Genomic DNA, 54,138 nt, shown 5'->3' on the forward strand with positions numbered 1-54,138 from the left:
GGCGTTGCTCGCCGTAGCGTTCAGTTGGCCGTAGGTTTCATAGATCAGGTCGTAGGCGGGCAGCGAACGGCCGCAGGCCAGGGCCAGCGGTTCGCTGAAGTGCGCCACTTGGGGCACGACCAGTCCAACAGAATCGGGGGGAAAGGCAGCTGGCATCGACCCTGCTCTCGTTTAAATGAGGCGTAAGTCTAAAGAGCGGGGGGGCTAGCGGCAAGCAAACCCCTGAACCCGTTCACAGAAACAAAATGTGGGAGCTGTTTGTGTGGGAGCGGGCTTGCTCGCGAAAGCGGTGGGTCAGCCACTCATCTGGTGACTGACACTCCGTATTCGCGAGCAAGCCCGCTCCCACACAAGCTCGCTCCCGCATTTAGGTGTTGCGTGTCAGATCAACCCGAACAGCATCTTGGGCATCGCGGCAAATTCAGCCAGGTACGGGATCACCCAACCCTGGATCAGCTGGATTGCGATAAACGCGAAGATCGGCGAGATGTCCAGGCCACCCAGGTTCGGGATCAACCGACGGAACGGTGCCAGCACCGGCTCGGTGATCTGGTACACCAGCTCGGCGCCAGGGCTGCGGCTGCCCGGTGCGACCCAGGACAGAATCACGCTGATGATCATCGACCAGAACAGAATCTTCAAAAACAGCGAGAAGATGCCGATCAGTGCCCACGGCAACAGCAGCACGGTGTAGGGCAGGAAGCCCTTGAGCAGCAACACCACCGCAAACAGCAGGATCTGCAACAGCAGCGCCAGTACCAGCGACGACATGTCCAGCCCGAACATGCTCGGGACTACCCGACGCAGGGGCTTGAGCAGCGGCTGGGTCGCCTTGACCACGAATTGGCACAGCGGGTTGTAGAAGTTCGCCCGCACCAGTTGCAGGATAAAACGCATCAGCACGATCAGCAGGTACAGGCTGCCCAGTGTCTGGATGATGAAAATAAGCGCGTCATTGAGTCCGAGCATGTTTGATTCCTTGAAGGGGACGACTATTTGCCCAGCTGCTCGGCCATTTCTGCCGAACGATGTGCTGCGGCACCCAGTGCTGTTTCCACCAGGGCTTCAAAGCCCCCGGCCTGGAACGATTCGATGGCGGCTTGGGTCGTGCCGCCCGGCGAGGTCACGCGACGGCGCAGTTCGGCGGCGTCGACGTCGCTGGTCACGGCCATCCTGGCTGCGCCCAGTGCGGTCTGCTCGGCCAGTTGCTTGGACACTTCCTGTGGCAGGCCCAGTTTGACGCCGGCAGCGGTCATGGCTTCGATCAACAGGAAGAAGTACGCCGGGCCGCTGCCGGACACGGCGGTGACCGCATCCAGTTGCTGTTCTTGCTCCAGCCACAGGGCGATGCCCACGGCGGACAGTAGCTCCTGGGCCTGATCGCGCTGTACGGCGCTGACGGCGTCGGTGGCATACAAACCGCTCACGCCCTGGCGCAGCAGCGAAGGGGTGTTGGGCATGCAGCGCACGATCGGCTGGGCACCGAGCCAGGCGGTCATGCTCGCGCAGGTAATCCCGGCGGCGATGGACACTACCAACTGCTGCGGTTGCAGGCTCGGGCGCAGGCTTTCGCACACGGCCTTCATGGCCTGTGGCTTGACCGCCAGCACGATCACATCGGCGCCCTGGATGGCCTCGGCATTGTCGGCAAAGGTTTCGATACCGTGCTCGGTGCTGACGCGGGCGCGGGTTTCGGCACCGGGGTCACTGGCGCGGATCTGCGCGGCGTCCAGGCCCTTGGCCCGCAGGCCGCCGATCAGGCTGGCCGCCATGTTACCGGCGCCGATAAAGGCAATACGCGTGTCTCTCATGACAGGTCCTTATTCAGTGAAAAGTCAGCCGCTTCACGGCTGGCCGTAGTCGCGGGCGCCAAACAGTGCAGTACCGATCCGCACCCAAGTGGCGCCTTGGGCGATGGCCGACTCAAGGTCATGGCTCATCCCCATGGAAAGTGTGTCCAGCGGCAGATTCAAGCTGGCTTGCAGCTCGCGCACCGTGGCGAAGGCTGCATCTTGCGCGGCGCGATCTTCAGTCGGCTCGGGGATCGCCATCAACCCACGCAACTTCAAGCGCGGCAGAGCGCTGATCGCCTCGGCCAGGGCCGGCAGGTCGGCGGGCGTACAGCCGGACTTGCTGGCTTCACCACTGACGTTGACCTGGATGCAGATATTCAGCGGTGCCAGGTCGGCAGGGCGTTGTTCGGACAGGCGTTGTGCGATTTTCAGGCGTTCCACGGAATGCACCCAAGCGAAGTTCTCGGCGATAGCGCGCGTCTTGTTCGATTGAATGGGGCCGATGAAGTGCCAACTCAAGGGCAGGTCGGTTAATTCGGCCTGTTTGCCCAGGGCTTCTTGCAGGTAGTTTTCGCCAAAATCGCGCATGCCGGCGGCATAGGCTTCCCGCACGGCTTGGGCGGGTTTGGTCTTGCTCACGGCCAGCAGGTGGATGCTGCTGGCGTCACGTTGCACGGCGTCGGCTGCGGCGCGGATCCGCTGGCTAACCAGATCGATGTTGTCTGCTATCGTCGACATTCAAGATGCGCCCGTGGATATGGAGTCCGCGGCATTCTACTGGAAATGGAAAGCCCTATGGATATCACTGAACTGCTCACGGCCTGCGTGCGCCGTGGCGCCTCCGACCTGCATTTGTCGGCTGGCCTGGCGCCGATGTTGCGTGTGGACGGCGAGGTCTGGCCGCTGGATTGCCCGGCACTCTCACCGCCCCAGGTGGCGGATCTGCTCAGCCCTTTGCTCAATCAATACCAGCAAAAGGATTTCGAAACATCTCTTGATACAGATTTCGCTTTCGAACTGCCCGGCGTGGCACGGTTCCGGGCGAACGTGTTCCGCCAGGACCGTGGCATGGGCGCGGTGTTTCGCAGCATTCCCAGTCAGGTCCAGAGCCTGCAGAGCCTTGGCCTGGGTGAGGTGTTCCAGCGCATAGCCCAACTGCCGCACGGGCTGGTGCTGGTCACCGGGCCGACCGGCTCGGGCAAGTCCACCACCCTGGCGGCGATGATCGACTACCTCAATCAGCATCGACGCCAGCACATCCTCACCCTGGAAGACCCCATCGAATTTATCCACAGGCCGAAAACCGCGCTGATCAACCAGCGCCAGGTGCATCGCGATACCCTTAGTTTTTCTACGGCCTTGCGCTCGGCGCTACGCGAAGACCCGGATGTGATCCTGGTAGGCGAGTTGCGCGACCTGGAAACCATCCGCCTGGCGCTGACCGCCGCCGAGACCGGGCATCTGGTGTTCGGCACCCTGCACACGGCATCGGCGCCCAAGACCGTGGACCGGCTGGTGGACGTGTTCCCGGCCGGCGAAAAAGCCATGGTCCGCGCGATGCTGTCGGAGTCGTTGCAGGCAGTGGTGTCGCAGGTGCTGGTGAAGAAGGTTGGCGGCGGGCGGGTGGCGGCGCACGAGATCATGCTGGGTACACCGGCGATCCGCAATTTGATCCGCGAGGACAGGGTGGCGCAGATCGTCTCGGCGATCCAGACCGGCGGGGCACTGGGAATGAAGACGCTCGATATGAGCTTGAAGGCGTTGGTGGGCGAGGGGCTCGTCAGCCGCGAGGATGCGCGGGAGAAGGCGAGGGTGCCTGGTGATATATAGCGCTTGAGAACAATGAAAACCAAATGTGGGAGCGGGCTTGCTCGCGAATGCGGAGTGTCAGTCAGCTCATCTGGTACTGATACACCGCATTCGCGGGCAAGCCCGCTCCCACATTTTGTACTGCATTGCAGCTTGAAATCAGCGTTGCACAACCCGCAGGTTGTTCTGCTCTTTGGGCAAAACCCGCTTGGCGATCACGTAGTTCTTGTCCCAGAACGGCTTCTTCAGCGTGTCGATGCTCACCGACTTGCCACGACGCGGCGCGTGGATGAAGCGGTCGTTGCCCAGGTAGATGGCAACGTGGTTGACCTGACGGCTCTTGAGCTTGAAGAACAACAGGTCGCCCGGCTTCAGGTCCTTGCGATCAACCTTTTGCCCGTGGCCGGCGGCCATGGCGTTGGACGTGCGCGGCAAATCCACTGCGGCAACGTCGTTGAACGCATATTTCACCAAACCGCTGCAATCGAAGCCTTTACTTGGGCTGCTGCCGCCCCAACGGTAGGGAGTACCGAGCACATTGACGGCGCGGCTGAGTACATTGCTGCTTTGCTTGGTGTTGTTCAGCGCCAGTGAGTTATGAAGGGCCTTGCCGTGAACCTTGCTCACTTGAGTAGGTCGGTTGACGGTCGGCTTTTCTCTTTTGGCGGTGGCTGGTGTGCTGTGAACTTTAGGGGTGAAACCGTTGACGTTCGGAAGTCGTTGCTCACGATTGGTGGCGTGGGCGGCCAGTGGCATTAATAGGCAAATGGTTAGCCATGTCTTGAAAAATGGTCGCATTAGGCGTGGCTCTTTTTGGTTTGCGCGCAACTTTATAACAGCTTTTTTTGCCGTTATCAGGCCGTTTGTCGACTGAACCTTGGGGTCAAAATCAGGAAAAACGCGACGAAACGCCGCAATTGTCCTACACAAGTCAGGTGGCATAAGGCTTTCAGGGGAGGGAAGATACCATTTGCCGTACGTCGGGCGCCTGTAAAAAAGTCACAAAGAAAGTGAAAAAATTTATCTATCGAGTGAAAAGAGGTACGCCATGAACACCTATCGACAGGCAATTTCGCAGCCCGACACCCATAGCAAGGTGATCGGCTACCTGCTCTGGATTTTCGGTTTCACCGGATCGCACCGTTTTTATTACGGCAAACCCGTGACAGGTACGATCTGGTTCTGCACCTTAGGTTTGCTGGGGATTGGCTGGCTGATCGACCTGTTCCTGATCCCCGCCATGGACCGTGAAGCCGACCTGCGTTTTACCGCCGGGCCCATCGAATACAACGTGGCCTGGGTGCTGTTGACGTTCCTGGGTGTGTTCGGCGTGCACCGCATGTACCAGGGCAAATGGATCAGCGGTTTGATCTACCTGCTGACCGGCGGCTTGTTCCTGGTGGGGGTGCTGTATGACTTCTGGACGTTGAATACGCAGATTTCGATTCGCAATGCCGAGCGCAATGGCGGCCGCTGAGTTTCTTTCTAGGGGCATACACGGAACTGAATGTGGGAGCGGGCTTGCTCGCGAATGCGGTGGATCAGTCAACATCTTCAGCGACTGACACTCCGCATTCGCGAGCAAGCCCGCTCCCACATTTTTTACCCTGCCCGCTTTAGGCCTGGTAGCTGATCCGACCGTCGACCAGGGTGTAGCGCACCGTCGCCGGCAGGCTGTGGCCAATGAACGGGCAGTTTTCACCCTTCGACAGCCAATGCTCCCCGGCAACGGTGGAACTGGCCGGGTCAAACAGCACCAGATCCGCCGCCGAACCCACCGCGAGCTTACCCGCTGGCAAGCGCAGGGCGTCGGCAGGACCCGCGCTCAAGCGTGCCAGCAGCGTCGGCAAATCGAGCAAGCCTTCCTCAACCAACGTCATCGCCAGGGGCAACAACAGCTCAACGCTGCTGATCCCCGGCTCAGTCGCGCCAAACGGTGCCAACTTGGCATCGCGTTCGTGGGGCTGGTGGTGGCTGGAAATCGCCGAGACCACCCCGGACTTCACCGCCGCCCGCAGACCATCACGGTCGGCACGGGTGCGCAGGGGCGGCTGCACGTGGTACAGGCTGGAGAAGTCGATCAGCGCTTCGTCGGTCAAGATCAACTGATACAACGCCACATCCGCCGTCACCGGCAAGCCACGGGCCTGGGCCTGGGCGATCAGGGCCACGCCCCGCGCGCTGGTCAACTGGCTGAAGTGCGCGCGCACGCCGCTTTGCTCGACCAGCAGCAGGTCGCGGGCCAGGGCCACGGTCTCGGCGGTCTCGGGGATGCCGGGCAGGCCGAGGAAGCTGGCCACGGCACCTTCATGGGCCAGGCCACCTTCGGCGAGGTCGCGGTCCTGGGAATGGAAGATCACCGTCAGGTCGAAGGTGGCCGCATATTCCAGGGCGCGGCACAGGGTGCGAGTGCTGCGAAAGCTTTCCAGGCCGTTGCCGAAGGCCACGCAACCGGCGTCGCGCAGGGCGATCAGTTCGGCGAGTTGTTCGCCTTCCAGGCCTTTGCTCAGGGCGCCGATGGGGAACACTTTGCAGTTGCCGGCTTCACGGGCGCGGTCGAGGATCAACTCGGTCACCGCCGAGGTGTCCAGGATCGGCTTGGTGTGCGGCGGGCAGCACAGGCTGGTCACGCCACCGGCAGCGGCGGCGCGGGTTTCGCTGAGGATGCTGCCTTTGCGGCTGTAGCCCGGCTCGCGCAGGGCGACGTTGAGGTCGACCAGCCCGGGCGCGGCCACCAGGCCTTTGGCGTCGATGGTTTCAACGGCGCTGAAACCGGCCGGGGCGGCGCCGATGGCGATGATCTTGCCGGCTTCAAGATGCAGATCGGTGACTTGATCCAGGCCACTGGCCGGATCGATGACGCGGGCGCCGAGGATGCTGAGCTTCACTGGGCGTTCTCCTGCTCGAATTGACGTTGCGCGGTTTGCCCGCTCATGGCCATGGACAATACGGCCATGCGCACGGCGATGCCGTAGGTGACCTGGTTGAGAATCACCGACTGGGTGCCGTCGGCCACCGCCGACTCAATCTCTACCCCACGGTTGATCGGGCCGGGGTGCATCACGATGGCGTCCGGCTTGGCACCGGCCAGGCGCGCAGTGGTCAGGCCGAACAGGCGGTAGAACTCACCTTCGCTCGGCAGCAGGCCACCGGCCATGCGCTCGCGCTGCAGGCGCAGCATGATGACCACGTCCACATCCTTGAGGCCTTCGGCCATGTCGGTGTAGACCTTCACACCGTATTGCTCGATGCCGATGGGCAGCAGGGTTTTTGGCGCGATCACGCGGATGTCCGGGCAGCCCAGGGTTTTCAGGGCCAGCATGTTCGAGCGCGCAACCCGCGAGTGCAGGATGTCGCCGACGATGGCCACCGACAGGTTTTCAAAGCTGCCCTTGTGCCGACGGATGGTGAGCATGTCGAGCATGCCCTGGGTCGGGTGGGCGTGACGGCCGTCGCCGCCGTTGATGATCGCGACCTGCGGGCACACGTGCTCGGCGATGAAGTGCGCGGCGCCGGAGTCGCCGTGGCGCACCACGAACATGTCGGCGGCCATGGCTTCCAGGTTGCGCAGGGTGTCGAGCAGGGTCTCGCCCTTGCTCGCCGACGAGGTCGACACGTTCAGCGTGATCACGTCGGCCGACAGCCGTTGGGCCGCCAGTTCAAAGGTGGTGCGGGTGCGGGTGGAGTTCTCGAAGAACACATTGCAGATGGTCTTGCCGCGCAGCAGCGGGACCTTCTTCACCGCGCGGCCGCCGACTTCAAGGAACGAGTCGGCAGTGTCGAGGATTTCGGTGAGCAGTTCGCGGGGCAAACCGTCGAGGGACAAGAAATGTTGCAACTGACCCTGAGCATTGAGCTGCAGCGGGCGCTTGGCATCTAGAGGCGTCATCGCGGGGACTCTTTACAAGGCGGTTTAAAGGGCAAGGTCTTGCAGTTCGAGTTCGAGCGGCGTGGGACCGGACAATTTTACCCGCTGGTGGGGTTCCAGCGACAGCGTTGCGCCGACCACATCCGGGCTGATCGGCAATTCGCCGGCGTCCAGGTCCAGCAGACAGACCAGGGTCACGCTGGCCGGGCGGCCGTAGTCGAACAGTTCGTTCATGGCGGCGCGGATGGTGCGCCCGCTCATCAGCACGTCGTCGATCAGTACCAGGTGCTGGCCTTCGATCTCGAACGGCAGGGCCGATGGGCGCACTTGCGGATGCAGGCCGTTCTGGCTGAAGTCGTCCCGGTAGAACGACACGTCCAGGGTGCCGAGGGGCGCGTCGCTGCCCAATTCTTCCAGCAATGCCTGGGCGACCCACACACCGCCAGTGCGAATGCCGATGAAGCGTGGTTCGCTGATGGCGCGGTGTTGCAGATGGGCCGTGAGGTTTTTGGCCATTTGGCTGATCAGTTCGGCGGGGTTCGGCAAGCTCATGCAGGCTCCTTCAGGACCTTGGCGCAGGCAAGGTCCGGGCTCAAACGTAAAAAGACGCGGCAAGCCGCGTCAGTCAGGATTCAAATAAAGCGGTGTTTTCATCCAGCCAGCCCTGCAACAGCAAGGCGGCGGCGATGGCGTCCACCGGGTTGTCGCGGTAGCTGCCTTTCTGGCCGCCACGGTCGCGGCGTTCACCTTTGGCTTCAAAGGTGGTGAGGCGCTCGTCGTGGGTATAGAAAGGCAGGTTGTAGCGGCCATTGAGGCGGCGGGCGAATTTTTCGGCGCGCAGGCACATGTCGCTTGGGGTTCCGTCCATGTTCAGCGGCAGGCCGACCACGACGGCGTCGGGCTTCCACTCCTTGATCAGGGCTTCGACCTGGTTCCAGTCCGGTACGCCGTTCTGGGCTTTCAAGGTGCACAGCTCGCGGGCCTGGCCGGTGATCACCTGGCCGACCGCTACGCCGATCTGTTTGGTGCCGTAGTCAAAACCGAGGATCAGACGCAAAGCCATCAGGCGTGCCCCGCCTGGCTGGTCAGCAGGCTGAGGTTGACCCGCAGCTTGGCCGCAGCGGCGTCAAGGCGCAGTTCCACGGGGGTGTTGAACAGGATGTCGGCGTCGAACGGGCAGGTCAGCCAGGCGTTGCTGGCCAGTTCGGCCTCCAGCTGGCCAGCTTCCCAGCCGGCGTAGCCGAGGGTGATCAGGCTGTGCTCGGGCCCCACGCCGTCGGCGATGGCGAACAACACATCCTGGGACGTGGACAGCGACACGCCGTCCAGGTCGACCGTGGCCTGGAACTTCGGCCCGGTGGGGTGCAGGACAAAACCGCGATCGGTCTGCACCGGCCCGCCGATGTAGATCGGCACGCCCTGGCAGCGAGCCGGCGGGTCGGCTTCGGGGCGCAGTTGCTCAAGAATGTCCGCCAGGTTCAGCTCTTGCGGGCGGTTCACCACCAACCCCATGGCACCATTGGCGGTGTGCTCGACAATGTAGGTCAAGGTCTGCGCAAAGTTCGGGTCGGCCATGTGAGGCATGGCGATCAGGAATTGGTGCTTGAGGTAGGTCGGGCTGACGTTTTTCATGTCCGCTAGTGTGGCGTTGGAGGGGCGAACTGACAAGCCTGGCGTGTAGTGAGCGGGCTTGCCCCGCGCTGGGTGGCGAAGCCGCCCCAAACGGTACGCCGCGGTGTTTCAGAAAGACCGAGGTGAATGGATTGGGGCGGCTTCGCCACCCAGCGCGGGGCAAGCCCGCTCACTACAAGTGTCTGATTTAGTTGCTGGAGAGGCGGTCGCCCTTGGCAAACTTCCAGGTGCGGATGATTTCCAGGCGGTCGACGTCGTTCAGGTCGCCGGTAAACGGTGCAAAAGGTGCGGCCAGGCGCACGATGCGCTGGGCGGCCTGGTCCAGCAAGGGCTGGCCGGAGGACTCGAGTACCAGCACTTCATATAACGAACCATCGCGGTTGATCGACACCAGTAAGCGCAAATTGCCATAAATCTGCTGGCGACGGGCCTCTTCAGGATAGTTGAGGTTACCGATGCGCTCGACCTTCTTGCGCCACTCATCCTTATACCAGGCGCCCTTGTCACGCATGGTCGAGGCGGCATTCAGCCGGTAGATGCGCGGGCGTTTGGCGTACAGCTGTTGTTCGTTGGCCAGTTCGGCTTCGAGGCTGGAGATTTCGTCGGTCAGCGTCGAACTGTCGAAGGTCGGCGCCGGCTTGACGGGCTGGGGCTGCGGCTCGGTCTTGGCTTTTTCGCGTTGCACCGGCGCTTTCTGCGGTTTTGGCGCGACGGTGGTCACGGTGGGCTTGGGTACCGTCTGCTGGACCTCGGGCTTGGGCGTCGGCGGTGGGCTGACTTTGTTGACCTTGTTGTCCTGGAATGGCGCCACTTGCGTAGTCTTGGGCACCGCTTTCTTGTCCAGGGTGCCGCTGCCTTGCTGGTTGTCCTGGGCGAGAAAATCGGCCTTCTCGGGCTTCTTTTCGCTCTTGAACGTGGCGAGGGTGATTTCCAGGGTCTTGGTGATCTGCTTGGGTTCGACCATGGTGAAACCCACGCCGAGGAGCAGGGCCAGGTGAATCAACGCAGCCAGGAACAGGGTAAATCCGAGCCGATCAGCCGGGCGCACCCTGCTGTGGGAGAGTTCGGGGGGCAGTTCGGACGGGAGTGTCATGACAGAGGAACCAACATCGCGCGTTTCACAGGTGGCGCATGATAACGCAATGTTGGTTTGTGTCCGGCTGTTCTATGTCACTTGGCTTGTAGCTTGCGATCGATGGCAGCCATCAGCATTTCGCCGATATTGGTGCCGAACGCGTTGTCGATCTCGCGGATGCAGGTCGGGCTGGTGACGTTGATTTCGGTCAGGTGCTCACCGATCACGTCCAGGCCTACAAACAACAGGCCTTTTTCCCGCAGGGTTGGTCCGACTTGGGAGGCGATCCAACGATCCTTGTCCGACAGCGGCCGTGCTTCGCCACGTCCACCGGCCGCCAGGTTGCCACGGGTCTCGCCGGCTGCCGGGATCCGCGCCAGGCAGTAATCCACCGGCTCGCCGTCGATCATCAGGATGCGCTTGTCGCCGTCCTTGATCGCCGGCAGGTAAGCCTGGCCCATGATCTGCTGGGTGCCCAGGGCGGTCAGGGTCTCCAGGATCACCGACAGGTTCGGATCGCCGGCGCGGTGACGGAAGATCGACGTACCCCCCATGCCATCCAGCGGCTTGAGGATTACATCACCGTGCTTGGCGGCAAATTCACGCAACACGTCGGCACGGCGGCTGACCACGGTCGGCGGCGTGCATTGTGGGAACAGGGTAGCGAACAGCTTTTCATTGCAGTCGCGCAGGCTTTGCGGTTTGTTGACGATCAACACACCGGCGCGTTCGGCCTGCTCCAGCAGGTAGGTGGAGTAGACGAACTCCATGTCGAACGGCGGGTCCTTGCGCATCAGGATCACGTCCAGGTCGCTCAGGGAACTGTCGGTTTCGTCTCCCAGTTCGAACCACTTCTCGGGGTTGGCAAACACCTGCAGCGGGCGCATGCGCGCGCGGGCCTCGCCGTCGCCCTGGTACAGGTCGCGCTGTTCCATATAGAACAAGGTCCAGCCGCGGGCCTGGGCGGCCAGGAGCATGGCCAGCGAGCTGTCCTTTTTATAGGAAATGCTGGCGATAGGGTCCATGACAATGCCGACGCGAACGCTCATGGGGGATTTCCTCTAGCAAATTAGGGCGCATAAAAGTGGCGTCAGAGTGGCGCTGCGGCTGTTGTGGGTCAAGGAAAAACCACCTGGCCGGTTGCTCGATAGATTGCGCCCGGAGACTGTGCTAAAAAGACTGCCACAGCGCAGCAGCCCTTGAGATCCAAGGCTTGCGGCACTCACCCTGTGAGACGTCAGGCAGTACACACCGAAAACCGATTCGCTGTGGCGATGGTAGAGCAGATATGGAACAGCATTCCAACGCCTTGAGAGTGATGGTGATCGACGATTCAAAGACGATCCGCCGTACCGCCGAGACCCTGTTGAAGAACGCGGGGTGCGAGGTCATCACGGCCATCGACGGTTTCGATGCCCTGGCGCGGATTGTTGATCATCACCCGCACATTATTTTTGTCGACATCATGATGCCGCGCCTGGATGGCTACCAGACCTGCGCCCTGGTGAAGAACAACCCGGCGTTCAAGTCGATCCCGGTGATCATGCTGTCCTCCAAGGACGGCCTGTTCGACAAGGCCAAGGGGCGTATCGTCGGTGTCGATCAGTTTTTGACCAAGCCTTTCAGCAAGGAAGAACTGCTGGGCGCGATCAAGGCCTACGTGCCTGCCTTCGCCGCAGTAGAACAAGCACACTGACACCGCCCCACAAGGGCCGGCGTCTACCAAGTTAGTGGGGAAAACCATGGCACGTGTTCTGATCGTCGACGATTCGCCGACTGAAATGTACAAATTGACCGGCATGCTGGAAAAGCATGGCCACGAAGTCCTCAAGGCCGAAAACGGCGCAGACGGCGTGGCCCTGGCCCGCCAGGAAAAACCTGATGCCGTCCTCATGGACATCGTGATGCCGGGCCTCAATGGCTTCCAGGCCACCCGCCAGCTGTCCAAGGAGCCGGAAACCAACGGCATCCCGATTATCATCATCACCACCAAGGATCAGGAAACCGACAAGATCTGGGGCGCGCGCCAGGGCGCCAAGGATTACCTGACCAAGCCGGTGGATGAAGACACCCTGATCGCCACCCTGAACAAGGTGTTGGCCGGCTGACGGCAGGCGATCATGACCGAGTCGCAAACCGCCTTCGAGCTGTTGCTGGACATCGACCGCCGCTGCCGCCTGCTGGCTGCCGACCTGCCGTCCCAGGAAACCCGGCAGCAGGGTTGGAGCGGCATCGGCTTTCGCGTGGGCGCGCACTGGTTCGTCGCGCCCATGGGCGAAGTCGCCGAAGTCCTGCATGAGCCGCGCTGCACTTTAATGCCCGGGGTCAAGACCTGGGTCAAGGGTGTGGCTAATCTGCGTGGACGCTTGTTGCCGGTGATGGACCTCGGTGGGTTCCTCGGCCAGGCGCTGTCCAAGGCGAGCAAGCAACGGCGCGTACTGGTGGTGGAATACAACGACCTGTTTGTCGGGCTGTTGGTGGACGAGGTGGTGGGCATGCAGCATTTCGCACAAGACGCATTGCGGGTGAACGTCACCCCCGGCGCGCCGTTTATCCAGGGCCAGTTCGACGGCGATCAGCCATGGCAGGTCTTCAGCCCCTTCGCCCTGGCCCAGGCCCCTGGCTTCATGGATGTCGCCGCATGACCACCGCTACCACGCCCAAACCCCAGGCCGCCTCGCACAGCCGCTCACAGATCATCGTGCTGTTTATCGCGCTGATCGTGTTCATCATGCTGCTGTTTGCCAACTTCGCCTACCTCAACACCCAGTCCACCTACGACAAGCAGTACATCGGCCACGCCGGTGAATTGCGCGTGTTGTCCCAGCGCATCGCCAAGAACGCCACCGAAGCCGCCGCCGGTAAAGCCGCCGCGTTCAAGCTGCTCGGCGAGGCGCGCAACGACTTCGCCCAGCGTTGGGGCTACCTGAAAAAAGGCGACCCGCAAACCGGCCTGCCCGCCGCCCCCAGCGCGGTGCGCGCCGAGATGCGTGCGGTGCAGACCGACTGGGAAGCGCTGCTGAAGAACACCGACGCGATCCTCGCCAGCGAACAGACCGTGCTGTCCCTGCACCAGGTGGCCGCGACCCTCGCCGAAACCGTGCCGCAATTGCAGATGGAGTCGGAAAAAGTCGTCGACATCCTGTTGCAACGCGGCGCCCCGGCCAGCCAGGTGGCGCTGGCCCAGCGCCAATCGCTGCTCGCCGAACGCATCCTCGGTGCGGTCAACACCGTGCTCGCCGGCGACGAAACCGCCGTGCAGGCCGCCGATGCGTTTGGCCGTGATGCCAACCGCTTCGGCCAGGTGCTCAACGGCATGCTCCAGGGCAACGCCGGGCTGCGCATCACCCAGGTCGAGGACCGCGACGCCCGTGCGCGGCTGGCGGAGATTGCGGAACTGTTCGAGTTTGTCTCCGGCTCCGTGGATGAAATCCTCGAAACCTCGCCGCAACTGTTCCAGGTGCGTGCGTCGGCGAGCAACATCTTCAACCTCTCGCAAACCCTGCTCGATGAAGCCTCGCACCTGGCCACCGGGTTTGAAAACCTCGCCAGCGGGCGCACCTTCGATACCATCGGCGGCTACGTGCTGGGCTTGCTGGCGCTGGCTTCGATCATCCTGATCGGCCTGGTGATGGTGCGCGAGACCAATCGCCAACTGCACGAAACCGCCGAGAAGAACGAGCGCAACCAGAACGCGATCATGCGCCTGCTCGATGAAATCGAAGACCTCGCCGACGGCGACCTCACCGTGACCGCCTCGGTGACCGAAGACTTCACCGGCACCATCGCCGACTCGATCAACTATTCGGTCGACCAGTTGCGCGACCTGGTCGCCACCATCAACCTCACCGCCGGCCAGGTCGCGGGCGCAGTGCAGGACACCCAGGCTACCGCCATGCACCTGGCCCAGGCCTCGGAGCATCAGGCCCAGCAGATCGCCGAAGCGTCCACCGCGATCAACCAGATGGCCCAGTCCATCGACCAGGTTTCGGCCAACGCCGCCGAATCTTCGGCGGTGGCGGAGCGCTCGGTGGAAATCGCCAACAAAGGCAACGAGGTGGTGCACAACACCATCCACGGCATGGACAACATCCGCGAGCAGATCCAGGACACCGCCAAGCGCATCAAGCGCCTGGGCGAGTCGTCCCAGGAAATTGGCGACATCGTCAGCCTGATCGACGACATCGCCGACCAGACCAACATCCTCGCGCTCAACGCGGCGATCCAGGCGAGCATGGCCGGGGATGCCGGGCGTGGTTTCGCGGTGGTCGCCGATGAAGTGCAACGCCTGGCCGAACGTTCCTCGGCGGCGACGCGGCAGATCGAAACCCTGGTGCGCGCCATTCAGGCCGACACCAACGAAGCCGTGATCTCCATGGAGCAGACCACCACCGAAGTGGTACGCGGCGCGCGGCTGGCGCAAGACGCTGGGGTGGCGCTGGAAGAGATCGAAGGCGTGTCGAAAACCCTGGCGGCGCTGATCCAGAGCATCTCCAATGCGGCGCAGCAACAGACGTCTTCGGCGGGGCAGATTTCGCTGACCATGAACGTGATCCAGCAGATCACCAGCCAGACGTCTTCGGGCTCGACCGCGACCGCCGAGAGCATCGGCAATTTGGCGAAAATGGCCAGCCAGTTGCGCAGGTCGGTGTCGGGGTTCACCCTCCCGCCCGCCAAGCAGGTGGATGATTGAAATACCATCCCAATGTGAATGCGGGCTTGTGTGGGAGCGGGCTTGCTCGCGAATGCGGTAATACAGATGCCGGCTGACCCACCGCATTCGCGAGCAAGCCCGCTCCCACAGTTGATCTCCTCTGGTCTGGAGAGCGATGCACTACCAGCAACCCACGAATTCTAAGCGGAGCAGTTATGGTTGATCGGCACGACTACGTGGCCCTCGAATGGGTCAAGGGCGACATTGCCGAAACCCTGAAACAGGCCCGTTCGGCGCTGGATGCGTTTGTCGAAACCAACGACAGCGCCGTCATCGACCAGTGCCTGGCCGGTATCCACCAGGTGCATGGCGCGCTGCAAATGGTCGAGTTCTACGGCGCGGCGCTGCTGGCCGAAGAGATCGAGCACCTGGCCTTGGCCTTCCAGGCCGGCCAGGTCAGCCAGCGCGACGAAAGCGTGCGCCTGCTGCAACAAGCCCTCGGCCAACTGCCGCTGTACCTTGACCGCGTGCACAGCGCCCGCCGCGACCTGCCGTTGGTGGTGTTGCCGTTGCTCAACGACCTGCGCAGTGCGCGGGGTGAAAGCCTGCTGTCGGAAACCAGCCTGTTCAGCCCGCAACTGCTCTCGATTGCGCCGCTGCCCGACGACGTGCTGGCCCAACGTGCGCCTCCCGACCTGCAAGAACAACTGCGCCAGTGGCACCAACTGCTGCAACAAGCCCTTGCCGGGCTGCTGCGTGAAGACCACGGGCCCAGCAACCTGGAAGACATGGCACGGGTTTTCGCCCGCCTCGAAACGCTGTGCCAGGGCGCGCCGTTGTTGCCGCTGTGGCAAGTCACCTCGGCGCTGGTCGAAGGCATGCTCACCGGCGTGATCGCCAACAGCCCGGCACTGCGCAGCCTGCTCAAGGCCAGTGACAAGCAACTCAAGCGCCTGTTGGCCCAGGGCATCGGCGGGATCAACCAGCCGGCGCCGGATGACCTGCTCAAGAGCCTGCTGTTCTACGTGGCCAAGGTCACCCGACCGACACCGCGCATGCAAAGCCTGAAGGAACGTTACGGTCTCGACGAAGCCTTGCCCGACAGTGCCGTGGTAGACGCCGAACGCGCACGGCTGGCCGGGCCGGATCGCAACGCCATGGGCTCGGTGCTCGGCGCCTTGTGCGAAGAGCTGGTGCGGGTCAAGGAGCGCCTCGACCTGTTCGTGCGCAGCGACCGCCAGCACACCAGCGACCTCGATGCGCTACTCGCACCACTGCGGCAGATCGCCGATACCCTGGCAGTGCTGGGCTTTGGCCAGCCGCGCAAAGTGATCATCGACCAACTCGCCGTGGTGCTGAGCCTGGCCCAGGGCCAGCGCGAACCCAACGACGCCGTGTTGATGGACGTCGCCGGTGCCTTGCTCTACGTCGAAGCCACGTTGGCGGGAATGGTCGGCACGGTCGAGCCGGAAAGCCGCGAGGAAAGCCGCCTGCCCACCACCGACCTGACCCAGATCCACCAGTTGGTGATCCGCGAGTCCTGCCAGTGCCTGCGCCAGGCCAAGGAACTAGTGATCGATTGCGTCGAAGCCGACTGGGACAGCCAGCGCCTGGAGTCTTTGCCGGAACTGCTCAGCCAGGTGCGCGGCGCGCTGGCGATGATCCCGCTGCCACGGGCGGCGAGCCTGATGCGCGGTTGCACCCATTACGTCGACGAACAGTTGATGGTCAACGAGGTGCCGCCGTCCGAAACCGAGCTGGGGCATTTTGCCGATGTGATCAGCAGCCTGGAGTACTACCTCGAACGCATGCTCCAGGACCCCGACGCCGATGGCGAACGGGTCCTGGAAACTGCCACCCAGGGCCTGGCGGCGCTGGGTTACCTGCCGGCGGAGAAACCCTGGCGCCAGGCGCTGGCGGCACCGGACGGCGCGTTGACGGTGGACGCCACGCCGAGCCAGTCGCAGTTCGATGCCCTGGCCAACCCCACGTCGCGGCTCAACCCGCCGGCCCTGCAACGCCCCGGCAGCCTGCTGCCGCCACCGGCCGACGAAGAACCGATCGACGATGAACTGCGCGAAGTGTTCCTCGAAGAAACCGATGAAGTCCTCGACGTGCTGCACCGCCACCTGTCCAACGGCGCCGACAAGGCGGCTTTGGGCGAAATGCGCCGCGCCTTCCACACGCTCAAGGGCAGCGGGCGCATGGTGCGTGCGCTGGTATTGGCGGAGCTGGCCTGGGCCGTGGAAAACCTGCTCAACCGTGTGCTGGAACGCAGCGTGGCGCTGGGGCCCGACGTGCAACAGGTGCTGGACGACGCCGTCGCCCTGCTGCCGGAATTGATCGCCGACTTCGCGACTGACGACCAGCACCAACGCGATGAAGTCGACGCCCTGGCCGCCCGCGCTCACGCCCTGGCCAGCGGCGCGCCGGCACCTGCCGCCGAACCCCACGACCCGATGCTGCTGGAGATCTTCCGCAACGAGGTCCAAAGCCACCTGGAAAGCCTCAACCACTTCCTGCACCAGGCCGCCGAGCATGTGCCGCTGCAAGTCAGCGATGAACTGCAACGCGCCCTGCATACCCTCAAGGGCAGCGCCTATATGGCCGGCGTGTTGCCCATCGCCGAACTGGCGCGCCCGCTGGATCACCTGACCCGCGAGTACAAGGCCCATCGCCTGCCGCTGGACCTGGATGAGGTGGAGTTGCTGCTGGAAGCCGAGGGCCTGTTCCAGCGCGGCTTGCGCCACCTGGACCGCGACCCGCTGGCACCGATCAAAGGCGCGCCGGACCTGATCAAGCGCATCCAGGCCCTGCTCGATCATCAGTTGGCCGCGCTGCTCGATGCGCCGAACACCGGCCTGCGCATCAAGCGCGACCCACAATTGATCGCCAACTTCCTGGCCCAGGGCATGGACATCCTGCTCGATGCCGAAACCCTGCTGCGCCGCTGGCAACAGCACCCCGGCGAACGCCAGGAACTCACTGCGCTGCTTGACGAGCTGACCACGCTGGGGGAGGGCGCGCACATCGCCGACCTGCACGCCATTGACGAACTCTGCGAAGCGCTGCTTGATCTGTACGGCGCCGTGGAAGAGAGCAGCCTGGCGGTCAGCGAGCGCTTCTTCCATGAAGCCGAACTGGCCCATGACGCGCTGATCAACATGCTCGACCAACTGGCCGCCGGCCAGGAAATCAGCCCGGTGCCCACCCGCCTGCAAGCCCTGCGCGAACTGCTGGACGAAGCCCTCGACCCGTCCGCCACTGGCCTGGTCAAGAGCCACGGCAGCCACGCGCTGAGCATCGCCGAACTGGGCGCCGCCACGGCGAAACTGGAACACGAGACGGCAGTGGACGACGAGATCGTCGAGATATTCCTCGAAGAAGCCGTGGACATCCTCGACAGCGCCGGGCAGTCCCTCAAGCGCTGGCTGCTGGAGCCCGAGAGCAGCGCACCGTTGTCGTCACTGCAACGTGACCTGCACACCCTCAAGGGCGGTGCGCGCATGGCCGAAATCGGCCCGGTGGCCGAGCTGGCCCATGAGTTGGAAGGCCTCTACGAAGGCTTGGTAGACCGCCGCTACAGTTACTCCGCCGAGTTGGCCCAGGTGCTGATGGCCAGCCATGAACGGCTGGCCTTGCAACTGGAAGAACTGCAACACCAACAGCCCCTGAGCGACAGCGCCGAACTGGTGGCCAAGGTGCGTGCCTTGCGCCAAAGCGCGCCGCCGCCCACCGCGCCCCAGGCGCTGGAAAGCCCCGGCGCCGACCCTGAGTTGCTGGATATTTTCCTCGAAGAAGCCGCCGATATTCTCGACAGTTCCGGCAGTGCCTTGCTGCGCTGGCAGGCCGAGCCGGGCAACCGCCAGGAAGTCGAAACCCTGCTGCGCGACCTGCATACCCTCAAGGGCGGGGCGCGCATGGTCGAGATCGGCCCGATTGGCGATTTGGCCCACGAGCTGGAGTTTCTTTACGAAGGCTTGTCGGCCGGTTTGCTCGCGCCGTCGGCGGAACTGTTCGCGCTGCTGCAAGGTTGTCACGACCGTTTGGCGCAGATGATCGATGCGGTCGCGGACGGCTTGCCGGTGGGCTCGGTGGACAAACTCATCGAACGCATCAAAAGCCTGGTGCACCCGAGCAACGAGCCGGTGCTGCCGGTGGCGTTGCCGGCAGGCAAGGCCGAGACGGTGGTTGATCCCGCTGCCGACATGGTGAAGATTTCCGCCGACTTGCTGGATGACCTGGTCAACCTGGCCGGTGAAACCTCGATCTTCCGTGGGCGTATCGAGCAGCAGGTCAATGATGCGCGCATTGCCCTGAGCGAGGTGGAAACCACCATCGAGCGCATGCGCGACCAACTGCGGCGCCTCGACACCGAAACCCAGGGCCGTATCCTCAGCCGCCAGCAGGCCGAGGCCGAGCGCCTGGGTTATGAAGAGTTCGATCCGCTGGAAATGGACCGCCATTCGCAGTTGCAGCAACTGTCCCGCGCCTTGTCTGAATCGGCCTCCGACCTGCTCGACCTCAAGGACACCCTCGAGCGGCGCAACAGCGATGCCCACGACCTGTTGCAGCAACAGGCGCGCATCAACACCGAGTTGCAAGAAGGCCTGATGCGCACGCGCATGGTGCCGTTCGAGCGCATGTTGCCGCGGCTCAAGCGCATCGTGCGCCAGGTGGCGGGCGAGCTGGGCAAGGACGTCGAATTCATCGTCGGCAACGCCGAAGGCGAGATGGATCGCAACGTGCTGGAACGCATGGCGGCGCCGCTGGAACACATGCTGCGCAACGCCGTCGACCACGGCCTGGAGTCCCGTGATGCGCGCCTGCTGGCGGGTAAGCCGGAGAAGGGTTGCATTACCCTGGACCTGACCCACGAAGGCGGTGACATCGTTTTCGACATGCGCGACGACGGCGCCGGTGTGCCGCTCGAAGCGGTGCGGCGCAAGGCGATCAAGCGTGGCCTGCTCGACCCCAACCAGGAGATCAGCGACCGCGACGTGTTGCAGTTCATCCTGCAACCGGGTTTTTCCACGGCGGAAAAGATCACCCAGATTTCCGGGCGCGGCGTGGGCATGGACGTGGTGCATGAAGAAGTGCGCCAGCTCGGTGGCTCGATGTTTATTGAGTCGACGCCGGGTGTCGGCGTGCACTTTCGCATTCGCCTGCCGTTTACCGTGTCGGTCAACCGGGCGCTGATGGTGCAGTGTGCGGACGATCAATACGCGATCCCGCTCAACACCATCGAGGGCCTGGTGCGGGTGCTGCCCCACGAGCTGGCCGGGCACTATCAGCAAGATCCGCCGCGTTATGAATACGCCGGCCAGCGCTACGAACTGTTTTACCTGGGCGACCTGCTGCACACCGTCAGCCGTCCCAAGCTGCTTGGCCAATACCAGCCGGTGCCGGTGCTGTTGGTGCAATGCAATGAACGGCGGGTGGCGGTGCATGTGGATGCCATGGCCGGCACGCGGGAGATTGTGGTCAAGGGCCTGGGCCCGCAGTTTGCCGGGGTACAGGGCTTGTCCGGCGCGACCATCCTCGGCGATGGCCGCGTGGTGCTGATCATCGACTTGCTCGCGCATATCCGTGCCCGCCAACCGGCCTTGCCGGCGCAGGCAGTGGACGCGCCGCTGGTGCTCAACGACCCGCTGAAAAAACGCCCGCTGCTGGTGCTGGTGGTGGACGATTCGGTCACCGTACGCAAAGTCACCAGCCGCCTGCTGGAGCGCAATGGCATGAACGTCCTGACCGCCAAAGACGGCATCGACGCCATCGCCGTGCTTGAAGAACACACCCCGGACCTGATGCTGCTCGACATCGAAATGCCGCGCATGGACGGCTTCGAAGTGGCGATCCAGGTGCGCAACGACCCGCGCCTGATGCGCCTGCCGATCATCATGATCACCTCGCGCACCGGCCAGAAACACCGCGACCGCGCCATGGCCATCGGCGTCAACGACTACCTCGGCAAGCCGTACCAAGAGTCGGTGCTGCTGGAAAGCATCGCCTACTGGAGCAAGTCCCATGCTTGACCACCGCACCAGCCAACTCACCGGCCTGTTGTTGCCCCTGGCCGACCGCCACCTGGTGCTGCCCAACGTCGCCATCGCCGAGCTGATCGACTTCCAGCGCGGCGAACCGGCCAGCGATGCGCCACCGTGGTATCTGCGCCAAGTGACCTGGCGTGATCAACAACTGCCGCTGATCAGCTTTGAAGCCGCGTGCGGCGAAGCGGTCGTGACCGCCGAGCGCTCGCGGATCGTGGTGCTGAACGCCCTGGGTGGGCGGCCGACGTTGAAGTTCATTGCGCTGGTGATCCAGGGGATTCCGCGTTCGTACAAGCTCGATAGCCAGTTGAGTTATGTGGACGTGCCGCTGTGCCCGCTGGAGCTGGCGGCGGTGCAGGTGGGCGAGCATGTGGCGAAGGTGCCGGATTTGCTGGGGCTGGAAGCCTTGCTGGTGGAATCAGGCTTGGCCTGAGCCCCTCCCACGTTTGGTCTTCTGTGTAGGTCCAGTTATCAAACACTGTCTGAAATGTCTGTAAGTTGGTTTGCTGAGTTTTTGCCGATTTTTGAGTGCTAGTTTTCAGCACTCATCCCCATCCGCAAGGACTCGCAAATGGCTGTCCCTCCTACGCCTCCGGGCGTTTCGCTGCAAGACAATATCGCCTTGGCCAATAACCGACGGTTGCATCTGAAACCGGGTTCGGCGTTTACCTATTCGTGGTTTTACTCACAGGTCCGAGGGCGTGGCCCCTGGGATTACAAACAGAAAAGTCGGGAATACGAGGCATTCGGCAACTTCAACTATGGCGTCACCGGAACGGTGCTGGGCATTCCTGAAGGTGTCTTGCTAAGGGCCGCAGGCGCCGCGCAAAAGGCAGCTGGCACCTCCCGAGCGGAATTTGGCGATTGGTGGGGCGATGCGCCATACGGCGATGACCATAGTGATCAGTATTGGATCAAGGAGGGTATCGAATATGCCAGGTCCCAAGGCTACTAATCGGCTGGTACAGGGCCTGCTCAATGGGCTGCTAGTGGTGTGTCTCGGCTACCTGGGGGTTGGCTGGTTGATGAGCCCTGGCACACCGGAATTGGATCAAGTGGTGTTCAAGTATGCGTTGGATAACGGTAGGTCGATCTATGGGGTTCGGGACGGGCAGGGTGGGGCGACCGTGGGTTTTTCCTACAGGTACTATGTGCATAAGGACTTGGGCAGTGATCAGGAGATATTGGCAGCGCTGGTTTCTGCCCATCCTTTTATGAAAACCAAAGAGCCTGACGTCCAAGTGAACCGGGTGGACGGAGTTATCCACCTGATTGTTCATGGAGAAGTCCACGAGTACCGAAGCTATCCGCTTGAAGGTTTGGGAGCGGTGAAAATAGACATGCAGTTGTAACTGCGGCCAGACCTGCCCGAGCAACAGCCTCAAACAATGCATGAATCTGCCTGCCGAACTCTATTGTGGCGAGGGAGCTGGCGGCGGTGCAGGTGGGGAAGCATGTGGCGAAGGTGCCGGATTTTCTGGGGTTGGAAGCGTTGTTGGTGGAGTCCGGATTGGCCTGATTTCAAGCCCTGTGAAGATCGAATGTGGGAGCTGGTTTGCCTGCGATAGCGGTGTGTCAGATGTTGATGCTGTGACTGACACACCGCTATCGCAGGCAAGCCAGCTCCCACAGTGGATCTTCTGTGCCTTGAGCGCTGTGCCCGTTACTCAATCCGCGCAAACCGCTCAATCACCGGCTGTTCCCGATGCTCGGCCTGCCACAAATCATAGGCACTCTGCATCGACAGCCACAGCTGCCCAGTGCTCACGCCTGCCCGTTCCAGCCGCACCGCCAAATCCGGGCTTACCGGCGCACGCCCGTGCAAAATCCTTGAAAACGTCTCACGAGCAAACCCCAGACGCCCGGCCATTTCGGTGATGGTGATGCCTAGGGCAGGGATCACGTCTTCAAGCAGGATTTCGCCTGGGTGAGGGGGAGGGTGTATGGGCATTCTGGATCCTTTTTATGGCGCTGGGCATTCGGCTAAAAAGGCTAGAAGGGTCAGTTCCGAGCAACAACCCTAAAACGTTGTATGAAACTTCTTGTTTGTCGACGTTGGGCGATGCCTCGGATTTTTCCTGCAAGATTTTGGGCCAGGCGTGAACTTGTCGCGTGCAGCCAGCGCGCCTAGTCTTCGTCCCGTCATCGCAAAAAACGGTGACACGGACGTGCAAGTCCGGTTTCATGTCGGCGCACCAACGCCCATAGCCTTTCAACGGGCGTTTTTCATGCCTGCTGTATTTGTTATGGCGGCTGTGCGTGGGAGATCCCTCGGGGTCTGCCGGGGTCCGATATGCCCGGTCTTGCACACCTGCGCACGGCTGCCACCTTTATTCGCGTGCAAGCGGAAGAGGGCAGTCTCCATCACATATCGGAGCTGTAAATCATGATCAAACCCACCCCCAATCCCCCCAGGCACCTCTTCACCGTCAACCCTCACCAAGACACCGAAGCGCTGCTGGTCAACGCCAGCGAAACCTTGTCGTCCCTCAGCGCCATGACCTGCAACCTGGCCTTCGACCTGGACACCTCCCAGCGCGCAATCATGCTCGGGATCCAGCAAATGGCAGAGTTTGGGCAGTTGTTGGTGGATCGAGCACTGGAACAGATTTCCCCTTCCTCTGCGGCTTAACACTTGAGCGTTCCCAAAAAGGGACTCATCGGTCCCTTTTTGGGACTCTTTGGCTAGCCCCTTGCACTCTCCCCCACAACGCTGGACCCTAGCCCCTCATTGCTAACGGGAATCGGAGGTCAGTGGCGCATGTATCACGGTGAACGATTCAACGCCTGGAGCCACCTGCTCGGCGCGGTGGCGGCTTTTGCGGGGGCGGTGTGGATGTTGGTGGTGGCGAGCCTGGATGGCAGCCCCTGGAAGATCGTCAGCGTGGCGATCTATGGCGTCACGCTGCTGGTGTTGTACAGCGCGTCGACCGTGTACCACAGCGTGCGCGGGCGACGTAAGGAGATCATGCAGAAGGTCGATCACTTTTCGATCTACCTGTTGATCGCCGGCAGCTACACGCCGTTTTGCCTGGTGTCGTTAAGGGGGCCGTGGGGCTGGACGCTGTTCGGCATCGTGTGGGGGTTGGCGGTGATCGGCATCCTGCAAGAGATCAAGCCCCGTTCCGAGGCGCGGATCTTGTCGATCGTGATCTATGCGGTGATGGGCTGGATCGTGCTGGTGGCAGTCAAGCCGCTGATCGCTGCGCTGGGCACGGCGGGTTTCACCTGGCTGGCGGCGGGCGGGGTGTTGTACACCGTCGGCATCATCTTCTTTGCCCTGGAGGACCGCCTGCGGCATTCCCATGGGATCTGGCATTTGTTTGTGATTGGCGGGAGTTTGCTGCACTTTGTGGCGATCATGCGCTACGTACTCTGACGGCCGACTCGATCAAAAATGTGGGAGGGTGCTTGTCGCACCGTCCCACCCCGATGGCGGTGGGCCAGTGACAAATAGGTTGGCTGACGCTGGTTTACATTGAAAATTTACTTTTCTTTCAGCTGTTTGTAAGTAGTAGAAAAGCAGTAAGCTCCCATGAGCATTATTAAACCATAGCTTAGCCCATTCATTATTTTCTCTGGAGAAAAGAAAAGGCTGCTTACCATAACTGTAAATATAACCGCAATTGTCGTTATGAGTTCGGTGATTAGAAAGAAAGAGAATATTTCCTGTCTGCATGCACGATCTAGAACTTCATTTGATGTGACTCTGGTCATTATGATTCCAATCCCAGCCCCAAAAAAACAGAAGGCGGAAAGAATCAGGAAGTATGAAGTGTTTGTGTTGTCAATGGCCGTTGGCAGGGATATGGCAACGGTTATGAAAAAACAAAAAAATGAAAATGTTGAGCCGGATTTTTTCAGTGTGGGCTGGGATAGTCCGACGACTCCGAGAACCGTAGACGCCAAAAAAACTACAAAGGCTGTTAGTGAGCTTCCTAGCCAAGATAAACCTTCAGGTATGTCTGTCGAGGGTTTGTGTCGATATAATAAGCCAATTGCGTACATGAGGATCAACATCTCAAAAGTATTGCCTGCTACGTATCCCAAAAACTGGCTTGGGTATTTAGAGATGACTGCAAAGTGCTGAATATAATAAAGGCGAGTTCGGTGCTTTGAGCTGTTCTTTTTAGTGAGGACTGGCTTGAGGTCATGGTAGGAGACGTAAGTCTGAATGACTCGGCATAGTAATATTGGCAACATCGTCACTAGCATGGCGTACAGGTAGTATCCGCTACTCATCATGAGTGATGCTATCAGTAATAAAGTTAATGGAGTCCCTATGCGTATGTGCAGGTATTTTTTAAAAGCACCCACGTAATCTGCGCTATGTCCAGTAAGGTGCAGGTGGAGGTCGTTGTAGGCCGGCCTGAAAGATGATCGCAGGCAGCCAGTGCCTATTGAGTCGAAGGTGAATGAAATAAGTATCAAACACCAACTAACATGCCAGTAGTCGAGTAGTGCTAAATAAAATCCGGTGGTTAAAAAAATAGCGCATGCAAACTTGAATATGAAACCGTAAATTGTTGTGTATGCCGTGCCAAAACGGTTTGCAAACGAATGCCCAACGTAAAACTCAATAACCAGGGAAATTAGCAGCTGTGTAATGAGCGAGAACTCTAAGGAAAAACTCCCAAGCTTAGGGTTGGTTGCTATCAGAGCCAGTTCTAGTATCGTTACACCCATCGCGATGCCACCATATAGTGCGTCTGAGCGGGAGACAATATTGGTGGCGCTTTTCATAGGCTGACCCTGAAAGTTTTGCCGGGTTCAAGTACTAGATTTTTATAAAAGATCGACGGGGCATGAGCTCTACCATAAAACATTAGTGTCGTGTAAATGGAGTCCAAGTCGAAAGGAACTAAAGTGCGAGAACGTCCTGCGGGCGGGGTAGAGACATATTTGTATTGTGTGTCTCTCCTATTTCGAAAATCTTCGTAAAGCAGTAGTTCGTAATGGATAGGGGGGGATTGAGTTTTTATCTTCTGTAGAAAAATTTCACACGCCGCGGCGTTTAAATTTTTGTAAATTTTCGAGGTTTTATCAAAGCGATCGAATACGGCGATTAAAACTTCCTCTCCGTGAATTGATTCTAGATACCTGATCGTATAGGGCCATCTTCTACTGATGTGCCTAGAGATGTCTAAATACCTTCTGATGCTTTCAAACGAGAAGTGTTTTTCTTCCGAGGATGTTGGAGTTGATAGCAAGTTATTAGATTCATATATTTTTGAGAAAAATATAGTTGTTGAGATGTAGCAGGATTTCTTCATTTTTTATTCGCTTCTATGAGCGCCTTTTTTATGAGAAGTATGTTGCTGTTTTCAACGTCTAGCGATGCTCCCTCCATTTCCAACAAAATGTTGTGCGTTTTTAGGCTTTTTATTACCGCGCTTTTAAATGTTTCGGTTAGTTCGTTGTTGAAGTGGTCTGAATGTTGGTCAAGCCAGACGGGAATACCATTCCATAGCCAAGACTTCACTCCTGAGATGTGTAGCGTCTTAATTAGATTCCAGATTTCGTGGGCAGCGCAGGGCAAATCGAACGCTAGACCTTTAGTTTTACAGTAGCCAAGATAGTGCCCAATATCAAACGCCATCATGCATTCAGAGCGCCTGCACAGCTCTAGGTAAAACTCCCAAAATTCTATGTTTCCAAATTCGCTATAGATTGGTGGGTTTTCCAAGACTACAGGTATTTCAAAGTAGTCATTTATGAATCTGGCATTGTCAGCAGTGGTTTTTAATGTTTCTTTATTCATAGGCGGATTGGTTTGGTGAGCGCCCAAAAATAGATTGCCATTCCTCCAAATCCCGATGTCTTCCTCGATATAAATTATAGGAAGTGTGGCTAGCGCCTCCTTCAGGTTTTTTAAGTCTGCCAAGTCAGTAACCCCTGAGAAATTGATGTCTACGGGGTGTGCGGACATCGTAAAGTCTGCAGATAGGCATATATCAGTTAATGAGCTTTCTATTTTATCCCAAGGGCGTATACCCAAACTAAAGTGGCGAATCGGTGTTTGATTATATATATGGTTGTTGTCAGTGCGATACTGAACGAATTGTTTTAGTTTCTCTACGTCGCCGCTAATGCCTATGCGAATTGAGCGGTTGTCCATAAATCACCCGTTTGAATGTTGGTTATAAGGATCTAACTATAAGTTCACCTCTCCTACCTCCTGAACCAGTTGTCGGTGTTTCTAGGATTTTGAGTTTGGGCGCGTTGACCGGTTTGTCATCGGCGATAGCTTTGTTGATTGTTGCCACATAGTTGGTAAAGAATGGCTCGCGGTTAATTTCAGTTGTTTTATCTGTGTTGTGGCAAAGCCACCATAAAACTTTGAATGGCATATGCTTTAAGTGAATATTTAGCAAGGAGAGGTAGGCTGTCTCTGTAAGCGACGTATGTGTCCCGATTTTTTCAATGTTTGATGCGATTGCTTGTTCGAGTTGATTTAGTAGTGGGATTGCAAAGTTGTCTATATAGGCGGTATATATGTTATATACTTCGTGATTTTCAATAAATGCTCTGCTGTTTGGTAGCTGTGTCAGGTCAAGCTTTGTGCCTGTCTTTCTCTCCAGATTTTTCCTTACGGGGGTTCCTGGATACAACATCATAATATTGAAATAGTGATCTAAGGATTCGTGTTCTGTCAGCCCTGATTTTACCAAAAAAACTAAGTTTTCAACGATTTCTCTTTTTTGTTGGTCGTGATAAAACATTATAAAGTCAAGTCCGACATCGATCTTGTTGTTTTGTAGGGCTCTTACGGCATCAATATTGTTTTGCACGGTGACCCTTTTGTTCATGTAGTCTAGTTGCGACTGTGAGCCAGACTCGATGCCCATCTCGACAAGCCTTAGTCCCTGGCTCACTAGTTTTGGTAGTTCGGATTGTAACTTTAGAAGGTAGCCTACCGTGGAGGAACTGCTCCATGTAACCCGGCCGTTAAATAAGTTGTACAGTTTCTCTGAAAATTCCAGCACCCTATCTTTACGAACGAAAAAATTCGCATCCATCATGTATATGTGTTCGAACGAGTAGTGCGTATAGGCTTCCGCTATCCAGCTAACAAGTGTCGTGGCGTCGATGGCGCGCCATTTTGGCCCCTCCTTGTCTGCTGCGACAATAGCGCAAAAAGAGCATGCTAATGGGCAGCCTCGACTGCTTGTCAATGCTATGGCTTTTCTCTGTTTAGCGTCTTTCCTATCCGTGAAATAAAGTTTTTGTAAGCGTTCCGAAGAGTATTCAAGGAGCGGGTTCTCCCAGTCCGCTGTGGGGAGTTGTATCTTTTCTATATAGGACTCTTTCAGCTTTCCAGATGTCGTAAGCCACACTGCGTTTGGTATTCTATTGAAGTGATTTTTATAAATGTGTTTTTTTGATTTTGTTTTGCGTGGGAACTGAGTGTGAGTATTATTAAATACGTCTATGAGTTTAGCAGTTGAATGCTCGCCCTCGCCACGTATCGCTAACTCAAAGGTCCTGTTACTCGCACGCAGAAAATCTTCCGCTGCTAGGCTTATATGTGGGCCGCCACAGAAAATGAATGTTCCGGGCAAGGCATTTTTTATTGTTTTTCCCCATGTTATCGCTGCCTGCACATGACTGCTATATATTGAGATCCCTATAAAGTGTGGTGCCCAGTTGATTAAATCAGCTAGCTCGTCAATATCTGATGTGTATAGGTCGGAGTAGTCAAAGATTTTACAAGTTGTATGCTCGGAATTTTTTCTTACATAAGCTGAAATGTTCTGTAGGCCAAGCGGCATCACTTTTTGTGGGCCTTCGCCGTAGGGTAGAGCGACTAATGCGAGTCGACAGAGTTCGACAGGCTCACTCGTGCAAGGCGCGGAAAAGTTGGGAGCTTTTTTCATAAGAACTCCTCGCTTCACTGGCTTTAGCCAGGCAAAAAAAATCTGGATAGCGCTCCGCTATGAGCGCAGATTTCTCGTCAGAATCTAGTGCATCAATAAATTTCTTTTTCGATATTTTTAGAAGGTGCGTCCCGTTATGGAAGAAGCAATATCCTAGTTCTGTTAGGCAGACTACTCCGATCTTCGTTTTTATTCTCATGCGGCGTTGATCCATCCGCTCTCAGTAATTGGACACCGCTTTACAGTGTCCAATTAGTAGCTAGTAGTATTTCATTAGAATTCGGGTGCCGTTTTTCCAGCAACCATGTCGTAACTTCCATCGGGTACCGGAGTTAAGGTCTCGACATCAGAGGCCAGTTCATCCAGATAGTCATCGTCATTTTTGTCTGCCATGATATTGCTCCTTTTTGTTTTTGATTTCAGCGTATTTGCAGTCGGATTAAGTGTCTTGCATGCCAGCAAGAATCGTGGCTGCTCTTATATAAAAGTCCCAGAGATTCTTTAAGTCAAATAAAAAATGAAATTTCAGAAATTTCCTAAGATTACTGTTTGCTTGTAAGAAAGGCCCCGCTTTGAAGGATGGCTCCTACGAGTATGTAGGATGAAGAGGTCATGGAGGCAATCGAATCGTTTGTGGTGTGCTTGTTTGTTTTTTTGCAATTATGGATTAACGGCTGACTCGTTACAGCAAAGCTCTATTTTCGAAATTTCAAGACTTTTTAAGCCTTTATATCGTGCGGATGTAATCCGATTCCTATCTCTTGGTCTTAAAAACAGTCCTCTGAGCTGTTTTTGCAATCGATACTCAGATTCCAATTCATGCATTAAGTAAGTGCTTTAACTGAGATAAACATATGGAGTAGGGCTTGCCCCTCCTACATTGGATCTTCTGTGTTCCTACAGACGTTGCAGCAGCTCTTGGGCACGCTGCCCAACAATCCCCAGCAACTTGGCCAACATATGCGGCGGCGGCTCATCTGCGCGGGTCAGGGCGTACAAGGTGATCGGCAACGGTGGTGTGAGCGGGCGGATGCAGGTGGTGGCGGTCGAGGCGCCGAGGGCGGTGAAGGGGTCGATGACCGTCAGGCCAGCGCCGGATTCGACCATGGCGCGGGCCAGGGAATAGGTTTGCACCGAGATTGTCACCCGGGGCGCGGGGTCGACGTTTTCCAGGTAGCTGTCGAGTTTGGCGGCCAGCGGATCGGCGCTGGAAAGGCCGATCAACGGCGCACCCGCCAGGTCCGCCAGGGGCAATGGCGTGCTCAGTTCGGCTTCGCTCCAGTAGCCTTTGGACGCCAACGCCACCAGCACACCGTTGGCCAGCACTTGGGTGGTCAACCCCGGGTGCCCGGAGAAGTTGAGGGTCAGCGCCAGATCAATCTCGCGCATCAGCAGTTTCTGCACCAGCTCGCGGCTGTGGTCGCTGGACAGCTCGCAGGCCATGTCCGGGTAATCGCGGGTCCATTCCAGGATCGCCGGCGGCAGCAGCGACAGGGCCAGCGCCGGGATCGCCCCGATGCGCACGCTCTGGCCCGGCGCGCGGCGCAAGCTCTTGGCCAGGCGCCGCACGGCTTGCAGGCTGTCGGTGACTTTATCGACTTCGCGCTCCAGCGCCAGCGCTTCCGGCGTGGGCTGCAACTTGCCGCGCACCCGCAGAAACAACGGGAAACCCAACTGCAACTCGGCGTGCTGCAGCACCTTGGTTACTGCCGGTTGTGACACGTGCAACAACTGCGCGGCAGCGCTGACGGAGCCGGTCTGGCGGATAGCCTGGAAGATTTCGATATGACGCAGGCGCATGGCAAGTCCATAACCTTTGTTTATAGGTGAGCCATCTTTATTCATTGTCGCTGGCCTGTCACCTGCCCCTAGGCTGGAACCCTCTTAATGCAACGGCAGGTGGCGGGGATGGTGTGCATCATCGGCGGTGGGGTGATCGGTCTGGCCAGTGCCTATGCGCTGGTGCGTGCGGGCCATGAAGTGACGGTGATCGATGCGCGCGACACCCTGGGCAGCGAGACCAGCTTCGCCAACGGCGGGCAATTGTCCTACCGCTACGTCGCCCCGCTGGCGGATGCCGGTGTGCCGCTGCAAGCCATCGGTTGGTTGCTGCGTGGTGACTCGCCGCTCAAGCTGCGCCCGCGCCTCGACCCTCGGCAATGGCGCTGGATGGCGGCGTTCCTCGGCGCTTGCCGTGGCTCGGTGAACCAGCGCAATGCCGCGCACCTGCTGCGCCTGGCGGCCCTGAGCCAAGCGACGTTGCAGCAATGGCGCGAGGAGGATCGCCTGGACGGTTTCGACTGGCGGCGCAACGGCAAGCTGGTGACCTTTCGCACTGCGGCAAGCTTTGAATCGGCGCGCAATAAAATCACCGACATCCTGCAACAGCAAGTGCTATCCGCCGCCGATTGTGCACGTTTGGAACCGGCGCTGGAGGGCGGTGGTTTTGTCGGCGGGATCTACACACCGAACGAAGAAGTGGCCGACTGTCATGCCTTCTGCCAGCGTTTGGCGGCGCGGCTGCAAGCGTCGGGGCGTTGCCGCTTTGAGCTGGGGCGCAAGGTCACTGGCATTCGTCATGCCGACGGCGCGGTGCAGGCAATCGAGTTGGGAGATGAGGTGATGCCGGTCGAAAACCTGGTGCTGGCCGCCGGTTATCGCAGCGCTGAACTGGGGGCCTCGCTGGCGCTGTACCCGCTCAAGGGCTACAGCCTCAGTGTGCCGATTGGCGCGCAGCATCGGGCGCCGAACGTGAGCATCACCGACTACGACCGCAAGATCGTCTACGCGCGCATCGGCGAGCAACTGCGGGTGGCGGCGATGGTGGACATCGTCGGTTTCGATGCCAGCCTCGACCCCAAACGCCTGGCGCTGATGAAACGCCAGGCCCTGGAGACTTTTCCCCTGGCTGGCGACTATGCCCATGCGGTGGAATGGGCCGGCATGCGTCCGGCCACCCCGACCGGCGTGCCGCTGATTGGCGCCGGTCAATATCGCAACCTGTGGCTGAACCTGGGCCACGGTGCGCTGGGTTTTACCCTGGCCTGTGGCAGCGGCCAACTGCTTGCCGAGCTCATCGACCAACAGGTCACTTCCATTGATATGCAGGGCCTGGCGCCCCGCGCGGCATAAGGATGCCCCCATGACCATTAACCGAATCAGCAGCAATGAACGCCTGAGCGGCGCCGTGACGTTCAAGGACTTGGTGTTCCTCTCCGGCCAGGTGCCAGGCGACGGTGAGGACGTGGCGACGCAAACCCGCGAAGTCCTCGCCAAGATCGATGGGCTGTTGGCCCAGGCAGGCAGCGACAAGGATCATCTGCTCAATGCAACGATTTATCTGAAGGACATCAGCAGCGGTTTTGCACCGATGAACGCGCAGTGGTCTGCGTGGCTTTCGCCAGGCATGGCGCCGACCCGCACCACCCTGCAAGCGGAACTGGCTCGACCCAGTGTGCTGGTGGAAATCAGCGTGATTGCTGTACGTAAATAACTCAAAGACCAACGGAGAATAACAATGAAAAAGATCCTGTTGACCGGCTGCACCCTCGGGCTGTTATTGGCCGCACAGGCCCAAGCGAGCACGGCCCCGCTGGACGGCACACTGGCCAAGATCGCCAGCGCCCAGTCAATCACCCTGGGTTATCGCGATGCGTCGGTGCCGTTTTCCTACGTGGGGGATCACAGTGGCAAACCCATGGGCTATTCGGTGGAGCTGGCGAGCAAGATCGTCGAGCGCATCCAGCAGAAAACCGGGGTGGCCAACCTGAATGTGAAGTACAACCTGGTGACATCGCAAACCCGTATCCCGCTGGTGCAGAACGGCACCGTCGACCTGGAATGTGGCTCTACCGGGGTGACCGCCGAGCGGCAGAAACAGGTGGCGTTTTCCTACGGGTTTATCTATGTGAAGGGCCAGTTGCTGACCGCCAAGGACAGCGGCATCAAAGGCTTCGGCGACCTTTCCGGCAAGAACGTGGTGACCACTGCGGGTACCACCAACGAGCGCTTTCTCAAGAGCTACAACGCCGAGCACAAAGCCAACATGTTCGTGATCAGCGCCAAGGACCACGGCGAGGCGTTCAAGATGCTGGAGACCGGCCGCGCGGCGGCGTTCTACATGGATGATGCGTTGCTTTACGGCGAACGTGCCAAGGCCCGGGACCCGCATAACTGGGTGGTGGTAGGCGAGGAGCAGTCGCGGGAGATCTACAGCTGCATGGTGCGCAAGGATGACCCGCAGTTTCTGGCGGTGGTCAACGAGACCCTCGGTGACCTGTACCGCAGTGGGGAAATCAACGGGATTTACCAGCGCTGGTTTGAACAGCCGATTCCGCCCAAGGGCTTGAACCTTGAGTTCCCGATGACCAGCGAGCTGAAGGCGATTATTGCCAAGCCGGTCAGCGATCCGGTGGAGTAGTTGCCTGGCAATCCAATCCAAATGTGGGAGCGGGCTTGCTCGCGAATGCGGAGTGTCAGCCACAGTTAAGCTGACTGACTCACCGCATTCGCGAGCAAGCCCGCTCCCACATTTTTGATTGGGTTTGCAAAGGCAGAGGGTTAGAAATCACCCCATAGCTGTTGAGCGACAGCCAATGCCACCACTGGCGCAGTTTCAGTACGCAGCACCCGCGGCCCAAGGCGCGCAGCGTGGTAGCCGGCGGCTTGGGCGACCTCGACTTCATTGTCCGTCAACCCACCCTCAGGCCCGATCAAAAACGCCAGGCTCGATGGCTTGGCATGGCTGACCATCGGCTCGGCCACCGGGTGCAGCACCAGCTTCAACTGCGCCTCGGTCTGCTTCAACCAGTCTGCCAGCAGCAGCGGCGGGTGAATCACCGGCACCGTCGAACGCCCGCATTGCTCGCACGCGCTGATTGCCACCTGGCGCCAGTGCAGCAGGCGCTTGTCGGCGCGTTCGTCCTTGAGGCGCACTTCGCAGCGTTCGCTGAAAATCGGCGTGATCGCGTTGACCCCAAGCTCGGTGGCTTTCTGGATCGCCCAATCCATCCGCTCGCCCCGGGACAGGCCCTGGCCGAGGTGGATGTGCAGCGGGGATTCGGCATGGCCCGCGAAGCTTTCGCTCAGTTGCACGGTGACGCGCTTCTTGCCGACTTCCAGCAAGCTGCCGAGGAATTCCTGGCCGGAGCCGTCGAACAATTGCACGGCGTCGCCTTCGACCATGCGCAACACGCGGCTGATGTAATGCGCCTGGGCCTCGGGCAGTTCTACGTCGCCGAGGCTCAGCGGGGTGTCGGTGAAAAAGCGGGACAATCTCATTTCTGTTCTCTGGAAAATTCTGTGCGGGAGCAAGATAACGGTGGCGAGGGTGCCTAAAAAGGTGGGGAATCAACCCGGATCGCGAAAGCCTGGGTGGAAGTCCTGTGGCACCGCGACGCTGACGCTGCTGTTGGTGGCGATGTCGATGCCTTCACTGGCCACTTCGGCGAGGAAGTCGATCTGCTCCGGCGTGATCACATACGGCGGCAGGAAGTACACCACGCTGCCCAACGGCCGCAACAGTGCGCCGCGTTCCAGGGCGTGTTCGAACACCTTGAGGCCTCGGCGTTCCTGCCACGGGTAGGCGGCCTTGGTGGCCTTGTCCTGAACCATCTCGATGGCCAGTACCATGCCGGTCTGGCGCACTTCCGAGACGTGCGCGTGGTCGACCAGATGCGCGGTGGCGCTGGCCATGCGCTGGGCCAGGGCCTTGTTGTTTTCGATGACGTTGTCTGTCTCGAAAATATCCAGCGTCGCCAACGCCGCCGCGCACGCCAGCGGGTTGCCGGTGTAGCTGTGGGAATGCAGGAAGGCGCGCAGGGTCGAGTAGTCGTCGTAGAAGGCGTTGTACACGTCATCGGTGGTGAGCACGGCAGCCAGCGGCAGGTAACCGCCGGTGAGGGCCTTGGACAGGCACAGGAAGTCCGGGCGGATGCCGGCCTGTTCGCAAGCGAACATGCTGCCGGTGCGGCCGAAGCCCACGGCGATTTCATCGTGGATCAGGTGTACGCCATAGCGGTCGCAGGCTTCGCGCAGCAGCTTGAGGTACACCGGGTGGTACATGCGCATGCCGCCAGCGCCCTGGATCAGCGGCTCGACGATGACGGCGGCGACGGTGGCGTGGTTTTCCGCCAGGGTCTGTTCCATGACCAGGAACATGTTGCGCGAGTGCTCTTCCCAGCTCATGCCTTCGGGGCGCAGGTAGCAATCCGGGCTGGGCACCTTGAGGGTGTCGAGCAGCAGCGCCTTGTAGGTCTCGGTAAACAGCGGCACGTCGCCCACCGACATCGCGGCGATGGTTTCGCCGTGGTAGCTGTTGGTCAGGGTGACGAAGCGCTTCTTGTCGGGCTGGCCGCGGTTGAGCCAGTAGTGAAAGCTCATTTTCAGCGCGACTTCGATGCACGATGAGCCGTTATCGGCGTAGAAACACCGGGTCAGGCCTGCGGGCGTCATCTTGACCAGGCGCTCGGACAACTCGATCACCGGCTGGTGGCTGAAACCGGCGAGGATCACGTGTTCCAGCTGGTCGACCTGGTCCTTGATGCGCTGGTTGATGCGCGGGTTGGCGTGGCCAAACACGTTGACCCACCAGGAACTGACCGCGTCGAGGTAGCGCTTGCCTTCGAAGTCTTCCAGCCACACGCCTTCGCCGCGCTTGATCGGGATCAGCGGTAGTTGCTGATGGTCTTTCATCTGGGTGCAGGGATGCCACAGCACGGCGAGGTCGCGTTGCATCCACTGGTTATTCAAGCCCATCTTGCATCTCCTCAAGCAACAATCGCGCAAGCCTATGCAATGGGCGGCCGTGTCACAACCCTATAAGAATTAATTCGCGGTAAACGCAGGACGGTCTGTCACGTTTCTTAGGAATAGTCTTAATGCCTTGTTAATTTATTATGCATAGTCTCTTGATCGTATTTCTCGATATTTCAAAGCGAAATTTTCGGCTTTAATTCGATAGGTAAATCGCTAGTCTTGAGCGCAGCTCTTACGGGATTAAGTACATGCAGTTACGCAATTCACCGGCCCGCTACGGCTGGGTCAGCATGGTTTTGCACTGGGGCGTGGCCCTGGTGGTGTTTGGCTTGTTTGCGCTGGGTTTGTGGATGGTCGGCCTCGACTACTACAGCGCCTGGCGCAAAGACGCACCGGACCTGCACAAGAGCATCGGCATCACGCTGTTCGCCATCATGCTGGTGCGTATCGTCTGGCGCCTGGTCAGCCCGCCGCCACCACCGTTGGCCAGCTACAGCCGCATGACTCGCATGGGGGCCGCGTTTGGCCACGCGTTCCTCTATCTCGGGCTGTTTGCCGTGATGATTGCCGGTTACCTGATTTCCACCGCAGATGGTGTCGGGATCCCGGTGTTTGGCCTGTTCGACATTCCCGCCGTGGTTTCCGGGCTACCGGACCAGGCAGATAACGCCGGCCTGGTGCACCTGTACCTGGCCTGGGTGTTGGTGGTCTTCGCCGGCTTGCATGGCGTGGCTGCATTGAAACACCACTTCATTGACCGTGATGCGACCCTCATGCGAATGCTGGGGCGCAAAGCCTGATGTTCAACCTCGACTCACAAGGAATAGAAAGCATGTTGAAAAAGACTCTCGCCGCACTGGCACTCGGTTCTGCGCTGTTGTCCGCCGGTTCCGCGATGGCCGCTGACTACAAGATCGACAAAGAAGGCCAGCATGCCTTCATCGATTGGAAAATCAGCCACCTGGGCTACAGCTACATTCACGGCACCTTCAAGGATTGGGATGGTTCGTTCAGCTGGGATGCCGCCAAGCCTGAAGCCAGCAAGATCGCCGTCGATGTGAAAACCGCCAGCCTGTGGTCCAACCACGCTGAGCGTGACAAGCATATCGCCAGCAAAGACTTCCTGGACGTTGCCAAGTTCGCCGATGCCAAGTTTGTTTCCACCGCGGTTAAACCGACTGGTAAAGACACTGCTGACGTGACCGGCGACCTGACTTTCCACGGCGTGACCAAGCCAGTGACCTTCAAGGCCACGTTCAACGGCGAAGGCAAGGACCCATGGGGCGGTGAACGTGCTGGCTTCAACGCCAAAACCACGGTCAACCTGAACGACTTCGGCATCAAAGGCCCAGGTCCTTCTTCGCAGACCGTTGACCTGGACATCTCGCTGGAAGGTGTAAAGCAGAAGTAATTTCTGCTCGCACATAAAACCGGGTCGAAAGACCCGGTTTTTTTATGCCTGCGAGTTCCATACAACCATTGAGCTGAAATGGGATCCCCTGTGGGAGATTCTATGGTTGAGGGGAAATGTCTCTACCAGCAGTGCCGCCGCCTTCGCAGCCTCGCTAAAGCTCAGAGGACTAGCCGTGTCTGGGCGATCTCCAGCCGAGTGCTGACAGCCCAGCAATACCGATCAACTGTGGGAGCGGGCCCTGGCCCAGGTTTGATCGGCGTCGAGCCCATAAAAAATGCCCCGCCTCAAAAGAGGCGGGGCATTTTTATATCGCGTTGAAACTCAGCGGTTGCGAGTCAGCAGCGCTGGCTTCTCACCACGAGGACGGCCTGGCAGTTGATCCAACTGCTCGGGTGTCGGGAAGCGATCCGCTTTCGACTCCTTGTGGATGATCTTCGGCGCCGGGCCGCCACGCGGGTTTTGCACGGCTGGTTCGGACGAACGTGGCTGGTCGTCACGGGACGGGCGGCGGTTGTTGCTGCGCGAGTCTTCGCGACGCGCCTGGCCGTCACGGGGTGCACCACTGCGTGGGCCGCTGCGCTTGGCCGGTGGCGTACCAGTGGTGCCGCCGCTGCTGTTGCGTGGGGCGTTTTGGCGGCCGCCTTGCGGTTGACCATTGCGCGGTGCACCTGCACCGGCGCCTTGGGCCGGGGCACCTGGACGACGGCCACGGCCTTGGGCCGGTTTGGCTTGGGGCACGTAGTCAACGCGGTTACCGAAGTTGTCCACGTCGTCGTCGAGGAACTCGTCCGGGGCGCGGTCGGCTGCGGCGCGTGGCGGCTGGCTCGGCTGGCGCTGTTCGCGGGCCGGGGTGCCTTCGCGGGGCTTCTGCTCGCGGGCCGGGCGTTCGCCACGGCCGTTGGTCGGCGCTTTTTCCTTGCCGCCCTTGTCCTTGCCCTTGTCGCGACGACCGCCGCCGCCCCCGCCGCCGTTCGGGCCATCGCCCTTCGGACCGCGTGGGTTGCGTGGGTTGCGCACGTCCGGACGCTCGCGCACTTCTGGCTTCTCGGCCTCTACGGCGCTGGCATCGAAGCCCATCAGGTCGCCGTCGGCGATTTTCTGCTTGGTCATGCGCTCGATGCTTTTCAGCAGTTTTTCTTCGTCCGGTGCAACCAGGGAGATGGCTTCACCCGAACGACCGGCACGGCCGGTACGGCCGATGCGGTGCACGTAGTCTTCGTCGACGTTCGGCAGCTCGAAGTTGACCACGTGTGGCAACTGGTCGATGTCCAGGCCACGGGCAGCAATATCGGTCGCCACCAGGATACGCACGCTGCCGGCCTTGAAGTCGGCCAGGGCCTTGGTGCGTGCGTTCTGGCTCTTGTTGCCGTGGATGGCGACGGCGGTGAGGCCGTGCTTGTCCAGGTATTCGGCCAGGCGGTTGGCGCCGTGCTTGGTGCGGGTGAATACCAGCACCTGTTCCCACGCGCCGGCAGTGATCAGGTGCGCCAGCAGCGCACGCTTGTGGCTGGCGGCCAGGCGGAACACGCGTTGCTCGATACGCTCGACCGTGGTGTTCGGCGGCGTGACTTCGATGCGTTCCGGGTTGTGCAGCAGTTTGCCGGCCAGGGCGGTGATGTCGTTGGAGAACGTGGCCGAGAACAGCAGGTTCTGGCGTTTGGCCGGCAGGCGCGCGAGGACTTTTTTCACGTCATGGACAAAGCCCATGTCGAGCATGCGGTCGGCTTCGTCCAGTACGAGGATTTCCACGTGGGACAAGTCGACGCTGCCTTGGCCGCACAGGTCGAGCAAACGACCCGGGCAGGCGACCAGCACGTCCACACCACGGGACATGGCCTGAACCTGTGGGTTCATGCCGACGCCGCCGAAGATGCAGGCACTGACGAACTTCAGGTCGCGGGCATACAGCTTGAAGCTGTCGTGCACTTGGGCGGCGAGTTCGCGGGTTGGGGTCAGGACCAGTACACGCGGTTGGCGCGGGCCGTGACGCTGGGATTTGTCCGGGTGACCGTTGGGAAACAACCGCTCCAGGATCGGGAGGGCGAAGCCGCCGGTTTTACCAGTACCTGTCTGAGCCGCAACCATCAGGTCGCGACCTTGCAACACGGCGGGAATGGCCCGCTGTTGCACCGGAGTAGGCTCGGTATAGCCCGCTGCCTCGATGGCGCGGACTAAAGCCTCGGAGAGACCGAGGGAAGCAAAGGACATGAGTAATCCTGTTCTAGTTAGGGCTTGGCCCAAAGGGATAATCTTGCCGGGCGTGAATGGCGCTTAGGGGAGCGCAATCCCGTCCGGTCCTGCTGCGTCTGGCGGGCACTCCACCGGCTCGCGCGGGGCTGAAAGCTGCGCTGTAGCGGGGTTGGGTGCCTTTTTCAAGACCTCAGCGGCCGGGCGTAAGCCTGGCGGAAAGGCCGGAGTATAACAGAGCAATCACGGCGCGCTGCTTTCCTGCTGCTCAACGGCGTGTTCCAAGGCCGTACTGGCTTGAAATCCACCGTATTGGGCGCTCAGAGCGATGTACGCGGGCTCCTGCTTGAAACGCTTGAGTTCGGCGGCAAAGCGCTGCACCAGCAGGTCCATGCCCGCGCCCCGGCGTACGGCCAGAAATTGCTGTTGGCGGCTGACCACCACCGGCGCCTGGCTGACTTTGCCCTCCAGGCCCAGGGCCTTGATTACATGCTGGCCGACGCGGCGGTCGGTGATCACCAGATCGACGCGGCCCAGCAGCAATTTGCCGAAGTTGGCTTCGTGGCTGGGCGCCGGTTCGCGGTTGAACAAGCTGGAGCTGCTGAAGGCATCGCCGTAGAGGTAGCCCGGCGAGGTGCCGACTGTCAGGCCGCGCAGGTCGTCAAGGGTGTCGGCAGGGTGGGGGCGGTCGTTGGCGTAGTACAGCACGAACTGGACTTCCGACAGCGGCTCGCTGGGGTAAAGCAGTAGGGTGTCGCGCTCGTGGCTGTGGAAAATATCCAGCGCGCCGTCGGCATGGCCTTGTTCGAGCATCGCCAGGCAGCGCTTCCAGGGCAGGAACTGCCACTCCACGTCGACCCCAAGGCGCTGGAACACGATCACCGTGGTTTCGTAGTCCAGCCCGCGCATGGTGCCGCGGTCGTCATAGACGTAGGGCGCCCAGGGCTCGGTGACAATGCGCAATTTCTCGCCGTAAGCCGCCAGGCTCAAGCAAGTCAAAAGGGCAGCGGTCGCAAGCTTCAGAATCACGGGCATGCCCTGAGGTTACGTCGCTCGGGCCCTAAAGAAAAGCTCTGGCACAAGCATCTGCGGGCTGCGCTATTTTGTCTCCGAGGTCATCAGGTGGGCATGGATCGCCGCACGGCGCTCGCCCAGAATCAGGCGCACCAGGGGATTGGCGAACCAGCGCTCCAGTTGATGAGCATCCACGGGGGATTTCTGCCGCTCTGCCTGATTTTGCCGGGCCTTGTCCCACCAAACCGGGCCGCACGCCTGGTCGAACTCGTTTTCGTGCTCGTAGCAGCCGTAGAGGATTTCGCGGATGAACTGCTGCTTGCGCTTGGGCAGGGCCAGGGTGATCAGCTTGTACATCAGGCGTTGCAGGCGTGGTGGGCGCGGCAGGTGGGCGGAGACCTGGCGAGTGTCGGCCAGGGCGTGCGCGCAGGTCGGTGCGGCACCGTGCTTGGCGATCCACGCCCTGACCTTGGCCCGGAACAGCTGCTTGCGGCTCCAGTAGTGGTGGATCAGGTCCGGGCACTGGCGCACGTTGACGCTGCGGTAGGCGACCACCGACAGGCAGAACTCTTCCAGGGTGTAGGCGCCCTGGGCCAGGGGGAACAGTTCGTCCATCAGTTCGATGGAACGGTCCAGCAGGTGCGCATCCTCGCGAGCCATGCCCATCACGCCGGAGTTAAGCAGTGGCATGTCGTCATCGGCCAGGCCCTTGTCGGCCAGGAGCTGGGCGAGGGTCTCGTACAGCACGCTTTCGCGGTTATCGCCGTACTTGGCGTGGAACGCGTTGCACAGCACGGTGCCGGGGGCGACGCGCTCGAACAGGGCCATGGGCGAGTCGTGGAAAAACGTGTCGGTGTCGATCAGCAGAGCGCGCTCCGCGGTCTCCAGGACCTGGCGCAACAGCACGTGCTTGGTGCGGAAATGGTAGCCGTGGGGCTCACTCCAGCGCTTGCGGGTGGCGTCGTCCAGGGTGTGGACGTGCACCGGCAGGTCGCGATAGGGCTCGGGGTTGTCGCTGAATACCTGGATGTCCAGGGGCATGTCCTGGGGGCCGCCCAGATGGGACAGGGCACTGGCGATGCTGAATACCGCTTCCTGATGATAGGTCTCGGCGCCGAATACCAGATAAACCAGCTGCGGGCGGGGAGTCGGGGATGCTGTATTCATGTACTGCAGGCTTCCATTCCGGGAGGTATGAACAAAAAAAGCCCCCGTATCAACGAGGGCCCGGGTGCGACCGAACGGGCCTTAGCGTGGCAGCTTGAGGTTGTTCCAGATCGCCAGGCTAGGGTCAGCCTGGTTGAGGGTATAGAAGTGCAGGCCGGGTGCACCACCTTGTAACAAACGTTCACACATTTCGCTGATGACCTGCTCGCCGAACGCCTGGATGCTCTTGACGTCGTCGCCGTAGGCTTCCAGTTGTTTGCGCACCCAGCGTGGGATCTCGGCACCGCACGCGTCGGAGAAGCGTGCGAGCTTGCTGTAGTTGGTGATCGGCATGATGCCCGGCACGATCGGGATGTTCACACCCATGGCCCGTACACGCTCGACGAAGTAGAAGTAGCTGTCGGCGTTGAAGAAGTACTGGGTGATCGCGCTGTTGGCGCCGGCGTTGGCCTTGCGCACGAAGTTCTGCAGATCATCTTCGAAATTGCGTGCCTGGGGGTGCATCTCCGGGTAAGCCGCCACTTCGATATGGAAGTGATCGCCGCTTTCTTCACGGATGAAACTCACCAGGTCGTTGGCGTAGCGCAGCTCACCGCTGGCGATACCCATGCCGGATGGCAGGTCGCCACGCAGGGCAACGATACGTTTGATGCCGGCTTGCTTGTATTGGGTCAGCAGGCCGCGCAGGTCGGCCTTGCTGTCGCCCACGCAGGACAAGTGCGGAGCGGCAGGAACTTTGACTTCGCTTTCCAGCTGCAACACGGTATTGATCGTGCGATCACGGGTCGAACCGCCGGCGCCGTAGGTGCAGGAGAAGAAGTCGGGGTTGTAGCTGGCCAACTGCCTGGCAGTCGCCATCAATTTTTCATGCCCAGCATCGGTCTTGGTCGGGAAGAACTCGAAGCTGTAGCGACGGTCTTGGGACATGGTAATAACCCTATGAAACTCAGATACCGGAAGTCATGCACCGATTTAATGTGGGGGCGGGCTTGCTCGCGAAAGCGGTGTGTCAGTCACCGGATGCATCAACTGATATAGCGCATTCGCGGGCAAGCCCGCTCCCACACAAGCCCGCGCCCACAAGGGCAGCGGGCCGCAGGCAAATCAGTAGCGGTAAGCGTGCGGCTTGAACGGACCTTCAACGGTCACGCCGATGTAGTCGGCCTGGGTCTTGGTCAGTTGAGTCACGACGCCGCCGAAGCCGCGGACCATTTCCAGGGCCACTTCTTCGTCGAGTTTCTTCGGCAGTACTTCCACGGTCAGGCGCTCGGCTTTCTGGGCTGGCGACAGGTCGGCGTATTTCTGCTCGAACAGGAAGATCTGCGCCAGTACCTGGTTGGCGAACGAGCCGTCCATGATGCGGCTTGGGTGGCCAGTGGCGTTGCCCAGGTTAACCAGGCGGCCTTCGGCCAGCAGGATCAGGTAGTCGTCGTTCTGCGGGTCGAAATCGCCAGCGCCGGTACGGTGAACCTTGTGCACCTGCGGCTTCACTTCTTCCCATGCCCAGTTCTTGCGCATGAAAGCGGTGTCGATTTCGTTGTCGAAGTGACCGATGTTGCAGACCACGGCGCGCTTCTTCAGGGCCTTGAGCATGTTCGAGTCGCAAACATTGACGTTGCCGGTGGTGGTTACGATCAGGTCGATCTTGCCCAGCAGAGCCTTGTCGATGCTCGCTTCGGTGCCGTCATTGATGCCATCGATGAACGGCGAAACCACTTCGAAGCCGTCCATGCAGGCTTGCATGGCGCAGATCGGGTCAACTTCGGAAACCTTGACGATCATGCCTTCCTGACGCAGGGACTGGGACGAACCCTTGCCCACGTCACCGTAGCCGATCACCAGGGCTTGCTTGCCCGACAGCAGGTGGTCGGTGCCGCGCTTGATGGCGTCGTTCAGGCTGTGACGGCAGCCGTATTTGTTGTCGTTCTTGCTCTTGGTCACCGAGTCGTTGACGTTGATGGCCGGGATTTTCAGCTCGCCCTTGGCCAGCATGTCCAGCAGGCGGTGTACGCCGGTGGTGGTTTCTTCGGTCACGCCGTGGACGCGGTCCAGGATGGCCGGGTATTTCTTGTGCAGCAGCTCGGTCAGGTCGCCGCCGTCGTCGAGGATCATGTTGGCATCCCAAGGCGCGCCATCTTTCAGGATGGTTTGCTCCAGGCACCACTCGTACTCTTCTTCGGTCTCGCCTTTCCAGGCGAATACCGGGATACCGGCAGCAGCGATGGCGGCAGCGGCCTGGTCTTGAGTCGAGAAGATGTTGCAGGACGACCAACGCACTTCGGCACCCAGGGCAACCAGGGTTTCGATCAGCACGGCAGTCTGGATGGTCATGTGGATGCAGCCGAGAATCTTCGCGCCCTTGAGCGGTTGCTCGCTGGCGTATTTGCGGCGCAGACCCATCAGGGCTGGCATTTCGGATTCGGCGATAAAGGTTTCGCGACGGCCCCAGGCAGCGAGGGACATGTCGGCGACTTTGTAGTCGGTGAAATCTGCAGGCGTGTTGACAGCGCTCATAGAGAGCCTCCATTCGTAGTGTGCGAATGGGCGCCGTTGTGCGTTTAGTATCAAGCCCGATGAACCAGGCCGGACAACGCCCCATCCGAGCCTGACAGGTTGAACCTGCTGCAGCGCCCCTCGGACAGGTGGCGGGAAAACGGTAACAAGTGGATATGACCGTTTTGAAACGGCGCCGATTATAGCCGTGTGCGCCGCACTTCCCAAGCCTTTCTGTCGGACACATGAAGATCGCTCATGGACTTGATAGGCAATGCTTCATAGAGCTCTGGCGCGGCCTCTGCCATGATGTCGCCCATCATTCGGCAAGACGCTTTGGAGTGACCATGAACTTCCACACCCGCAAATGGGTAAAACCTGAAGACCTCAACCCCAACGGCACCCTGTTCGGCGGCAGCCTGCTGCGCTGGATCGACGAAGAAGCGGCGATATACGCGATTGTCCAACTGGGCAACCAGCGCGTCGTTACCAAGTACATCTCCGAAATCAACTTCGTCAGCGCCTCGCGCCAGGGCGACATCATCGAACTGGGCATCACCGCCACCGAGTTCGGCCGTACCTCCATCACCCTGACCTGCGAAGTGCGTAACAAGATCACCCGCAAAAGCATCCTCACCGTGGAAAAAATGGTCTTCGTCAACCTCGGCGAAGATGGCTTGCCGGCGCCACACGGGCGTACCGAGATCAAGTACGTGAAGGATCAGTTTCAGGACGAAAGCATCAGCGAGTAGGGGGCTGCGCGGGATAACTATTTCCAGAAGCCACGAGAGGGATCTTTCATCGGCGCTCGCGTTACTCAGGATTAAATCCTGCAGAGAGCGCCACCATGAAAGTCTCACCTACTCCCCTGCTTGTATCCTACCCCGCACCTCAATCCGAGACTGCCGCTGACAAAACCGTATTGGTGGCGAACAGTGGCAAGCGTGCCTTGACCCTCAACCGGTATCGAAATGGCCAGGTAGAAATGCTGCTGTCGCGCCCGCCCGCGACGCAGTTGGTGGCCAGCGGCGGTGGGGCCAAGGGCGTTGCCTATTCCGGAGTGGTGCAGGCCCTGGAGGAGAGGAACGCTCTGCGTGACATCCAGACGGTTTCCGGCTCGTCGGCCGGGGCGATTTATGGCGCGCTACTGGCCAGTGGCATGGGGGCCGAGCGGTTTGACCTGCTGTCGGACAACTTGGAGCTTCCGACGCTGCTCAATAGCGACAGGACCTGGGTCCGGGCGTTGCAGAATGCCTACACCGACGTGGGACGGATGGTGGGTCGCTTACCGGCGCCTGTAGGCGATGTCCTGCAAGCTCTCTACACGCTGCTGCCACGCCTGCAATCCAGCGCGCAGCCCCTGGAACGCTTGATCCGTGACGAGTCGCGCCAGGCGGTGCTGGAACGAATCGCCGAGCTGCCCAGGGACGCGCGTTCGACCAGCACCATGGCCATCGCCGACCGGCTCAGTGCCGGCGGGGCCACTACGTTTGCCGACCTGGAGGCCTTGAGCCGGCAGATTCCTGCAATCAAGCCGCTCAATATCACCGGTACGGCGATGTTTGCCGGCAGACCGCAACTTGTCGTGTTCAACGCCAGCCTGACGCCGGATATGGACATTGCCCGCGCCGCCCACATTTCCGCAGCCCTGCCGATCCTGTTCAAGTCACCGCAAGAGCGGGGGCATGGCTTCCAGGAGCAAGGTGAAAAAACGGCTTTCCAGGACGGCGGCGTCTTGCTCAACACGCCGGTGGCGGACCTGTATCAGCGCCAGCCCCACGGCAACGCAGTGACCGATGTCGAGCGGTTGATCCTGCGATTGGACGACGTCACGGTGCCCAAGCCGGGTGCGGGCCTGATGGATGCGGTCGCGGACGCCGTCACGGGAACCGCACACACCGCCAACGGCGAGCTGATGCGCGCCCGGTTGAAGCCCTTTGCCGATCAGACGGTGAGCCTGCCTTTGAATACCGAACTGGGCGATTTCCGCGGCACGCTCAAGGGCACACTCAACTTCGGCATGCCGCAGGATGTAAAAAATCATCTGCAAAAGCGCGCCTTTGATGCGGTGAGCGAGCACTTGGACAAGCGCGAAAACGTACGTGAGCAGTACATGTTTGACTCCGTCCACAGCGCCATTCTGGCCCTGGACGACGAAACGTTGGCCAGTGCCGCACCGGATCTCGCCAAGGACGAAGCCTGCAAGCCGGTGCTGCGTTTTCGGCATGAGGCGCGCCAGGTATTAGCGGCTCTGGACAGCGCCATCAGCGCGTCCAATCAGGGTGATCGGCTGGAACTGGGCGCAGCGCTGGCCAGTGCCTTGCGCAACCTGGACAGCCTGGCTGATCGGCCGGAGTCGCTGGACTGGCTGGCGACGCAACTCAATGCCCCGGGCAACGCCAACTTCCAGCAATTGCTGCAATCGACACACGGGCATATGTCCAAGGTGCTGCGAAGTGGCATGGCTGAGATGAAGCGGCGCGATGTGGCAGCGGCGGCCGATAACCTGGTGCGCGAAGTGATTTATCCATCCTTGTTCCGCTACGGTCAGTCGGATGCCAACGCGACGCTGTTGCGCGACGCCGTGCGTGATCTGGAGCGTGCGACGACGCCAGCCGAAGTGAACCAGGTGCTGGATAACATCATTAACAACTATCAGGCGCGTAACAAACCCTGGGGCAAACTCTTTAGCTCAACCACCGTGGAAATGGCCAAGACCTGGCGCCTTCCGGTTTAAATGAACAGCCACGCTCGCGGCATGTCGTATCTTCAGGCACCCCTTGGACGCACACGATCATGGCCACTCGAGACGACGGCAAGACCCCCAACCTGTCGCGGGAAGAACAACAGGATGTGGACGAGAACCAGCCGCCCCGCGCGGCGGTTCTGCATGAAATAATCCGCACCCAGGGCGACCAGGAGCTAGAGCGCAATGTCGCGGCCTTGTGGTGGTCGGCGTTGGCCGCCGGCCTGACCATGGGCTTGTCGCTGATGGGCATGGGGCTGCTTAATTCGCGGTTGCCGGACGGCGAAGCATTCAAGGTGATCGCCAGCTTCGGCTACTGCGCAGGCTTCCTCGCGGTGATTCTTGCGCGCCAGCAACTGTTCACCGAAAACACCCTGACCGCTGTGTTGCCGGTGATGAGCAAACCCACCCTGGCCAATGCCGGGCGCCTGTTGCGTTTGTGGACGGTGGTGCTGGTGGGCAACCTGTGCGGTACGTTGCTGGTGGCGTACGTGATGTTGCACTTGCCGATCTTCGACACCAAGACCGACCTGGCTTTTTTGGAGATCGGCCGCAAGGTCATGGAAAACGACCCCGGGCAGATGTTCGCCAAGGGCATCGTCTCCGGCTGGATGATCGCGACCATGGTGTGGATGATCCCGTCGATGGAAAGCGCCAAGCTGTGGATCATCATCCTGATCACCTACCTGATGGCACTGGGCGACTTCACCCATATCGTGGTTGGGTCGGCGGAAGTGTCCTACCTGGTGTTTGCCGGCGAGTTGCCATGGAAGGATTTCTGGCTGGTCTTCGCCGGGCCGACGCTGGCGGGCAATATCATCGGCGGCAGCTTTATTTTTGCGCTGATCAGTCACGCGCAGATCCGCAGTGAAAGCAGTTTGCCTGGCAAAAAAGCCGCGGACCCCAGGCACCCGCAACAGATCGACAAGCAATAACCCGCAGGGTGGTACTCCCTTGTCACCCAGGGTTTTGATAGGTCGGCACGCTGGCTCGGCGGGCTGACTGGCCGAGCTTCACCCACCAGGCATTCAGGGCCCGCGTCTTTTCAAGGACGTGACCAATGGCCAAGACGCCTCATTCGCTGTATCACCTGATGCCCCTGCGGCGAGCCGCCCGGGATATCCAGGCGCTTTTTTCCACTCGATCCTCCCTGCAAGTGATTGCCCTGCAAGCCCTGCAGCGCACACTGCGCGCAACGTACCCCACGGTGGCTATCACGGACACCGCCCCCGTGGTGCTGACGCCGCGCTATCGCTACCAGAACCAGGTGATCGACCTCGCGGGTTACGAACGTTTGACGTTGGTTGACGCGTTGATCAATCGTTTCGTCGACGGTATCTGGGTCGATTACACACGCGGCCAACTGCTGACGGAGCAGCCGGACAGCGAGCCGATCAAGATCTTGGCGTTGAAAAACCTGGACGCCCAGGCGTCCGTCAACCAGCTTGGACCCTTGTTGCTTGAGCATTGCCAGCGGGCGTTGATCGATGACTGGAGCGAGCTGTCCATCGAAGCGCGCAGCCGCTTTGAGTCGCTGTCGCTGCGCTTGAAAGAAACCCTGAGGCAGTTGAGCGTGCCCACGCTTGTCAGCGACCCCGGCCAGCGCCAGATGATCAATGACGTGCTGCAAGTCCCCGACAACAACTTGCGCGGCGGCACTACCCGGGCCTATCTGGTAGACCAATGGGGAGAGGCGGGCAGCGACGCGTTGGAATTGTTGCGCGGCATGGTACTTGTCGGTCCTGCCGGCAGCGGCGAGACACTGCTGCTCTTTACCTTGAGTGCGGGCATTGAAGTGTTTACTTCCCGTGCCGCCTTGGGCGCAGCGTTGCGCACGCGTCTGGCCGGCTTGGCGCCGGGGCGTGCAATGCAATGGCGGCTGTATGAGCCGCGCTCGAATATTTTCGATGGGTTTGCCTTGAGCTTTCTGGCCAAGCAGTTGAGCGACCTGCGGTGGGGTGTTGAGTTGGGGCGTCGATCCCCCTACTGGAGCGCTGCCTTGCTGGAAATGGTGCAGTGGCTGGCCACGGGGGATTTCGACAGTTTGCAGCTCGATACCGACGCTGGGCTGCGCAGGCTTTACGGTGCCCTGCCGGGCTGGGTGAAACAGGCCAGCCGTGAGGTGCGCGGCTTGTTTTCCCAGTATTTGAACAGCTTGGGCAAGCTGTTCAGTCAACCCAACTGGCGCTTTTTCGACGATGGGGTGCCGTCGTTGCTGGCGTTCACCCGGGAGCGGCTGATGGCAGCGTACCCCAAGGCCTCGCCCCTGGAACCGAATGACGTGATCATCACGGTGCATACGGTCAGGGGCGTATCGGCCGTGGGCGGGCTTCCAGTCAAGCTCATCACCACCTTGCTCAAGGTTGCGTTGGAAAACCTGGCGAGCCTGCCGGGAGACTCGATTGAAGTGACGTTGCGTAACGGCGCCGAGCCGCCCCATTGGCTGACGCCTAGCGCCATCAAGCGCTTGGTGAGCGAGGTCGATATCGGCGAGCACTACCCCAACCTAGTGGCGCTAGCGCTCAGGGATTCACCCGCCGAAGTGCGATGGCGCAGCCGCAGCTTTATCGCGCAACTGCGCATTGAACTGCCGCTGCTGGCGCTAGAGTTCTACACCCGTGGCCAATGGGGCTTGAGCCGCAAGGGCTACGAAAGCGTTGTCGCCGTGATGCAGGCACAGGAGATCGATCGCTACCTGGGCAACCAAGTCATCGTGCTCAGGCCCCTGGCGTTCAAAGCCACTGCCAGCGCGTCCGCCGATGTGGTCACTAACATGTTTGTCATCGGGCCCCAGTCCCTCGATGCCGGGCCAGTGGTGTTGTACCGGCCGATGGCGCAGCCCAAGTTGATGGAGTTCGCCAGCCGGCAAGACCTGCTCAAGGCCATCGACCAGCCGGGTGAACTGCAGCAACAGGTGCTGGCCTGGATGAGCGCCGACGCGCGCGCCACTTACCGGGGCAGCGGGTTCCTCGCTCCCCACTTCAATACGATGGACGGGTTGGCGTTGCTGATCGATGCCCTGACCAGCACCCCGGCGATGTTGGCCACTGACAAGGTGCAAGGTGACTACGGGCAACATCTCTATCAAAGCCAGGTGCAGGCAATTCTCGAACAAGCAGACCGGCAGTCGGTGTCCAACCGTGAAAACCTCTGGGCGCGGCGAATGGAGGGGCTGTCGCTGGGGTTGAACAGCGTCATGCCGTTGGTTACAGGGCCGCTGGCGGTGGTCGGATGGTTGCAGGTGGCGTGGTCCGTGCACGAGCAACTCGGCGCCGCCGCTCGCGAGGACAATGAAGATGAGAGCGCAACCTTGGTTGGGTTTTTCCTGAATATGGCGTTGGTGCTGATGCACTACTCCAATGATGCGCTCAGCGATCGCGTCAACAACGCCCGGCGTGAGGGCGAAATCGAGGCGCCGCAACGTCCAGAAATCATCGAGCCCCCCGCGCCGAGCGTGGACAACCCCGTGCAGGAATTGCCGGCCATGGACGCTGCGCGTGACGTGAGCCAGGCTTATATGGCTGTCGAATATGGCTGGTTGCCCACGTCCAGTCGCTTGACGCCTTCCCAACTGGCCGACTTGCAAACCTTCAGGGTGGCCAAGCCCACGGCGGCAACCCGGGTGATCAGCGGTGCCAGGTCCGGCCTGTTGCAGAACGATGGCCAGTGGTACGCCGAGGTTGATGGGAATTGTTACAACGTGAGCATCGAACATGACGACGTACGAGTCGTTGCCGGCAATGGGCGCCGGGGGCCTTGGCTCAAGGCTGATGGTAAAGGGCACTGGAGCCTGGACCTGCGGCTGCGGTTGCGGGGTGGCGCGCCGGGCGCAGACGCCGAGGGCATTGCCCAGGCGCGTGAGCTCAAAAGCCGGTTCGATACGCTCTACGCCCAATACACTGAGGCGCAGATGCCTGGAGCCGCAGTGATCGGGCAATTGCTGGCGGACGTCGCGTTGTCGGAACGTGTCACGCGGATTGAGCGCGAGATCGATAACGTCGCCCTGTTGCAGCAGCGCGCCAAATTGCTGCTGGGTCTGCTGGAGCAACGCCGCCGTTTGGACGTGGTGCAGGATTACACGGCGCTGCGCCATCACTTCCTGGCAACCCAGGTGAATTGCCTGCGTTTTCAGGTCCGGTTGATGGAGGTTATGCGCAGCACGCGTTACAAGCAGATCAGTGATCCTGCGGAAGTTTACCTGCTTACGCTGCATGAGGTCATGCGAGCCACGTTCCCCGAATCCACGCGTGTTGGCCTTCGTGGGATCGCCAGGTTGCATGGCCAGGCGGTGCAACTGTGCCGTGAGCAGCGCGTGGCCTACGAGGCGCTGCTCGAAACAGTGCGCCCGCAAGATACCCAGATAAGTGCGCTGGATACACCGGAGTGGCGTGGTAAGGCGCCGATTCTGGCCTGGCTTGAAGCCGGGCTGCGGCCGATGGTCCTGCGCTGCGTGTGGGCAAAGGTCGAGGCGCCGGGCGCGCAGGTGTTGAGCCTGCTACAAGACGTCAACCTGCGTTGTCGCTTGAGGCTATCCAGCTACCGCCAGCTCTGTACCAACCAGAACTTCAGCGTTGGCCAGCGCCGCCAATTGCTCGACGAAACCGTCGACGAACTGGCCTGGCTGGATGTGCGCCTCGCACAGGCTGCCGCCATCCCCAGCAGTTTCATCGACCGCGTTGCGCTGGATGAGTATCGCGCCTATATCCAAACAATTCGTGAGGAAATCGTGCAGGACACCCTGCAGTTCTATGCCGAGCAAACCGCGCTGCCGGCCACCAGCGGTACGGTCGCAGAAGGGATTGTCCAGAGTCGCCATTTCGGCGCGTTGGCCGCCACACAACGTGGTTCTTTGGGCGGCAGTTCTTCGAGCGCGCCTGAGGAAGAATCGGTGGAGTTTGTTGACCCCTATACCCGTCATGTTTACGCGCGGTTCGTCAAAACCCAGACAAGTGACGGGGTTGATTGGGTCTACCAGGCAACCCCCGTTGTTCAGGCCATTCACTGGCAACCTCAAGGCTATATCAACAGTTGGCGATTGATCCAGCACGGGACGGACGCTCTGAAGGCGTTGCCAAGCCTGGAGCAAAACATACGGGTTGCGCCTCGGGCGGTGCGGGGCGATCTGGAGTTGCTGGCCGAGCGGATGTTCGAGGACGTACGACGTTCCCTCGCAAGTCGCAAAGATGCAGAACACGTCGATCCGTTGAAAGCGTTGCTGGAGAAGAACCTGACAGACAAGGCCAATGAGCTGATCAAGGCGGGCCGCGAGGCTCATCAACGTATGGTGCTGGCGCGTGAGCCGACCACCACCGGCATCGCTGACCTGCTGGCCGAGGGTGTCGTCGAGATCAAGGAAGTGCCTGAAACCCGACGTGCACCCGGCGCCGGTTCGCCGCCGCTGTTTCGCAGCTTCTACATACAGAAGGTCAAGGCCAGCGGCCAGGTGCCGGAGGTGCTCTGGTTTGCGCACTTCCATTACCCGGCCGATTACAGCGCAGGGGCGCTGGGCTTCAAGTTCGCGCATCTGAAACCTGCAGGCACGCCCGTCGGCAGCTTTGAACAGCGACTACGGGCGGCCCGTGGTGATAACGAGCGGTTATTGTCGATCTTTCGCACCACCATCGAGCCTGAGGCGGCGCAAACACTGTTCTTCAGTAACGAGGAGGCCTCGGCTCAATGAGTTGAGGTGCCAGGCGCGGGCTCGTCGCGGGTCACGCGCTTGACCAGCTTGCCGATGCTCAACCCCTGCAACAGGATCGATGACAGCACCACGATATAGGTGATGCTCAGCAGCAGGTCACGCTCGGGGCCCAATGGCAGGGCCAGAGCCAATGCCACTGAGACCCCGCCGCGCAAACCGCCCCAGGTGAGGATGCGGATAGTGCCACGCGGCACCGTGCGCCAGCGGCGTAGCAGCAGGATCGCCGGGGCTACCGTCAGCAGACGCGAGAGCAGGATGGCCACTGCGAGCAAGCAGGCAGCGAACACATGCAGCCAGTTGAACGGCAACAGCAGCAACTCCATGCCGATCAAGGCGAACAGCAAGGCGTTGAGCATGTCATCGAGCAATTCCCAGAAACCGTCGAGGTAGCGGCGGGTCATGTCGTTCATTGCCAGCTTGCGGCCCAGGTTGCCAATGATCAGGCCCGCGACCACCATCGCAATCGGTGCCGAGACGTGCAGTTCGGTGGCCAGCGCCGAGCCGCCGATCACCAGGGCGAGGGTCAGCATCACTTCGATCTGGTGCTGCTCGATGCTCTTGATCATCAGGTACACGAGGTAGCCGATCAGGCCGCCGAACACCACGCCGCCAATCGCTTCATGGGCGAACAGCATCGCTGTGGCGCCGACGGTGGGGGTTTCGCCCAGCTGTGCGATGCCGAGCAAGACGGTAAACACCACCACTGCCGTACCGTCGTTGAACAGTGACTCGCCGACGATGGTGGTCTTCAAGGGTTTCGAGGCATTGGCGGTACGCAATACGCCCAATACCGCAATCGGGTCGGTGGGCGAGATCAGCGCGCCGAACAGCAGGCAGTACAGGAAACTGACGTGCCAGCCGAACAGGGCAAAGATGTAGTACGCCAGGCTGCCGATCACCACAGTGGCGATCAACACGCCAAAGGTCGCGAGCAGGCCGATGGGCCAGCGGTAGCTGCGCAGGTCGTTGAGGTTGACGTGCAGGGCGCCGGCAAACAGCAGGAACGAGAGCATCCAGTTCATCAGCAGGTCGCCGAAGTCGATCTGGCCGATCAATTGCTGGATGCGTTCCTCCAGGCCCGGGTAGCCGAGGACACTCAGGCCTTGCAGGAACAGGGAAAACACCAGGGCCGTGACCATCACACCGATGGTGGGCGGCAGGCCGATAAAACGGAAGTTCACGTAGGTGAGCAGGGTGGTGAGGCAAATAAACGCGGCGACAAGTTCAAGCATCCGGGGTCCTTGGAAGTTGGGTGGCGGATCATTGGTGGGGGGATGGACCGCAGCAGCGGCGGGAGGTTGCAGGGCAAGCGGCAAGTCGACGATAGAACCTTTCGCGCGGCGGTGGTTCATAGCGGTGAGTGCGGCGTGCCATATTTAGTGCTAAAACTCTAATTTCTGTTTAAAAACCAAAAAAGGAAGCAGTGATGACGGTGGCCTTCTGGTGTGTGTTGATTGCGATTTTCCTGCCTTACCTGTGCACGGGGGTGGCCAAGTTCAGCGGCGGTAAGTTCGGGCCCCGGCAGAACCATGATCCGCGTGCGTTCCTGGAGACGCTTGATGGGGTCGCCAAACGTGCGCACAACGCGCAGCTCAACAGTTTTGAAGTCACCCCGGCGTTTGCGGCGGCGGTGATTGTCGCGCACCTGGCCGGCACGGCTGAGCTGGTGACGATCAATGTGCTGGCGGTGTTGTTTATCACCAGTCGCCTGCTGTACATCATTTGTTACCTGGCGGACTGGGCGATGTTGCGTTCACTGGTGTGGTTCGTGGGCATGGCGTTGATTGCGAGTTTCTTCTTCATCTCGATCTAAAGCCTGATAACGATCCCCTGTGGGAGCGGGCTTGCCCGCGAATGCGGTGGTTCAGCATCAGATGTGCTGACTGACACGCCGCTTTCGCG

Annotated in this window: 47 protein-coding genes, 1 pseudogene and 1 riboswitch (1 of these 49 running past the window's edge); of the genes and pseudogenes, 23 read left to right on the forward strand and 25 right to left on the reverse strand. The window is 60.1% G+C overall.

Going from position 1 to position 54,138, the window contains the following annotated elements; translation table 11 throughout:
* The 4 genes from metX to OPU96_RS18065 form a co-directional block, all read right to left on the reverse strand.
* A protein-coding gene (metX, locus tag OPU96_RS18050) for a homoserine O-succinyltransferase MetX (protein WP_192301250.1) crosses the window boundary here: on the reverse strand, positions 1-156 show its start. 984 nt of this gene lie to the left of the window's left edge; only the first 156 of its 1,140 coding nucleotides appear in the window; it begins with the start codon at positions 154-156; its stop codon lies beyond the left edge, outside the window.
* 225 nt (positions 157-381) lie between these two features.
* On the reverse strand, positions 382-969 hold the full coding sequence (locus tag OPU96_RS18055; RefSeq protein ID WP_226454557.1) for a YggT family protein: 588 nt from the start codon (positions 967-969) through the stop codon (positions 382-384).
* 23 nt (positions 970-992) lie between these two features.
* Positions 993-1,811, reverse strand: coding sequence for a pyrroline-5-carboxylate reductase (gene proC / locus OPU96_RS18060; protein ID WP_226454556.1), 819 nt, complete (start codon positions 1,809-1,811; stop codon positions 993-995).
* Positions 1,812-1,844: 33 nt separating this feature from the next.
* Positions 1,845-2,531 (reverse strand): YggS family pyridoxal phosphate-dependent enzyme, encoded by a 687-nt coding sequence (locus OPU96_RS18065; protein ID WP_192301253.1) that lies wholly within the window; start codon positions 2,529-2,531, stop codon positions 1,845-1,847.
* A gap of 57 nt (positions 2,532-2,588) precedes the next feature.
* On the opposite strand from OPU96_RS18065, the gene OPU96_RS18070 reads away from it, so the two are divergent.
* Positions 2,589-3,623, forward strand: coding sequence for a type IV pilus twitching motility protein PilT (locus OPU96_RS18070; protein WP_226454555.1), 1,035 nt, complete (start codon positions 2,589-2,591; stop codon positions 3,621-3,623).
* Positions 3,624-3,761: 138 nt separating this feature from the next.
* On the opposite strand, the gene OPU96_RS18075 is transcribed toward OPU96_RS18070, so the two are convergent.
* Complete coding sequence (locus tag OPU96_RS18075) at positions 3,762-4,400, reverse strand: C40 family peptidase (RefSeq protein ID WP_226454822.1); 639 nt, start codon at positions 4,398-4,400, stop codon at positions 3,762-3,764.
* A gap of 250 nt (positions 4,401-4,650) precedes the next feature.
* Here OPU96_RS18075 and OPU96_RS18080 point away from each other — a divergent pair, with 250 nt between their 5' ends.
* A complete protein-coding gene (locus tag OPU96_RS18080) occupies positions 4,651-5,079 on the forward strand; it encodes an NINE protein (RefSeq protein ID WP_226454554.1) in 429 nt (142 codons plus the stop codon).
* A gap of 139 nt (positions 5,080-5,218) precedes the next feature.
* Here the strand turns inward: OPU96_RS18080 and OPU96_RS18085 are convergent, their stop codons facing one another.
* From OPU96_RS18085 to gshB, 7 genes are all read right to left on the reverse strand, one after another.
* Positions 5,219-6,490 (reverse strand): dihydroorotase, encoded by a 1,272-nt coding sequence (locus OPU96_RS18085; RefSeq protein WP_226454553.1) that lies wholly within the window; start codon positions 6,488-6,490, stop codon positions 5,219-5,221.
* On the reverse strand, positions 6,487-7,491 hold the full coding sequence (locus tag OPU96_RS18090; protein WP_192301257.1) for an aspartate carbamoyltransferase catalytic subunit: 1,005 nt from the start codon (positions 7,489-7,491) through the stop codon (positions 6,487-6,489). Before OPU96_RS18090 ends, OPU96_RS18085 begins: the two co-directional genes overlap by 4 nt.
* A gap of 24 nt (positions 7,492-7,515) precedes the next feature.
* Positions 7,516-8,022 carry a bifunctional pyr operon transcriptional regulator/uracil phosphoribosyltransferase PyrR gene (pyrR, locus tag OPU96_RS18095; RefSeq protein ID WP_226454552.1) on the reverse strand — a complete coding sequence of 169 codons (507 nt, stop codon included), beginning with the start codon at positions 8,020-8,022 and terminating at the stop codon, positions 7,516-7,518.
* A 73-nt stretch (positions 8,023-8,095) separates the two neighbouring features.
* Positions 8,096-8,533, reverse strand: a complete 438-nt coding sequence (ruvX, locus tag OPU96_RS18100) for a Holliday junction resolvase RuvX (RefSeq protein ID WP_003195067.1) — start codon at positions 8,531-8,533, stop codon at positions 8,096-8,098.
* Positions 8,533-9,102, reverse strand: a complete 570-nt coding sequence (locus OPU96_RS18105; RefSeq protein ID WP_192301259.1) for a YqgE/AlgH family protein — start codon at positions 9,100-9,102, stop codon at positions 8,533-8,535. Before OPU96_RS18105 ends, ruvX begins: the two co-directional genes overlap by 1 nt.
* A gap of 187 nt (positions 9,103-9,289) precedes the next feature.
* Complete coding sequence (locus OPU96_RS18110; protein WP_305391681.1) at positions 9,290-10,195, reverse strand: energy transducer TonB; 906 nt, start codon at positions 10,193-10,195, stop codon at positions 9,290-9,292.
* A gap of 77 nt (positions 10,196-10,272) precedes the next feature.
* Positions 10,273-11,226: a glutathione synthase gene (gene gshB / locus OPU96_RS18115; protein WP_226454550.1), complete on the reverse strand. Its 954-nt coding sequence runs from the start codon at positions 11,224-11,226 to the stop codon at positions 10,273-10,275.
* A gap of 239 nt (positions 11,227-11,465) precedes the next feature.
* Between gshB and pilG the strand changes: the two genes are divergently transcribed.
* The 9 genes and pseudogenes from pilG to OPU96_RS18160 form a co-directional block, all read left to right on the forward strand.
* A complete protein-coding gene (gene pilG / locus OPU96_RS18120; protein WP_026137140.1) occupies positions 11,466-11,873 on the forward strand; it encodes a twitching motility response regulator PilG in 408 nt (135 codons plus the stop codon).
* Positions 11,874-11,919: 46 nt separating this feature from the next.
* Positions 11,920-12,285 (forward strand): twitching motility response regulator PilH, encoded by a 366-nt coding sequence (pilH, locus tag OPU96_RS18125; RefSeq protein WP_034101258.1) that lies wholly within the window; start codon positions 11,920-11,922, stop codon positions 12,283-12,285.
* Positions 12,286-12,297: 12 nt separating this feature from the next.
* On the forward strand, positions 12,298-12,822 hold the full coding sequence (locus OPU96_RS18130) for a chemotaxis protein CheW (protein WP_192301262.1): 525 nt from the start codon (positions 12,298-12,300) through the stop codon (positions 12,820-12,822).
* Positions 12,819-14,870, forward strand: coding sequence for a methyl-accepting chemotaxis protein (locus OPU96_RS18135; protein WP_305391679.1), 2,052 nt, complete (start codon positions 12,819-12,821; stop codon positions 14,868-14,870). Before OPU96_RS18130 ends, OPU96_RS18135 begins: the two co-directional genes overlap by 4 nt.
* 176 nt (positions 14,871-15,046) lie before the next feature.
* Entirely contained in the window at positions 15,047-20,866 is a 5,820-nt protein-coding gene (locus tag OPU96_RS18140; protein WP_498559444.1) for a hybrid sensor histidine kinase/response regulator, read from the forward strand.
* Positions 20,859-21,314 carry a chemotaxis protein CheW gene (locus OPU96_RS18145; protein WP_226454547.1) on the forward strand — a complete coding sequence of 152 codons (456 nt, stop codon included), beginning with the start codon at positions 20,859-20,861 and terminating at the stop codon, positions 21,312-21,314. The genes OPU96_RS18140 and OPU96_RS18145 overlap by 8 nt, the downstream gene beginning before the upstream one ends.
* A 138-nt stretch (positions 21,315-21,452) precedes the next feature.
* Positions 21,453-21,836 carry a polymorphic toxin type 44 domain-containing protein gene (locus tag OPU96_RS18150; protein ID WP_192299950.1) on the forward strand — a complete coding sequence of 128 codons (384 nt, stop codon included), beginning with the start codon at positions 21,453-21,455 and terminating at the stop codon, positions 21,834-21,836.
* Entirely contained in the window at positions 21,814-22,233 is a 420-nt protein-coding gene (locus tag OPU96_RS18155; RefSeq protein WP_192299949.1) for a hypothetical protein, read from the forward strand. The genes OPU96_RS18150 and OPU96_RS18155 overlap by 23 nt, the downstream gene beginning before the upstream one ends.
* Before the next feature lie 74 nt (positions 22,234-22,307).
* Positions 22,308-22,400: pseudogene (locus OPU96_RS18160) on the forward strand (chemotaxis protein CheW); the annotation flags it as partial.
* A 144-nt stretch (positions 22,401-22,544) separates the two neighbouring features.
* Here OPU96_RS18160 and OPU96_RS18165 read toward each other — a convergent pair.
* Positions 22,545-22,832 (reverse strand): HigA family addiction module antitoxin, encoded by a 288-nt coding sequence (locus OPU96_RS18165; RefSeq protein WP_498559445.1) that lies wholly within the window; start codon positions 22,830-22,832, stop codon positions 22,545-22,547.
* 435 nt (positions 22,833-23,267) lie between these two features.
* Here OPU96_RS18165 and OPU96_RS18170 point away from each other — a divergent pair, with 435 nt between their 5' ends.
* Positions 23,268-23,513 carry a DUF6124 family protein gene (locus tag OPU96_RS18170; protein WP_498559446.1) on the forward strand — a complete coding sequence of 82 codons (246 nt, stop codon included), beginning with the start codon at positions 23,268-23,270 and terminating at the stop codon, positions 23,511-23,513.
* A gap of 129 nt (positions 23,514-23,642) precedes the next feature.
* Positions 23,643-24,260, forward strand: a complete 618-nt coding sequence (trhA, locus tag OPU96_RS18175; RefSeq protein WP_192299945.1) for a PAQR family membrane homeostasis protein TrhA — start codon at positions 23,643-23,645, stop codon at positions 24,258-24,260.
* A gap of 107 nt (positions 24,261-24,367) precedes the next feature.
* Here the strand turns inward: trhA and OPU96_RS18180 are convergent, their stop codons facing one another.
* The 4 genes from OPU96_RS18180 to OPU96_RS18195 all read right to left on the reverse strand — a co-directional run bounded on the left by OPU96_RS18180 (position 24,368) and on the right by OPU96_RS18195 (position 30,558).
* Positions 24,368-25,624 (reverse strand): hypothetical protein, encoded by a 1,257-nt coding sequence (locus OPU96_RS18180; RefSeq protein WP_498559447.1) that lies wholly within the window; start codon positions 25,622-25,624, stop codon positions 24,368-24,370.
* Between the two features lie 526 nt (positions 25,625-26,150).
* Positions 26,151-26,999 (reverse strand): multinuclear nonheme iron-dependent oxidase, encoded by an 849-nt coding sequence (locus OPU96_RS18185; RefSeq protein WP_498559448.1) that lies wholly within the window; start codon positions 26,997-26,999, stop codon positions 26,151-26,153.
* A 22-nt stretch (positions 27,000-27,021) separates the two neighbouring features.
* Positions 27,022-28,758, reverse strand: coding sequence for a B12-binding domain-containing radical SAM protein (locus OPU96_RS18190; protein WP_498559449.1), 1,737 nt, complete (start codon positions 28,756-28,758; stop codon positions 27,022-27,024).
* A gap of 897 nt (positions 28,759-29,655) precedes the next feature.
* Positions 29,656-30,558: a LysR family transcriptional regulator gene (locus OPU96_RS18195; protein ID WP_226454545.1), complete on the reverse strand. Its 903-nt coding sequence runs from the start codon at positions 30,556-30,558 to the stop codon at positions 29,656-29,658.
* Between the two features lie 99 nt (positions 30,559-30,657).
* Here OPU96_RS18195 and OPU96_RS18200 point away from each other — a divergent pair, with 99 nt between their 5' ends.
* From OPU96_RS18200 to OPU96_RS18210, 3 genes are read left to right on the forward strand one after another with little or no spacing between them, the layout of a single operon-like run.
* Complete coding sequence (locus OPU96_RS18200) at positions 30,658-31,890, forward strand: D-amino acid dehydrogenase (protein ID WP_226454821.1); 1,233 nt, start codon at positions 30,658-30,660, stop codon at positions 31,888-31,890.
* A 10-nt stretch (positions 31,891-31,900) separates the two neighbouring features.
* Positions 31,901-32,251, forward strand: a complete 351-nt coding sequence (locus OPU96_RS18205) for a RidA family protein (RefSeq protein ID WP_192299940.1) — start codon at positions 31,901-31,903, stop codon at positions 32,249-32,251.
* 24 nt (positions 32,252-32,275) lie between these two features.
* Positions 32,276-33,178 carry a transporter substrate-binding domain-containing protein gene (locus tag OPU96_RS18210; protein ID WP_498559450.1) on the forward strand — a complete coding sequence of 301 codons (903 nt, stop codon included), beginning with the start codon at positions 32,276-32,278 and terminating at the stop codon, positions 33,176-33,178.
* A 140-nt stretch (positions 33,179-33,318) separates the two neighbouring features.
* Here the strand turns inward: OPU96_RS18210 and OPU96_RS18215 are convergent, their stop codons facing one another.
* The gene (locus OPU96_RS18215; protein ID WP_498559451.1) at positions 33,319-34,038 is read right to left on the reverse strand and encodes a 16S rRNA (uracil(1498)-N(3))-methyltransferase; all 720 of its coding nucleotides are present in this window, start codon (positions 34,036-34,038) and stop codon (positions 33,319-33,321) included.
* Between the two features lie 69 nt (positions 34,039-34,107).
* Positions 34,108-35,514, reverse strand: coding sequence for an adenosylmethionine--8-amino-7-oxononanoate transaminase (locus tag OPU96_RS18220; RefSeq protein WP_498559452.1), 1,407 nt, complete (start codon positions 35,512-35,514; stop codon positions 34,108-34,110).
* A 248-nt stretch (positions 35,515-35,762) separates the two neighbouring features.
* Here OPU96_RS18220 and OPU96_RS18225 point away from each other — a divergent pair, with 248 nt between their 5' ends.
* Both OPU96_RS18225 and OPU96_RS18230 read left to right on the forward strand, forming a co-directional pair.
* Positions 35,763-36,314: a cytochrome b gene (locus tag OPU96_RS18225; RefSeq protein WP_192299937.1), complete on the forward strand. Its 552-nt coding sequence runs from the start codon at positions 35,763-35,765 to the stop codon at positions 36,312-36,314.
* A 32-nt stretch (positions 36,315-36,346) separates the two neighbouring features.
* A complete protein-coding gene (locus OPU96_RS18230; RefSeq protein WP_192299936.1) occupies positions 36,347-36,925 on the forward strand; it encodes a YceI family protein in 579 nt (192 codons plus the stop codon).
* A 324-nt stretch (positions 36,926-37,249) separates the two neighbouring features.
* Here OPU96_RS18230 and rhlE2 read toward each other — a convergent pair whose 3' ends face one another.
* The 5 genes from rhlE2 to ahcY all read right to left on the reverse strand — a co-directional run bounded on the left by rhlE2 (position 37,250) and on the right by ahcY (position 43,810).
* The gene (gene rhlE2 / locus OPU96_RS18235) at positions 37,250-39,136 is read right to left on the reverse strand and encodes an RNA helicase RhlE2 (RefSeq protein ID WP_226454542.1); all 1,887 of its coding nucleotides are present in this window, start codon (positions 39,134-39,136) and stop codon (positions 37,250-37,252) included.
* A 222-nt stretch (positions 39,137-39,358) separates the two neighbouring features.
* Positions 39,359-40,150 (reverse strand): substrate-binding periplasmic protein, encoded by a 792-nt coding sequence (locus OPU96_RS18240; RefSeq protein ID WP_226454541.1) that lies wholly within the window; start codon positions 40,148-40,150, stop codon positions 39,359-39,361.
* A gap of 63 nt (positions 40,151-40,213) precedes the next feature.
* A complete protein-coding gene (locus OPU96_RS18245) occupies positions 40,214-41,296 on the reverse strand; it encodes a hypothetical protein (RefSeq protein WP_226454540.1) in 1,083 nt (360 codons plus the stop codon).
* An 81-nt stretch (positions 41,297-41,377) separates the two neighbouring features.
* Positions 41,378-42,223 carry a methylenetetrahydrofolate reductase [NAD(P)H] gene (gene metF, locus OPU96_RS18250; RefSeq protein ID WP_226454539.1) on the reverse strand — a complete coding sequence of 282 codons (846 nt, stop codon included), beginning with the start codon at positions 42,221-42,223 and terminating at the stop codon, positions 41,378-41,380.
* 177 nt (positions 42,224-42,400) lie between these two features.
* Positions 42,401-43,810 carry an adenosylhomocysteinase gene (ahcY, locus tag OPU96_RS18255; protein WP_192299931.1) on the reverse strand — a complete coding sequence of 470 codons (1,410 nt, stop codon included), beginning with the start codon at positions 43,808-43,810 and terminating at the stop codon, positions 42,401-42,403.
* A 21-nt stretch (positions 43,811-43,831) separates the two neighbouring features.
* Positions 43,832-43,938: riboswitch (S-adenosyl-L-homocysteine riboswitch) on the reverse strand.
* Positions 43,939-44,136: 198 nt separating this feature from the next.
* On the opposite strand from ahcY, the gene OPU96_RS18260 reads away from it, so the two are divergent.
* The 4 genes from OPU96_RS18260 (at position 44,137) to OPU96_RS18275 (ending at position 52,215) form a co-directional block, all read left to right on the forward strand.
* Entirely contained in the window at positions 44,137-44,541 is a 405-nt protein-coding gene (locus OPU96_RS18260; protein ID WP_122488807.1) for an acyl-CoA thioesterase, read from the forward strand.
* 95 nt (positions 44,542-44,636) lie between these two features.
* Positions 44,637-46,526, forward strand: a complete 1,890-nt coding sequence (locus OPU96_RS18265) for a patatin-like phospholipase family protein (protein ID WP_498559453.1) — start codon at positions 44,637-44,639, stop codon at positions 46,524-46,526.
* Positions 46,527-46,585: 59 nt separating this feature from the next.
* Positions 46,586-47,470 (forward strand): formate/nitrite transporter family protein, encoded by an 885-nt coding sequence (locus tag OPU96_RS18270; RefSeq protein WP_226454537.1) that lies wholly within the window; start codon positions 46,586-46,588, stop codon positions 47,468-47,470.
* 125 nt (positions 47,471-47,595) lie between these two features.
* Entirely contained in the window at positions 47,596-52,215 is a 4,620-nt protein-coding gene (locus OPU96_RS18275) for a dermonecrotic toxin domain-containing protein (RefSeq protein ID WP_498559454.1), read from the forward strand.
* On the opposite strand, the gene OPU96_RS18280 is transcribed toward OPU96_RS18275, so the two are convergent.
* Positions 52,209-53,468: a cation:proton antiporter gene (locus OPU96_RS18280; protein WP_226454535.1), complete on the reverse strand. Its 1,260-nt coding sequence runs from the start codon at positions 53,466-53,468 to the stop codon at positions 52,209-52,211. The genes OPU96_RS18275 and OPU96_RS18280 overlap by 7 nt on opposite strands.
* A gap of 194 nt (positions 53,469-53,662) precedes the next feature.
* On the opposite strand from OPU96_RS18280, the gene OPU96_RS18285 reads away from it, so the two are divergent.
* The gene (locus tag OPU96_RS18285) at positions 53,663-54,049 is read left to right on the forward strand and encodes an MAPEG family protein (protein ID WP_192299926.1); all 387 of its coding nucleotides are present in this window, start codon (positions 53,663-53,665) and stop codon (positions 54,047-54,049) included.
* Positions 54,050-54,138 lie beyond the last annotated feature (89 nt).

It is taken from the genome of Pseudomonas sp. RP-B7 (assembly GCF_059803535.1).

Bases quoted from the DNA above. Each gene is read 5' to 3' on its own strand.
- OPU96_RS18055 (WP_226454557.1), bottom strand. From the start codon at position 969: ATGCTCGGACTCAATGACGCGCTTATTTTCATCATCCAGACACTGGGC.
- proC (WP_226454556.1), bottom strand. From the start codon at position 1,811: ATGAGAGACACGCGTATTGCCTTTATCGGCGCCGGTAACATGGCGGCC.
- OPU96_RS18065 (WP_192301253.1), bottom strand. From the start codon at position 2,531: ATGTCGACGATAGCAGACAACATCGATCTGGTTAGCCAGCGGATCCGC.
- OPU96_RS18070 (WP_226454555.1), top strand. From the start codon at position 2,589: ATGGATATCACTGAACTGCTCACGGCCTGCGTGCGCCGTGGCGCCTCC.
- OPU96_RS18075 (WP_226454822.1), bottom strand. From the start codon at position 4,400: ATGCGACCATTTTTCAAGACATGGCTAACCATTTGCCTATTAATGCCA.
- OPU96_RS18080 (WP_226454554.1), top strand. From the start codon at position 4,651: ATGAACACCTATCGACAGGCAATTTCGCAGCCCGACACCCATAGCAAG.
- OPU96_RS18090 (WP_192301257.1), bottom strand. From the start codon at position 7,491: ATGACGCCTCTAGATGCCAAGCGCCCGCTGCAGCTCAATGCTCAGGGT.
- pyrR (WP_226454552.1), bottom strand. From the start codon at position 8,022: ATGAGCTTGCCGAACCCCGCCGAACTGATCAGCCAAATGGCCAAAAAC.
- ruvX (WP_003195067.1), bottom strand. From the start codon at position 8,533: ATGGCTTTGCGTCTGATCCTCGGTTTTGACTACGGCACCAAACAGATC.
- OPU96_RS18105 (WP_192301259.1), bottom strand. From the start codon at position 9,102: ATGAAAAACGTCAGCCCGACCTACCTCAAGCACCAATTCCTGATCGCC.
- OPU96_RS18110 (WP_305391681.1), bottom strand. From the start codon at position 10,195: ATGACACTCCCGTCCGAACTGCCCCCCGAACTCTCCCACAGCAGGGTG.
- gshB (WP_226454550.1), bottom strand. From the start codon at position 11,226: ATGAGCGTTCGCGTCGGCATTGTCATGGACCCTATCGCCAGCATTTCC.
- pilG (WP_026137140.1), top strand. From the start codon at position 11,466: ATGGAACAGCATTCCAACGCCTTGAGAGTGATGGTGATCGACGATTCA.
- pilH (WP_034101258.1), top strand. From the start codon at position 11,920: ATGGCACGTGTTCTGATCGTCGACGATTCGCCGACTGAAATGTACAAA.
- OPU96_RS18130 (WP_192301262.1), top strand. From the start codon at position 12,298: ATGACCGAGTCGCAAACCGCCTTCGAGCTGTTGCTGGACATCGACCGC.
- OPU96_RS18135 (WP_305391679.1), top strand. From the start codon at position 12,819: ATGACCACCGCTACCACGCCCAAACCCCAGGCCGCCTCGCACAGCCGC.
- OPU96_RS18140 (WP_498559444.1), top strand. From the start codon at position 15,047: ATGGTTGATCGGCACGACTACGTGGCCCTCGAATGGGTCAAGGGCGAC.
- OPU96_RS18145 (WP_226454547.1), top strand. From the start codon at position 20,859: ATGCTTGACCACCGCACCAGCCAACTCACCGGCCTGTTGTTGCCCCTG.
- OPU96_RS18150 (WP_192299950.1), top strand. From the start codon at position 21,453: ATGGCTGTCCCTCCTACGCCTCCGGGCGTTTCGCTGCAAGACAATATC.
- OPU96_RS18155 (WP_192299949.1), top strand. From the start codon at position 21,814: ATGCCAGGTCCCAAGGCTACTAATCGGCTGGTACAGGGCCTGCTCAAT.
- OPU96_RS18165 (WP_498559445.1), bottom strand. From the start codon at position 22,832: ATGCCCATACACCCTCCCCCTCACCCAGGCGAAATCCTGCTTGAAGAC.
- OPU96_RS18170 (WP_498559446.1), top strand. From the start codon at position 23,268: ATGATCAAACCCACCCCCAATCCCCCCAGGCACCTCTTCACCGTCAAC.
- trhA (WP_192299945.1), top strand. From the start codon at position 23,643: ATGTATCACGGTGAACGATTCAACGCCTGGAGCCACCTGCTCGGCGCG.
- OPU96_RS18180 (WP_498559447.1), bottom strand. From the start codon at position 25,624: ATGAAAAGCGCCACCAATATTGTCTCCCGCTCAGACGCACTATATGGT.
- OPU96_RS18185 (WP_498559448.1), bottom strand. From the start codon at position 26,999: ATGGACAACCGCTCAATTCGCATAGGCATTAGCGGCGACGTAGAGAAA.
- OPU96_RS18190 (WP_498559449.1), bottom strand. From the start codon at position 28,758: ATGAAAAAAGCTCCCAACTTTTCCGCGCCTTGCACGAGTGAGCCTGTC.
- OPU96_RS18195 (WP_226454545.1), bottom strand. From the start codon at position 30,558: ATGCGCCTGCGTCATATCGAAATCTTCCAGGCTATCCGCCAGACCGGC.
- OPU96_RS18205 (WP_192299940.1), top strand. From the start codon at position 31,901: ATGACCATTAACCGAATCAGCAGCAATGAACGCCTGAGCGGCGCCGTG.
- OPU96_RS18210 (WP_498559450.1), top strand. From the start codon at position 32,276: ATGAAAAAGATCCTGTTGACCGGCTGCACCCTCGGGCTGTTATTGGCC.
- OPU96_RS18215 (WP_498559451.1), bottom strand. From the start codon at position 34,038: ATGAGATTGTCCCGCTTTTTCACCGACACCCCGCTGAGCCTCGGCGAC.
- OPU96_RS18220 (WP_498559452.1), bottom strand. From the start codon at position 35,514: ATGGGCTTGAATAACCAGTGGATGCAACGCGACCTCGCCGTGCTGTGG.
- OPU96_RS18225 (WP_192299937.1), top strand. From the start codon at position 35,763: ATGCAGTTACGCAATTCACCGGCCCGCTACGGCTGGGTCAGCATGGTT.
- OPU96_RS18230 (WP_192299936.1), top strand. From the start codon at position 36,347: ATGTTGAAAAAGACTCTCGCCGCACTGGCACTCGGTTCTGCGCTGTTG.
- rhlE2 (WP_226454542.1), bottom strand. From the start codon at position 39,136: ATGTCCTTTGCTTCCCTCGGTCTCTCCGAGGCTTTAGTCCGCGCCATC.
- OPU96_RS18240 (WP_226454541.1), bottom strand. From the start codon at position 40,150: ATGCCCGTGATTCTGAAGCTTGCGACCGCTGCCCTTTTGACTTGCTTG.
- OPU96_RS18245 (WP_226454540.1), bottom strand. From the start codon at position 41,296: ATGAATACAGCATCCCCGACTCCCCGCCCGCAGCTGGTTTATCTGGTA.
- metF (WP_226454539.1), bottom strand. From the start codon at position 42,223: ATGTCCCAAGACCGTCGCTACAGCTTCGAGTTCTTCCCGACCAAGACC.
- ahcY (WP_192299931.1), bottom strand. From the start codon at position 43,810: ATGAGCGCTGTCAACACGCCTGCAGATTTCACCGACTACAAAGTCGCC.
- OPU96_RS18260 (WP_122488807.1), top strand. From the start codon at position 44,137: ATGAACTTCCACACCCGCAAATGGGTAAAACCTGAAGACCTCAACCCC.
- OPU96_RS18265 (WP_498559453.1), top strand. From the start codon at position 44,637: ATGAAAGTCTCACCTACTCCCCTGCTTGTATCCTACCCCGCACCTCAA.
- OPU96_RS18270 (WP_226454537.1), top strand. From the start codon at position 46,586: ATGGCCACTCGAGACGACGGCAAGACCCCCAACCTGTCGCGGGAAGAA.
- OPU96_RS18275 (WP_498559454.1), top strand. From the start codon at position 47,596: ATGGCCAAGACGCCTCATTCGCTGTATCACCTGATGCCCCTGCGGCGA.
- OPU96_RS18280 (WP_226454535.1), bottom strand. From the start codon at position 53,468: ATGCTTGAACTTGTCGCCGCGTTTATTTGCCTCACCACCCTGCTCACC.
- OPU96_RS18285 (WP_192299926.1), top strand. From the start codon at position 53,663: ATGACGGTGGCCTTCTGGTGTGTGTTGATTGCGATTTTCCTGCCTTAC.